53 protein-coding genes and 1 tRNA gene (2 of these 54 only partly in view) are annotated in these 55,783 nt (G+C 66.4%); 32 read left to right on the top strand and 22 right to left on the bottom strand.

Going from position 1 to position 55,783, the window contains the following annotated elements; all coding sequences use genetic code 11:
- Both AB6730_RS10165 and AB6730_RS10160 read left to right on the top strand, forming a co-directional pair.
- A protein-coding gene (locus AB6730_RS10165) for a potassium transporter Kup (protein ID WP_371023491.1) crosses the window boundary here: on the top strand, nt 1–1,464 show its 3' portion. Its footprint begins 438 nt before the window's first position; 1,464 of the gene's 1,902 nt are visible here — the last part of the coding sequence; its start codon lies off the left edge, out of view; its stop codon occupies nt 1,462–1,464.
- Nucleotides 1,465–1,850: 386 nt separating this feature from the next.
- Complete coding sequence (locus AB6730_RS10160; protein WP_371023490.1) at nt 1,851–2,801, top strand: hypothetical protein; 951 nt, start codon at nt 1,851–1,853, stop codon at nt 2,799–2,801.
- A gap of 111 nt (nt 2,802–2,912) precedes the next feature.
- Here AB6730_RS10160 and AB6730_RS10155 read toward each other — a convergent pair whose 3' ends face one another.
- Nucleotides 2,913–3,812 carry a LysR substrate-binding domain-containing protein gene (locus AB6730_RS10155; RefSeq protein WP_371023489.1) on the bottom strand — a complete coding sequence of 300 codons (900 nt, stop codon included), beginning with the start codon at nt 3,810–3,812 and terminating at the stop codon, nt 2,913–2,915.
- Nucleotides 3,813–3,974: 162 nt separating this feature from the next.
- Between AB6730_RS10155 and AB6730_RS10150 the strand changes: the two genes are divergently transcribed.
- The 11 genes from AB6730_RS10150 (at nt 3,975) to queC (ending at nt 13,454) form a co-directional block, all read left to right on the top strand.
- Nucleotides 3,975–5,444: an MFS transporter gene (locus tag AB6730_RS10150; RefSeq protein WP_371023488.1), complete on the top strand. Its 1,470-nt coding sequence runs from the start codon at nt 3,975–3,977 to the stop codon at nt 5,442–5,444.
- Between the two features lie 7 nt (nt 5,445–5,451).
- Nucleotides 5,452–6,492, top strand: coding sequence for a Holliday junction branch migration DNA helicase RuvB (gene ruvB / locus AB6730_RS10145; RefSeq protein WP_371023487.1), 1,041 nt, complete (start codon nt 5,452–5,454; stop codon nt 6,490–6,492).
- Nucleotides 6,489–6,893 carry a tol-pal system-associated acyl-CoA thioesterase gene (ybgC, locus tag AB6730_RS10140; RefSeq protein WP_371023486.1) on the top strand — a complete coding sequence of 135 codons (405 nt, stop codon included), beginning with the start codon at nt 6,489–6,491 and terminating at the stop codon, nt 6,891–6,893. The genes ruvB and ybgC overlap by 4 nt, the downstream gene beginning before the upstream one ends.
- A 32-nt stretch (nt 6,894–6,925) precedes the next feature.
- Nucleotides 6,926–7,609 carry a protein TolQ gene (tolQ, locus tag AB6730_RS10135; protein WP_306849579.1) on the top strand — a complete coding sequence of 228 codons (684 nt, stop codon included), beginning with the start codon at nt 6,926–6,928 and terminating at the stop codon, nt 7,607–7,609.
- 15 nt (nt 7,610–7,624) lie between these two features.
- Nucleotides 7,625–8,068: a protein TolR gene (gene tolR, locus AB6730_RS10130; RefSeq protein WP_306849581.1), complete on the top strand. Its 444-nt coding sequence runs from the start codon at nt 7,625–7,627 to the stop codon at nt 8,066–8,068.
- On the top strand, nt 8,055–8,999 hold the full coding sequence (locus AB6730_RS10125) for a cell envelope integrity protein TolA (RefSeq protein WP_371023485.1): 945 nt from the start codon (nt 8,055–8,057) through the stop codon (nt 8,997–8,999). Before tolR ends, AB6730_RS10125 begins: the two co-directional genes overlap by 14 nt.
- A 112-nt stretch (nt 9,000–9,111) precedes the next feature.
- Nucleotides 9,112–10,440, top strand: a complete 1,329-nt coding sequence (gene tolB, locus AB6730_RS10120) for a Tol-Pal system beta propeller repeat protein TolB (RefSeq protein WP_371023484.1) — start codon at nt 9,112–9,114, stop codon at nt 10,438–10,440.
- 243 nt (nt 10,441–10,683) lie between these two features.
- Nucleotides 10,684–11,193, top strand: coding sequence for a peptidoglycan-associated lipoprotein Pal (gene pal / locus AB6730_RS10115; RefSeq protein WP_306849584.1), 510 nt, complete (start codon nt 10,684–10,686; stop codon nt 11,191–11,193).
- Between the two features lie 3 nt (nt 11,194–11,196).
- Nucleotides 11,197–12,057 (top strand): tol-pal system protein YbgF, encoded by an 861-nt coding sequence (ybgF, locus tag AB6730_RS10110; RefSeq protein WP_371023483.1) that lies wholly within the window; start codon nt 11,197–11,199, stop codon nt 12,055–12,057.
- A gap of 4 nt (nt 12,058–12,061) precedes the next feature.
- Nucleotides 12,062–12,754, top strand: a complete 693-nt coding sequence (gene queE, locus AB6730_RS10105) for a 7-carboxy-7-deazaguanine synthase QueE (RefSeq protein WP_371023482.1) — start codon at nt 12,062–12,064, stop codon at nt 12,752–12,754.
- A 16-nt stretch (nt 12,755–12,770) separates the two neighbouring features.
- The gene (gene queC, locus AB6730_RS10100; RefSeq protein ID WP_371023481.1) at nt 12,771–13,454 is read left to right on the top strand and encodes a 7-cyano-7-deazaguanine synthase QueC; all 684 of its coding nucleotides are present in this window, start codon (nt 12,771–12,773) and stop codon (nt 13,452–13,454) included.
- Nucleotides 13,455–13,463: 9 nt separating this feature from the next.
- Here queC and AB6730_RS10095 read toward each other — a convergent pair whose 3' ends face one another.
- Nucleotides 13,464–13,754 carry a hypothetical protein gene (locus AB6730_RS10095; protein WP_371023480.1) on the bottom strand — a complete coding sequence of 97 codons (291 nt, stop codon included), beginning with the start codon at nt 13,752–13,754 and terminating at the stop codon, nt 13,464–13,466.
- 222 nt (nt 13,755–13,976) lie between these two features.
- Here AB6730_RS10095 and AB6730_RS10090 point away from each other — a divergent pair, with 222 nt between their 5' ends.
- On the top strand, nt 13,977–14,405 hold the full coding sequence (locus AB6730_RS10090; RefSeq protein ID WP_371023479.1) for a hypothetical protein: 429 nt from the start codon (nt 13,977–13,979) through the stop codon (nt 14,403–14,405).
- Between the two features lie 151 nt (nt 14,406–14,556).
- On the opposite strand, the gene AB6730_RS10085 is transcribed toward AB6730_RS10090, so the two are convergent.
- From AB6730_RS10085 to AB6730_RS10045, 9 genes are all read right to left on the bottom strand, one after another.
- Nucleotides 14,557–14,632, bottom strand: a tRNA-Lys gene (locus AB6730_RS10085).
- Between the two features lie 64 nt (nt 14,633–14,696).
- Nucleotides 14,697–15,641 carry a DedA family protein/thiosulfate sulfurtransferase GlpE gene (locus AB6730_RS10080; RefSeq protein WP_371023478.1) on the bottom strand — a complete coding sequence of 315 codons (945 nt, stop codon included), beginning with the start codon at nt 15,639–15,641 and terminating at the stop codon, nt 14,697–14,699.
- Between the two features lie 79 nt (nt 15,642–15,720).
- A complete protein-coding gene (locus AB6730_RS10075; RefSeq protein WP_371023477.1) occupies nt 15,721–17,109 on the bottom strand; it encodes a sensor histidine kinase in 1,389 nt (462 codons plus the stop codon).
- 105 nt (nt 17,110–17,214) lie between these two features.
- Nucleotides 17,215–18,246: a phosphate/phosphite/phosphonate ABC transporter substrate-binding protein gene (gene phnD, locus AB6730_RS10070; protein ID WP_371023476.1), complete on the bottom strand. Its 1,032-nt coding sequence runs from the start codon at nt 18,244–18,246 to the stop codon at nt 17,215–17,217.
- Nucleotides 18,247–18,307: 61 nt separating this feature from the next.
- Complete coding sequence (locus AB6730_RS10065) at nt 18,308–18,997, bottom strand: LuxR C-terminal-related transcriptional regulator (RefSeq protein WP_371023475.1); 690 nt, start codon at nt 18,995–18,997, stop codon at nt 18,308–18,310.
- Between the two features lie 88 nt (nt 18,998–19,085).
- Nucleotides 19,086–20,996: an ATP-binding protein gene (locus AB6730_RS10060; RefSeq protein WP_371023474.1), complete on the bottom strand. Its 1,911-nt coding sequence runs from the start codon at nt 20,994–20,996 to the stop codon at nt 19,086–19,088.
- Nucleotides 20,997–21,067: 71 nt separating this feature from the next.
- Nucleotides 21,068–21,772 carry a TVP38/TMEM64 family protein gene (locus AB6730_RS10055; protein ID WP_371023473.1) on the bottom strand — a complete coding sequence of 235 codons (705 nt, stop codon included), beginning with the start codon at nt 21,770–21,772 and terminating at the stop codon, nt 21,068–21,070.
- Nucleotides 21,773–21,788: 16 nt separating this feature from the next.
- A complete protein-coding gene (locus AB6730_RS10050) occupies nt 21,789–22,346 on the bottom strand; it encodes a nucleoside deaminase (protein WP_371023472.1) in 558 nt (185 codons plus the stop codon).
- Nucleotides 22,346–24,073, bottom strand: a complete 1,728-nt coding sequence (locus tag AB6730_RS10045) for a glutamine--tRNA ligase/YqeY domain fusion protein (protein WP_371023471.1) — start codon at nt 24,071–24,073, stop codon at nt 22,346–22,348. The genes AB6730_RS10050 and AB6730_RS10045 overlap by 1 nt, the downstream gene beginning before the upstream one ends.
- Nucleotides 24,074–24,174: 101 nt before the next feature.
- On the opposite strand from AB6730_RS10045, the gene AB6730_RS10040 reads away from it, so the two are divergent.
- On the top strand, nt 24,175–24,444 hold the full coding sequence (locus AB6730_RS10040; protein WP_306849598.1) for a putative signal transducing protein: 270 nt from the start codon (nt 24,175–24,177) through the stop codon (nt 24,442–24,444).
- Nucleotides 24,445–24,472: 28 nt separating this feature from the next.
- The gene (locus AB6730_RS10035) at nt 24,473–24,991 is read left to right on the top strand and encodes an adenine phosphoribosyltransferase (protein WP_371023470.1); all 519 of its coding nucleotides are present in this window, start codon (nt 24,473–24,475) and stop codon (nt 24,989–24,991) included.
- 10 nt (nt 24,992–25,001) lie between these two features.
- Here the strand turns inward: AB6730_RS10035 and AB6730_RS10030 are convergent, their stop codons facing one another.
- Together AB6730_RS10030 and oxyR are read right to left on the bottom strand one after the other, a co-directional pair.
- Nucleotides 25,002–25,595 (bottom strand): hypothetical protein, encoded by a 594-nt coding sequence (locus tag AB6730_RS10030; RefSeq protein ID WP_371023469.1) that lies wholly within the window; start codon nt 25,593–25,595, stop codon nt 25,002–25,004.
- Nucleotides 25,596–25,608: 13 nt separating this feature from the next.
- The gene (gene oxyR / locus AB6730_RS10025) at nt 25,609–26,568 is read right to left on the bottom strand and encodes a DNA-binding transcriptional regulator OxyR (RefSeq protein WP_371023468.1); all 960 of its coding nucleotides are present in this window, start codon (nt 26,566–26,568) and stop codon (nt 25,609–25,611) included.
- Nucleotides 26,569–26,722: 154 nt separating this feature from the next.
- On the opposite strand from oxyR, the gene AB6730_RS10020 reads away from it, so the two are divergent.
- From AB6730_RS10020 to AB6730_RS10000, 5 genes are all read left to right on the top strand, one after another.
- The gene (locus AB6730_RS10020; RefSeq protein WP_371023467.1) at nt 26,723–27,271 is read left to right on the top strand and encodes a peroxiredoxin; all 549 of its coding nucleotides are present in this window, start codon (nt 26,723–26,725) and stop codon (nt 27,269–27,271) included.
- Nucleotides 27,272–27,461: 190 nt separating this feature from the next.
- Entirely contained in the window at nt 27,462–28,004 is a 543-nt protein-coding gene (locus tag AB6730_RS10015) for a carboxymuconolactone decarboxylase family protein (protein ID WP_371023466.1), read from the top strand.
- Nucleotides 28,005–28,152: 148 nt separating this feature from the next.
- Nucleotides 28,153–28,512 (top strand): DUF1428 domain-containing protein, encoded by a 360-nt coding sequence (locus AB6730_RS10010; protein WP_371023465.1) that lies wholly within the window; start codon nt 28,153–28,155, stop codon nt 28,510–28,512.
- Between the two features lie 97 nt (nt 28,513–28,609).
- On the top strand, nt 28,610–31,291 hold the full coding sequence (locus tag AB6730_RS10005) for a M1 family metallopeptidase (RefSeq protein WP_371023464.1): 2,682 nt from the start codon (nt 28,610–28,612) through the stop codon (nt 31,289–31,291).
- A gap of 327 nt (nt 31,292–31,618) precedes the next feature.
- Nucleotides 31,619–32,638, top strand: coding sequence for a LacI family DNA-binding transcriptional regulator (locus tag AB6730_RS10000; RefSeq protein ID WP_371023463.1), 1,020 nt, complete (start codon nt 31,619–31,621; stop codon nt 32,636–32,638).
- Between the two features lie 10 nt (nt 32,639–32,648).
- On the opposite strand, the gene AB6730_RS09995 is transcribed toward AB6730_RS10000, so the two are convergent.
- Nucleotides 32,649–33,767: a Gfo/Idh/MocA family protein gene (locus AB6730_RS09995; protein WP_371023462.1), complete on the bottom strand. Its 1,119-nt coding sequence runs from the start codon at nt 33,765–33,767 to the stop codon at nt 32,649–32,651.
- A 138-nt stretch (nt 33,768–33,905) separates the two neighbouring features.
- Between AB6730_RS09995 and AB6730_RS09990 the strand changes: the two genes are divergently transcribed.
- Nucleotides 33,906–34,808 carry a phytanoyl-CoA dioxygenase family protein gene (locus AB6730_RS09990; protein WP_371023461.1) on the top strand — a complete coding sequence of 301 codons (903 nt, stop codon included), beginning with the start codon at nt 33,906–33,908 and terminating at the stop codon, nt 34,806–34,808.
- Nucleotides 34,809–34,918: 110 nt separating this feature from the next.
- Here AB6730_RS09990 and AB6730_RS09985 read toward each other — a convergent pair whose 3' ends face one another.
- Nucleotides 34,919–35,779: an alpha/beta hydrolase gene (locus tag AB6730_RS09985; protein ID WP_371023460.1), complete on the bottom strand. Its 861-nt coding sequence runs from the start codon at nt 35,777–35,779 to the stop codon at nt 34,919–34,921.
- A gap of 38 nt (nt 35,780–35,817) precedes the next feature.
- Between AB6730_RS09985 and prmC the strand changes: the two genes are divergently transcribed.
- The gene (gene prmC / locus AB6730_RS09980; RefSeq protein WP_371023459.1) at nt 35,818–36,657 is read left to right on the top strand and encodes a peptide chain release factor N(5)-glutamine methyltransferase; all 840 of its coding nucleotides are present in this window, start codon (nt 35,818–35,820) and stop codon (nt 36,655–36,657) included.
- Nucleotides 36,658–36,759: 102 nt separating this feature from the next.
- A complete protein-coding gene (locus AB6730_RS09975; RefSeq protein WP_371023458.1) occupies nt 36,760–37,908 on the top strand; it encodes an alginate lyase family protein in 1,149 nt (382 codons plus the stop codon).
- Between the two features lie 42 nt (nt 37,909–37,950).
- Here the strand turns inward: AB6730_RS09975 and dxs are convergent, their stop codons facing one another.
- Together dxs and AB6730_RS09965 are read right to left on the bottom strand one after the other, a co-directional pair.
- On the bottom strand, nt 37,951–39,846 hold the full coding sequence (gene dxs, locus AB6730_RS09970) for a 1-deoxy-D-xylulose-5-phosphate synthase (protein ID WP_371023457.1): 1,896 nt from the start codon (nt 39,844–39,846) through the stop codon (nt 37,951–37,953).
- Between the two features lie 75 nt (nt 39,847–39,921).
- A complete protein-coding gene (locus AB6730_RS09965) occupies nt 39,922–40,524 on the bottom strand; it encodes an HNH endonuclease (RefSeq protein ID WP_371023456.1) in 603 nt (200 codons plus the stop codon).
- Nucleotides 40,525–40,797: 273 nt separating this feature from the next.
- On the opposite strand from AB6730_RS09965, the gene AB6730_RS09960 reads away from it, so the two are divergent.
- On the top strand, nt 40,798–41,556 hold the full coding sequence (locus tag AB6730_RS09960) for a SapC family protein (protein WP_371023455.1): 759 nt from the start codon (nt 40,798–40,800) through the stop codon (nt 41,554–41,556).
- Nucleotides 41,557–41,857: 301 nt separating this feature from the next.
- Here the strand turns inward: AB6730_RS09960 and AB6730_RS09955 are convergent, their stop codons facing one another.
- The 3 genes from AB6730_RS09955 to AB6730_RS09945 all read right to left on the bottom strand — a co-directional run bounded on the left by AB6730_RS09955 (nt 41,858) and on the right by AB6730_RS09945 (nt 44,920).
- Complete coding sequence (locus tag AB6730_RS09955; protein WP_371023454.1) at nt 41,858–42,334, bottom strand: GNAT family N-acetyltransferase; 477 nt, start codon at nt 42,332–42,334, stop codon at nt 41,858–41,860.
- 294 nt (nt 42,335–42,628) lie between these two features.
- Nucleotides 42,629–44,404, bottom strand: a complete 1,776-nt coding sequence (locus AB6730_RS09950) for an acyl-CoA dehydrogenase C-terminal domain-containing protein (protein WP_371023453.1) — start codon at nt 44,402–44,404, stop codon at nt 42,629–42,631.
- 15 nt (nt 44,405–44,419) lie between these two features.
- A complete protein-coding gene (locus tag AB6730_RS09945; protein WP_371023452.1) occupies nt 44,420–44,920 on the bottom strand; it encodes a hypothetical protein in 501 nt (166 codons plus the stop codon).
- Nucleotides 44,921–45,069: 149 nt separating this feature from the next.
- On the opposite strand from AB6730_RS09945, the gene AB6730_RS09940 reads away from it, so the two are divergent.
- On the top strand, nt 45,070–45,549 hold the full coding sequence (locus tag AB6730_RS09940) for an SET domain-containing protein (protein WP_371023451.1): 480 nt from the start codon (nt 45,070–45,072) through the stop codon (nt 45,547–45,549).
- 99 nt (nt 45,550–45,648) lie between these two features.
- Here AB6730_RS09940 and fusA read toward each other — a convergent pair whose 3' ends face one another.
- The gene (gene fusA / locus AB6730_RS09935) at nt 45,649–47,688 is read right to left on the bottom strand and encodes an elongation factor G (RefSeq protein ID WP_371023450.1); all 2,040 of its coding nucleotides are present in this window, start codon (nt 47,686–47,688) and stop codon (nt 45,649–45,651) included.
- Between the two features lie 218 nt (nt 47,689–47,906).
- Here fusA and AB6730_RS09930 point away from each other — a divergent pair, with 218 nt between their 5' ends.
- Nucleotides 47,907–48,923, top strand: a complete 1,017-nt coding sequence (locus AB6730_RS09930) for a hypothetical protein (RefSeq protein ID WP_371023449.1) — start codon at nt 47,907–47,909, stop codon at nt 48,921–48,923.
- A gap of 55 nt (nt 48,924–48,978) precedes the next feature.
- Nucleotides 48,979–50,970 carry a hypothetical protein gene (locus AB6730_RS09925; protein ID WP_371023448.1) on the top strand — a complete coding sequence of 664 codons (1,992 nt, stop codon included), beginning with the start codon at nt 48,979–48,981 and terminating at the stop codon, nt 50,968–50,970.
- Here the strand turns inward: AB6730_RS09925 and AB6730_RS09920 are convergent.
- Nucleotides 50,963–51,451: an RDD family protein gene (locus AB6730_RS09920; RefSeq protein WP_371023447.1), complete on the bottom strand. Its 489-nt coding sequence runs from the start codon at nt 51,449–51,451 to the stop codon at nt 50,963–50,965. The genes AB6730_RS09925 and AB6730_RS09920 overlap by 8 nt on opposite strands.
- A 144-nt stretch (nt 51,452–51,595) precedes the next feature.
- Here AB6730_RS09920 and AB6730_RS09915 point away from each other — a divergent pair, with 144 nt between their 5' ends.
- The 4 genes from AB6730_RS09915 to purL form a co-directional block, all read left to right on the top strand.
- A complete protein-coding gene (locus tag AB6730_RS09915) occupies nt 51,596–51,913 on the top strand; it encodes a hypothetical protein (protein ID WP_371023446.1) in 318 nt (105 codons plus the stop codon).
- A 52-nt stretch (nt 51,914–51,965) separates the two neighbouring features.
- Nucleotides 51,966–52,892 carry a site-specific tyrosine recombinase XerD gene (gene xerD / locus AB6730_RS09910; RefSeq protein WP_371023445.1) on the top strand — a complete coding sequence of 309 codons (927 nt, stop codon included), beginning with the start codon at nt 51,966–51,968 and terminating at the stop codon, nt 52,890–52,892.
- Between the two features lie 88 nt (nt 52,893–52,980).
- Nucleotides 52,981–53,736, top strand: coding sequence for a DsbC family protein (locus tag AB6730_RS09905; protein ID WP_371023444.1), 756 nt, complete (start codon nt 52,981–52,983; stop codon nt 53,734–53,736).
- Between the two features lie 100 nt (nt 53,737–53,836).
- Nucleotides 53,837–55,783 carry the 5' portion of a phosphoribosylformylglycinamidine synthase gene (gene purL / locus AB6730_RS09900; protein ID WP_371023443.1) on the top strand. It continues 1,917 nt past the right edge of the window, so 1,947 of the gene's 3,864 nt are visible here — the first part of the coding sequence; the start codon lies at nt 53,837–53,839; its stop codon lies off the right edge, out of view.

Raw genomic sequence — 55,783 nt, 5'->3', positions numbered from 1 at the left:
CCGCAGCTCGATACCTACGTGCTGCCCATCTGCCTGGTCATCATCATCATCCTCTTCGCGGTGCAGCGGCACGGCACGAATTTCGTGGGCAAGGCCTTCGCGCCGGTGATGGTGATCTGGTTCCTGGTGCTCGCCGGCCTGGGCCTGCGCCAACTCGTGGCCCATCCCCAGGTGCTGGCCGCACTGAATCCGTGGTACGCGGTGACGTTCTTCCTCGAACACGGCAAGCAGGCCTTCATCGCCCTGGGTGGCGTGGTGCTGGCGCTGACCGGCGCCGAGGCCCTGTATGCCGACATGGGGCATTTCGGCAAGAAGCCGATCCGCCTGGCCTGGTTCACCTTCGTGCTGCCGGCGCTGTTGATCAACTATTTCGGGCAGGGCGCGCTGCTGCTGCACGACCAGACGGCGATCGAAAACCCGTTCTACAAGATGGTGCCGGAAGACTGGCTCTATCCCATGGTCGCCCTGTCGACGATGTCCGCCATCATCGCTTCGCAGGCGGTGATCTCCGGTGCGTTCTCGATGACCCGCGAGGCGATGTCGCTGGGTTATTCGCCGCGCATGGCGGTGGTGCATACCTCGCATGAGATGTCCGGACAGATCTTCGTGCCCTGGGTGAATCGCCTGCTGCTGGTGCTGGTCTTCCTTGCCGTCATCGGCTTCCGTTCCTCGAACAACCTCGGCGCCGCATACGGCATCGCGGTGACCGGCACGATGACGATGACGACCTTGCTGGCCCTGGTCGTCGCACGTCGCCGCTGGCATTGGCACTGGTCGGCGGTCATCACCGTGGGCGTGATCTTCCTGATCGTCGATATCTCGTTCTTCGGAGCGAACGCGCTGAAGATCGCCCATGGCGGCTGGTTCCCGCTGGTGCTGGGCGTGGTGATCTTCACCATGATGACCACGTGGCGGCGGGGCAGGGAGTTGGTGGTCCGCGAGATCAAGCAGTCCGGTCTCGCCCTCGAACCCTTCGTCGCCAATATCGCCGACCACCCGCCGCTCATCGTTCCGGGTACCGCCGTGTTCCTCACGGCGAACCAGAACTCCGTGCCGCACGCCATGCTGCACAACCTGAAGCACAACAAGGTGCTGCACGAGCGCAACGTCCTGCTGACGGTGGAAATGCTCGAGACGCCGGTGGCGGACTACGAAGAGCGCATGGAAGTGATCGAGTACGGCAATGGCTTCTATGGGCTGCAGCTGCGCTACGGCTTCGCCGAGGACCCGAACATCCCGCTGTCGCTATCTCGCGCGAGTACGTTGGGCCTCGACTTCGACATGATGGACACCACGTTCTTCCTGTCCCGCGAAACCATCGTGGCCGATGTCCGCCGGCCCGGCATGGCCCTCTGGCGCGACAAACTGTTCGCCTTCCTCGCACGCAATGCGATGCCGGCGACGGCGTTCTTCCAGATCCCGGGCAACCGGTTGATCGAGCTGGGGGCGCAGGTCGAGATTTGACGCGGAACGCTTGGCACGTTCGGGGGCGGTGTTCGCGCTCGTGCTCGGCTTCGCCGTTGCTTTTTTTGCGTCGAGGAAAGGGAGAGGCGTCGGGTGCCATTCTCTTCGCTAAGTCCTCGTCCGGCCTACGCCTCCCTGCGGAATCGCTCTGAGAACGGCACCCGACGCCTCTCCCTCCGAACGACGTGGTGGATTGTTGGGTGAGCCGGGCATCGGGTAGGTCTGGGAAATGCGTGTGGCACTAAGGAGCCATGTACTGCGAGGGCGCGCCCGCAATTCGTCAGGGGGTTACGTTCATCACTTGTCGATATGTACCGGTCGTCGCAATTGCGGCACCTCTTTAGCCTTGCCTGTGTCCGAATCACGGGCATGGGAGGAGGTAGAACATGCAAACATCAAGATGCGCCACTGCACTGTTGGCGCTGGGCTGGTGCGCCGAGGCGTCAGCTGCGGTGAAGTGGTTGAGCCGCGCTAACTGCGTCGGCGGAGCCATCAACGAATCGGTCACCTACGACCGTCCGCAGCTGAAAAGTCACTTCATGTACACGGAAAGCCATCACGTGGGTTTCGGTGCTGTCGGTGGCCATGCTGTTGCGGCGCCTTGGAACGTAACCTGGCGCTCATATGCCGGTGACGTGGCTGATTCCAAATCTGGCATACCGGCGAGTGAATTGGAGCGAGCACGAGCCGAAGGGTTCGACATGAGTCGTATGCAGGGTTCCCCCGGCCTTCATATCGTTTCGCTCGACAAGTCGCCATTCGTGGGAGCCATGGCCGGACAGATCAAACAAGAGATAGCCGAGCATTCCGCGAACGGAGTCATCGCTGCGCCTGCCGGCGAGGTGCTGGATATGCGAAATGCCCGGCGACTGGCAAAGGGGCATGTGGATCGGTTCACCATGTTCGACAAGGCATACGCATCGGTAGCCGACATTCGGCCCCATCTTCGCTATGAGCCGATCTCCGTGAGCGGCACGATCCTGGATGGGTTGCCTTTGGTGGAAGCGACGGCGGCGGGAGGCTTGAAGGATGGCCGGTGGAGCGGGCTTTCGCGGTCATGGGACGTTGCCGGTCTCGGTTTCGTCCAACTCAGTGAGTCTGAATACCGTGAGAGTGGCGGGTCGATCACCATGGTCAAGGAATGGGTTAACGCGGAGGTCAATGGGCATGCTGCCACCATCAAGACATCCCGCGATGATGAGGGTGTCACCCGGGTCGCCCTCGGTTGGGTGACCGACAGCACCGTTTTCCGCCTGGATCTACAACCAGTCGATGGTGATGCCTTGAAGGGGAATCAGGAGGCACTGCTGGCGATGGCGCGGGCCCTAGGCAGCTGACCGGCGGGGGCATGTCCTTTCGTACCGGGCGGAGCGATGGATCACGTCGGGTACAGGTCGAGATCTAACGGGAAGCGCCGGGATTTACCGGCGTTTCCCTTGTGTCGGCGCCTATGCGCCGACGGGCTCCTTGAACAGCCGGGCGCAGACGAAATCCACGAAGACGCGGATCTTTGGCGACAGTTGCCGGCTGGATGGCCAGATTACCCAGAAGCGTCCCTCGTCCGCGGGAAGGTCCAGGGGGATGCGTAGCAGCTGGCCTTCCGCGATGGCGCCACGGGCGAGGAAATCGGGCATGTAGCCGAGCCCGAGTCCCTCGATGGTCAGGGCGCGAATCGCTTCCATGTTGCTGCACGTCAAGGCGTTGTGTGTCGTGCGGGTGTCGGCGAATGGCCAGTGGCGGATCTTGCCGCTGGTGGGGAAGCGAAACTGCAGGCATTCGTGCCGGGCCAGGGCGGCGATGCCGTCCGGCATGCCGTGGCGTTCGATGTATGAGGGTGCGGCGCAAAGAACGAAGCGGAATGGCCCGAGCAGGCGTGACATCAGCCGGGAGTCGGGCAGGTCGCCGCTGCGGATCACCGCGTCGAATCCGTCTTCGATGATGTCGACGAGCCGGTCGCTGAAATCGAGGTCGAGTTCCACATCCGGGTGGAGGCGGTGGAACTCCGCGATATGCGGGACGAGGAAGCGATAACCGATCGTGGGCAGGCTGACTCGAAGCCGTCCGCGCGGTGCTTGCGCCGCCTCCGAGACCATGGCTTCCGCGTCGTGCAGATCGTCCAGTACCTTGCGGCATTGCTCGTAGAACATGCGGCCTTCGTCCGTCAGCCGAACTGTGCGCGTGCTGCGCTGAAACAGGCGAGCGCCCAGGGACTTCTCCAGTCGGGCGATCGTCTTGCCGACGGCCGATGCGGAAACGCCCAGTTGCCTGGCTGCGCCGACGAAGCTCAGCGATTCCGCGGTCTGGACGAAGACGGCGATACGAGAAAGATTTTCCGTGGGCTGATTCAAGACATCAAGTCCTTTATGCGTGGAATCTGAGCCTGATTATGTCGGATTGCCTTGTTCTTAGTATGCATTCCTGTGTCATTCCCGGATCGAGCCATGCACGATATGTCCAGCACTTCCGCGTCCCGCAGCCTGCCCGTCCTCGTCGCCGTCTGCCTGGCCGCGGTGATCCTCCCGCTCAATTTCTCGGCCGGGGCGGTGGCGACGCTGGCGATCGGTCGTGAGTTCGGTGGTGCCGATACGCACCTGGCATGGATCACCAATGCCTTCATGCTGACCTTCGGTAGTTCGCTGATGGTGGCAGGGGCGTTGGCCGATGAATTCGGGCGCAAACGGATGTTCGTCGGTGGGGTCGCCGCGCTGACCGTCCTGTCGTTCGGGCTTTGCGTGGCGCCAGGCATCCTCGTGATCGATGTCATTCGCGGACTTCAGGGTTTCGCCGCCGCGGCGGCGCTGGCCGGGGGATCGGCCGCCTTGGCCCAGGTGTTCGGGGGAAGGGCCCTCACGCGGGCGTTCAGCGCCCTCGGTACCAGTTTCGGCGTCGGTTTGGCATTCGGCCCCTTGCTGGCCGGTGCCCTGATCGGTCGCTTCGGCTGGCGTTCCGTTTTTCTCGTGATTGCCTTGATTGGCATCGTGGCGCTGGTTGGCGGGGCGCCGCGCATGCGCGAGTCGCGTGATCCGGAGGCCTCGGGTGTCGATTGGCCGGGAGCGGCGACGTTCACCACGGCGCTGGCGTGTTTCACGTTCGCGGTGGTGCAGGCTCCCCGATTTGGATGGGGCAGCGCCTCGACCATCGGCTTGCTCGTCGCGTCCGTGCTCCTGGCCGGCACGTTCGTCTGGGTGGAGGGGCATGTCCGCCGGCCGATGCTGGATCTCTCGCTGTTCCGCTTTCCGCGCTTCGTCGGCGTGCAGGTATTACCGCTCGGTACCTGCTACTGCTACATCGTGCTGTTGGTGATGCTGCCGCTTCGCTTCATCGGCATAGATGGCCTGAGTGAACTGGACGCGGGCATGATGATGCTGGCGTTGAGCGCGCCCATGCTCGTGGTTCCCTCGTTGGCGGCATCGTTGACCCGGTGGGTCGCGCCAGGGGTGCTCGCGGCAGCGGGGCTGACGGTCGCGGCGCTCGGTCTTTACCTGATGAGCCGTATTCCGATGGGAGGCAGCCCATTGACCCTCATCCTCGCCATGCTCGTCATCGGTTGCGGTACCGGGTTACCGTGGGGCCTGATGGACGGCCTGTCGATCACGGTGGTGCCGACCGATCGGGCCGGGATGGCTACCGGCATCTTCAGCACGACCCGAGTCGCAGGAGAGGGCGTGGCGCTGGCGATCGTCACCGCCGTCCTCGCCTCGCTGATACAGGTTCGAATGCCGTCTACGGGAGTGATGGCGGATCATGTGCGAGAGGCCGGCGTCCAACTCGCCGCCGGTGACCTGGCGCAGGCGCAGCGGTGGATTCCATCGGCATCGCGCGCCGTACTCACCGGCTATTACACCGAGGCGTTTCGCATTCTGTTGCTCGTGCTGGCCGCCATCACCGCGCTGGCCGCGATCGTGACTTTCTTTTGCCTGACTGAAGTAGCCGGGCGCGCTCGTTCGTCGGAGGCCGGCGGGCTGCCAGACCTGCCATAATGCGGCCATGTCAGAGCACCGCATCATTTCAGCCGCTGCCGCCATGGACGACGAGGCGCTGGAAGCCAGCATTCGTCCGAAGCGGCTGGCCGAGTATCTCGGCCAGCAGACGGTGCGCGAGCAGATGGCCATCTATATCGAGGCCGCCCGGCGACGGGGTGGGGCGCTGGATCACGTCCTGATCTTCGGGCCGCCCGGCCTGGGCAAGACCACGCTCTCGCACGTCATCGCCAACGAACTGGGCGTCAACGTGCGCTCCACGTCGGGTCCGGTCCTGGAGCGGGCGGGCGACCTGGCCGCCCTGCTGACGAACCTGGAAGCCAACGACGTCCTCTTCGTGGACGAGATCCACCGCCTTTCCCCCGTGGTGGAGGAAGTGCTCTACCCGGCGATGGAAGACTTCCAGATCGACATCATGATCGGCGAAGGGCCGGCGGCCCGGTCGATCAAGCTCGACCTGCCGCCTTTCACCTTGATCGGCGCGACCACCCGGGCGGGTTTGCTTACCGGCCCGTTGCGCGATCGTTTCGGTATCATCCAGCGCCTGGAGTTCTATAGCGTCGACGAGCTGACGGCGATCGTCCGTCGCGCTGCCCGGATCTTCGGCATCGATTGCGAGCTGGACGGAGCCATCGAAATCGCCCGCCGTTCGCGCGGTACCCCGCGTATCGCCAACCGGTTGTTGCGCCGGGTACGCGATTTCGCCGAGGTGCGCGGCGATGGCCGGATCACCCATGCGCTGGCCCGTGCGGCCACCGACATGCTCAAGGTGGACGCCGAGGGTTTCGACGACCTCGACCGGCGGTTGCTCAGCACGATCATCGAGAGCTTCGACGGCGGCCCGGTGGGCGTGGAGTCGCTGGCGGCGGCGCTCAGCGAGGACCGCGGCACCCTCGAGGACGTGGTCGAGCCCTACCTGATCCAGCAGGGTTACCTGATCCGCACCGCCCGTGGCCGCATGGCTTCGGCCAAGGCCTGGCGCCACCTCGGGCTGAACCCGCCGCCGCGCCAGTCGGCCTCTCCGGACCTGTTTTCGGGCGACGCATGAACCCGTTTCGCTGGCCCGTCCGCATCTATTGGGAAGATACCGACGCCGGCGGCGTGGTCTATCACGCCAACTACGTCCGCTTCATGGAACGTGCCCGGACGGAATGGTTGCGTGCCCAGGGCATCGACCAGGTCGCCCTGCGTGAGACCACCGGGCTCGGCTTCGTGGTCCGCGACATGCACCTGGATTTCCACCGGCCGGCCCGTCTGGATGATGAACTCCTGGTGACGGTGGCGATCAAAGAACGCCGTTCAGCAAGTATGCTGTTCGATCAGGAGATCGTGCGGGGGGATACGCCGCTGGTGCTCGCCAAGGTGCGTGCCGCGTGCGTGAACCTCGACACGATGCGTCCGGCACAGATCCCGGCGGGTCTGTTTCCCCCCGAATTCCCCTTTACCTAAGCCCCAGATACCCGGCGGAGAGCCTTCAAGCGATGAACGGTGGACTGAACATTTTCAAGCTGGTCTCGGAAGCGAGCCTGCCCGTGCAACTGGTGATGCTCCTCTTGCTGGTGTTCTCGTTCCTGTCGTGGGTGATCATCATCCGCAAGTACAGCCAGCTGAAGACCGCCCACGACAACGCCGAGACCTTCGAGGACCGCTTCTGGTCCGGCGCCGACCTGGCCGCCCTGTTCCGCGAGGTGGGCAACCGCGACGGGCAGCACGGCATCGAGAACGTCTTCGAGGCCGGCTTCCGCGAATTCGCCCGCCAGCGCCAGCGCCGCGTGACCGATTCCAACCGCGTGATGGAAGGCGCCGAGCGCGCCATGCGCGTGGCCGGCACCCGCGAGATCGGCAAGCTGGAGCAGAACCTCGAGTTCCTCGCCAACGTCGGCTCGATCAGCCCCTACGTGGGCCTGTTCGGCACGGTGTGGGGCATCATGGGTGCCTTCCAGGGCCTGGGCGAAATGAAGGACGTGACCATCTCGGTCGTCGCCCCGCACATTTCCGAGGCGCTGATCGCCACCGCGATGGGCCTGTTCGCCGCGATCCCCGCCGTGTGGGCCTACAACCGCTACGCCAACAAGGTGGAGCGCATCGCGTCGCGGTACGAGGTATTCCAGGAAGAGTTCTCGTCCGTGCTGCAGCGTCAGATCCACTCCGACGAAACGGTCTGAGCCGGAACGATGGCCATGCGCAACGTCTACCGCCGGCACAAGCGGAAGCTGAAATCCGAGATCAACGTCGTGCCCTACATCGACGTGATGCTCGTGCTGCTGATCATCTTCATGGTCACCACGCCCATGATGAACCTCGGCGTGGACATCCAGCTCCCGCAGACCAACGCCAAGTCCCTGCAGGACAAGAAAGACCCGATCGTGGTGTCGGTCGACGAGGCCGGCCAGATCTACCTGACCGCCAACGGCGCCAAGCGCGAGCCGGTGAGCGCCGACGAGTTCAGGACCAAGATCACGGCCTTCCATAACGCCAATCCGGAACTCCAGGTCCTGGTCGCGGGCGACCAGCGCGTGGGCTATGGCAAGGTCTATTCGATCCTCCCGATCCTCCAGGAGGCCGGCGTCTCCAAGATCGGCCTGATGAGCCAGCCGCAGTCGGCGCAGAATGGAAAACCGTAACGGTACGCCCCGCGCGGTCTTCCTCGCCGCGCTCCTGCACATCGGCATCGTGGCCTTCCTGGGCCTCGCGATCATTCCGTGCTCGGACTACGAGAAGTGGGCCGAGGCCCTGGGCGTGCCCGCGGAATGGAACCCGTTGAAATGCCCGGCGCCGCTGGAACTGCCCGGCCAGATCATCGAGGCCACCCTCGTCGGTCCCACGGGCAGCCCGCCGCCCAAGGCCACCAAGGTGAAGCCGACCCCGGACACGACGCCGCCTCCGCCGGTCGTGCCGACGCCGCCTCCGCCGCAGCCGGAGAAGCCGAAGGTCGAGACCCTCCCGCCGCCGCCGAAGCAGCCCGACCTGAAGGACCAGGAAAAGGTCGTCGACGACGCCGTGCAGAAGGCCGAGGACGCCAAGCGCCTGCAGGAGGAAAAGCAGCGCCAGCGCCAGGCCGAACTCGACGCCGAGCAAGAGCAGAAGAAGAAAGAGAAGCAGAAGGAGATCGACGACATCTTCAAGCAGCTCGACGCGGCGAAGGCGCAGACCAAGAAGGCCGACACCACGAAAAAGCAGGCCGAGCAGCAATTGAAGGACTTGCAGAACGCCAAGGACGACGGCCTGCCGGACCTGCCGCCCGCTGACCAGAAGCAATCGGGTACCAATGGCCGCGACACCGGCAAGCTGGGCCAGTACCTGGCCGCGATCCAGAACACGGTGACGAGTAACTGGCTGCGCCCGGACAACATGCCCAACGCGTCCTGCCAGGTGCACATCGTCCAGGTGCCCGGTGGCCAGGTGCTCAGCGCCAAGGTCGATTCCAGTTGCCCCTACGATGCCGCTGGCCGGGCATCGATCGAAAACGCCGTGCTGCGCGCCCAGCCGTTGCCCTACCAGGGTTTCGAGGACGTGTTCCAGCGCAACCTAACGTTCACGTTCAGGCCGCAATGATGTAGCGCGCCCCGTCCCGGCGAAGGCCGGGGCGGACCGGTTCAGAATCCGGTCACGCAGCCAGTGACCTTCGCGTTAACATTTCGCCGCCGTCTCCCATTCCCAGGTCGCAATGAACCCGCCCATGCGCAGAACGATTTCCCGCCTCGCCATCCTCCTGGTCGCGCTCACCGCCTTCGTGGCCGGTCCGGCCGCCGCCCAGTCGCTCAACGTGGACATCGTCGGCGGCCTGAAGACGGCGACGCCCATCGCGGTCGTCCCCTTCGCCCAGGCCGGCGGCGCGCCCTTGCCAACGGACGTGGCCGACGTCATCCGGGCCGATTTCAACCGTTCCGGCAAATTCCGCTCGCTGGACAAGGCCGACATCGTCGAGACCCCGTCGCAGGGTTCGGACATCAAGTTCGCGACCTGGCGCCTGCTCAAGCAGGATTTCCTGACCATCGGCCGGATCAACGATGCCGGCGGTGGCATGCTCAAGGTCGAATACGAGCTGTGGGACGTCAACAAGCAGCAGAGCCTGCTGGCCCAGTCCTTCACCGCTCCGGCGGGTGACCTTCGTGGCGTCGCCCACCAGATCGCCGACCAGATCTACGAAAAGATCACCGGTGTCCGTGGCGCCTTCTGGACCCGCATCGCGTACATCACCGCGGTCGGTACCGGCAACAACACCACCTATTCGCTGATCGTGGCCGATTCCGACGGCTACAACCCGCAGGTCGTGGCCCGTTCGCGCGAGTCGCTGCTTTCCCCCGCCTGGTCGCCGGACGGCAGCAAGATCGCCTACGTCTCGTTCGAAAGCGGCAATTCGGCCGTGTATGTGCAAAACATCTCCACCGGGTCGCGTAGTCTTATCGCCTCGCACCCGCGCGGCATCAATAGCGCCCCGGCCTGGTCGCCGGACGGCAGCAAGCTGGCGGTCAGCCTGTCCTACGTAGGCAACCCGGAGATCTTCGTCATCGATGTCGCCAGCCGTACCGAAACCCGCGTGACGAACAACTTCGCCATCGATACCGAGCCGACCTTCACCCCCGACGGCCAGAGCATCATTTTCACCTCCGACCGCTCGGGCAAGCCGCAGCTCTACCAGATGTCCGCTTCGGGCGGTGCCGCCCAGCGCGTCACCTTCCAGGGCGGCTTCAACGCCAGCGCTTCGGTGAGCTACGACGGCAAGCAGATTGCGATGGTGCAGGGCAACGGGAACGTGTATCGTATCGCCATCATGGACCGTAGCCTGGGTGGGCAGGTGCGTTTCGTTTCCCCGGGTAACGTGGACGATTCGCCCAGCTTCGCGCCCAACGCCAGCATGCTGCTCTATGCGGCGTCGCAAGGTACTCGCGGCGTCCTGTATGCGGTTTCGGCAGACGGTCTGGTACGCCAGCGCCTCGTCCTTTCGGACGGTGACGTGCGCGAACCGTCCTGGGGACCCTATCGACAGCGCTGATGGCGCGCCCTCGCGGGCGGCGACATCGGCAACGTCCAGGGAAGGGTGCGGCCTTGCCGCACCTTTTCTGCGGACGGAAGGTTTACCGGCGGCCGCCTCGTGCGGTCGCTGGAACGAAGACGCCGGGTGCGGGACAGCGCCCCGTCGACGTAGATGTAAGTAGAAAAACAGCCGGACAACCGGCGGTGCCTGTCCCGAAACCGAAAACCGACTGTCGGAACTCAACTGTTGAAGGAACGTCCCATGAATAAGACCGTTACCGTCACCCTGGCTGCCCTGCTGTGCGTGGGCGCGGCCGCCTGCTCCAAGAAGAACACCAAGCCGGCTCCGATGCCGGAACAGCAGCCGGTCGCCACCAGCACGGCTCCCACCAGCGACGGCAAGTACCAGCCGTCCGATCTCGACACCGACGCTTGCCTGCGTCAGCGCGTCGTGTACTTCGACTTCGACAAGAACGACGTCAAGCCGGAGTTCCAGCAGATCATCGCTTGCCACGCCAAGTACCTGCAGGACCGTCCGCAGTCGGCCATGACCCTCGAGGGCAACACCGACGAGCGCGGTACGCGTGAGTACAACCTGGGCCTCGGCGAGCGCCGTGGCAATGCCGTCTCCAGCGCCCTCCAGGCGGCTGGCGGTTCGGCTGGCCAGGTCAACGTGACCAGCTACGGCAAGGAAAAGCCGACCTGCCGTGAGCACAACGAAGACTGCTGGGCCAAGAACCGTCGCGTCGAGATCGTCTACACCGCGAAGTAAGTAATGAAGAAGACTCTGGCTACCAGCACCATGGCCAGGCTTGGCGTGGCGGGCGCGATTGCGTCCGCCACGCTTTTTGCCCTTCCGGCCACCGCCCAGGACACCCGCCTCAGCCTCGCCGATCGTGTGTCGCGGTTGGAGCAGCAGTCGCAGGGGCAGGCCGGCACGGTATCCCTGGTGAACCAGGTCAACGATCTGCAGCAGCAGCTGTCGCAGCTGCAAGGCCAGATCGAGGAACTGCAGCACCAGAACCAGCAACTCCAGGAATCCCAGAAGGCGCAGTACGCGGACCTCGATTCGCGGCTGGGTCGTCTCGAAAAGGGTGGGGCGCCGCAGGGCCAGCAGCCCGCCGCCTCGGCCACCACGCCCTCCGCGCCCGCTTCGGCGGCGATCGCGCCGGCCGCCGCGCAAGCCACGCAGGCCGCGGCAGCCGCTCCCGGCGCTTCCGCCGCGCCGCAGGGCCAGCCGCCCAGCAGCGACCAGCAGGCCGCTTACGATGCCGCCTTCAAGTCGTTGCGCGCCGGCGACTACGTCACCGCATCGCGTGGTTTCCGCGACTTCCTCGTGAAGTATCCGGATAGCCCGCTCGCACCGAACGCCTACTACTGGCTCGGTGAGTCGTACTACGTGACCATGAACTACCCGGTGGCCATCGAGGCCTTCCAGCGCCTGGTCAAGCAGTATCCGCAGAGCGACAAGGTCTCCGATGGCCTGCTCAAGGTCGGTTACTGCCAGATCGAGCTGAAGCAGCAGGACGCCGCGATCGCCACGCTGAAGCAGGTCTCCGCCAAGTATCCGGGCACCAAGGCCGCCGGCCTCGCACAGGAACGCCTGCGCCGCCTGCAGCGCCAGACGGCCAACTGATCCCATGAACGGCAGCACCGCAACTCCGGCGGACGTCCCGCCGGTCGCGCCCGTCGCGGAACGCCTGCGGATCACCGAGATATTCCACTCCGTGCAGGGCGAGGCCGATGCGATCGGCTGGCCGACGGTGTTCGTACGCCTGACCGGTTGCCCGTTGCGCTGCGTATGGTGCGACACGGAGTATTCGTTCCATGGCGGGCAGTGGCATGACATCGATGCCATCCTGGCCGAGGTCGCCAGCCATGGCGCGCACCACGTCTGCGTGACCGGCGGCGAGCCGCTGGCGCAGAAGCGTTGCCTGATCCTGTTGCGCAAGCTCTGCGACGCCGGCTACGAGGTATCCCTGGAAACGTCCGGCGCGCTCGACGTGTCCCAGGTCGATCCGCGCGTACGCAAGGTCATGGACCTCAAGGCGCCCGACTCGGGCGAAAGCGCACGTAACCTCTGGTCGAACCTCGACCACCTGCTTGCCCACGACCAGGTGAAGTTCGTGATCGCCAGCCGTGCCGACTTCGAATGGTCGCGCGACGTCGTGCGGGAGCACGCGCTCGATCGCAAGGCCATGGTCCTGTTCTCCCCCGTGTGGTCGAAGGTCGAGCCGCGCGAACTCGCCGAGTGGATTCTCGCCGAACGCCTGCCCGTGCGCTTCCAGTTGCAGTTGCACAAGCTGCTCTGGAACGATGCCGCGGGCCACTGAACTCCCAGGTAATGTCATGAACGCTTCGAACGCTTCCCGCAAGGCCGTCATCCTCGTTTCCGGCGGCATGGACTCGGCCGTGACCATCGCCATGGCGCGCGAGCAGGGTTTCGAGGTGTATGCGCTGAGTGTCGCCTACGGCCAGCGCCATAGCTCCGAGTTGGAAGCATCCGAGCGCGTTGCGAAGATGCTCGGCGCGGTGGTGCACAAGACCGTGCATGTCGACCTGCGCAGCATCGGTGGCTCCGCCCTCACCGCGGACATCGACGTGCCGGAGGACGGTGGCGAAGGCATCCCGGTCACCTATGTGCCGGCACGCAACACGATCATGCTATCGATCGCGCTCGGCTGGGCCGAGGTGCTGGGATCGAACGACATCTTCTGTGGCGTCAACGCCGTGGACTACTCGGGATATCCGGATTGCCGTCCGGCGTTCATCGAGTCGTTCCAGTCGCTCGCCAATGTCGCCACCAAGGCTGGCGTGGAAGGCGCGGGGATACGCATCCATGCGCCCCTGATGCGGATGGGCAAGGGCGACATCGTGCGCGAAGGCATGCGCCTGGGCGTGGACTTCTCCGCCACCGTGAGCTGCTACCAGGCCGATGCCGAAGGCCGCGCCTGCGGACACTGCGACGCCTGCCGCCTACGCGCCGAGGGTTTCGCCAAGGCCGGCGTGCCGGACCCCACGCATTACGCGTAAGCGATCCTCTCAGCCCGCCGCGCGTAGCAGCGGCGAGAGGTATTGCTGCACGATCCACCAGAAGCCGCCCATCATGGCCACGAGCACGGCCACGGCGCCTCCCAGCACCCACGCCTTCGTGGCCGTGTGCGACATGCGTTCTTCGAGCACCGCGACCCGGCAGGCCAACTCGCGTACTTCCGACCTCGTGGCAAGATGCCGCATGCGTTCCGAGAGCATGTACAGCATGTCCCGCAATGAACGATCGGCGTTTTCCGGCGCGATGGCCGGCAGGTCGTCTGCATCGGTGCGCATGTTCATTGTCGTATCCCTCGATCTTCGGTGATGGAGGGAGGCTACCCTAATCAACTGCGCCAGGACTTGAGAAAAAAGCCCAATCTTCGTCAGTGAATGACGCATTGCGCGCGTCGGCTGGCTTGTAAGGGAAACCCTACAAGGAAGGGGAGTTACGCCTACAGACAGTGACAACTAGAGGTCGGACGATTCCTTGCCGACGTGAGGTCGGTCTAATGCGAGGTTTCTATGTTGCTGAAAAATCTTATCGCTGCATCTTCGATTGCCGTGATCGCAGCCGTAGCCTCTCCCGGAGCGAGCGCGGCGGTCGGACAGGCGGGGTCGTCCATCTACTTCAACTCCAGCGGCGTCGTAGTCGGACAGCAGGTCACGTACTGCACGAGCGACATCGCCCATATGGGCGATGTGCATCAGCCATACCACATCCTGATTCAATGGTCCTGCCCCACCGGTGCTCCGGTGGGCCCGTCACGCCTTTATCCCGGCACGTTCGTCGTGCAGGCGACCTTCCCTCCTGGCGTGCCACTCTCCCAGATGTGCTCGCAGCTGGAGGGGTTCTGCGACGGCGTGCAAGGTCCAGACATGCTTCCGGGTATGGGCTGGCCCGTCTATCCTGGCAGCGGGTACGACGCCCAGGGCAATCCGACCTTCCCGTGATAACGAGATAGAGCGCGCTGGCAGTGCCGGCGCCGCCTAGCGGATCCCCGCAGCGCGGCGCTCGGCCTCGTAGCGATCGGCAGCGCACTTCGGGCACTCGCTCATCCGCCAGACCGTGGCGAACGCGACCCCTCGCGTATCCTGAAACGAATGGTGGGTCGTGCCGGATTCGAACCGGCGACCTACGGATTAAAAGTCCGCTGCTCTACCAACTGAGCTAACGACCCACACGCGGGAACCGGCAAGTTTACGGTGCGGGCCCGGGTGGCACAACCCGAAGGGTGGGGTGGTTCAGGTCGTGAGCACGATGGCCTCGACGTCCCGGCCGGCCTCGCGCCAGGCGCCCAGGCCGCCGGTGAGGGGGCGGACGTTCGAGAATCCCAGCTTGCTCAGCCGCTCCGCCACCTTCGCCGCGGAAACTTCATTCGGGCACGAGCAGTAAATGACCACCGCGCTGTGCCGGGGCAACGTGGCCAGTTCCTGGTCGGCGGTGGCGAGGTCGAACAGGCGCGAACCGGGGATCACGTAGGGATCGTCGCGGCGGCTCATCGCCGAGCGGACGTCGACGATCAGGGCGCCCGGTTCGTTCGCGAGCAGGATCGAGAGTTCGTCGACGCTGATGCGGCTCTTGCGCAGGCGCGAGAGCAGCAGCGCGCGGCGCAGGTAGCGGAAACCAATCCACAGCAGCAGGCCGATGGCGGCGACGGTCGCCAGGCCCAGGCCGAACTGCCGCAACGCCGCCAGCACGGCGTCGATCTGGCGATAGAACAGCATGCCCACCGACAGCCCGACCGACACCCACAACGCCGCGCCAAGCAGGTCGTACATCGTGAAGCGGACGAACCGCGTGTCGCCGGCCCCGGCGATCGGGATGGCCACCAGCGACAGGCCGGGAATGAAGCGTGAGACCAGCAGCAACTTCACGCCGCGCTTCTCGAAGAAGCCGCTGGCGCGACGGACGCAGGTATCGGGCGAGAGGGAGATGCGGCAGAGACCGTCGAGCACGCGGTAACCGAAGCGGCGGCCGGTCAGGAACCAGGCGGCATCGCCGAGGAAGGCGCCGGCGAGCGCGCCGAGGAAGGTGGCGATGATCAGCAGCGGATCGCGCGCGGCGACCAGCGTGCTGCCGACCACGATCAGGGTGGGCATGGCGGGTACCGGCAGGCCGATCGCGCCGGCGAACACGCCGAGGAACGCCACGAAGGGCGCCGTGTCCGACCAGTTGATGCTCGTCACGCCCGCGTTCCTCGAAAGGGTCCCAGTGCTCGCGCAACGATACGCTGGTTGCCCCTCCGACGACAGCTCCGGCGTGCGCTCAGTGCGCCGCGTGGCGTCCCAGCAAGGCGAAGGTCTGTGCGGCCGGGCCCGCCGCGGCGCCGTCCAGTTCCACCCAGAAGAGGGTGCCGCGGCCCGGGCTGGAACGGACGCCGATGCGCCCGCCCAGCGTGTCCACGATGCGCCGGGCCACGGCCAGGGCGAGACCGTAGCCGGGGTGCCCCGGCAATCGCGTGAATTCCTCGAAGACACGCGCCTGGAGCGTCGGTTCCAGGCCCATGCCGTTGTCGCGCACCTCGAGGCGGACCGTGCTGCCGCGACGGCGCATCGCGACCAGGACCCGGCCGTTCGGCGTGCTCAGCACGGCGTTGCCGACCAGCCGGTGCAGCACGTCGCCGAGCAGGGCGGGATCGGTACGCAGTGGCAGCCGGCCGCCGCGCCAGCGCACGTCGACACCCAGTCGCGTCGCATCCATCTCGATGGCGGCGCGCTCGCGTACGAAGAGGTCGGAGGCGATCAGGTCCGTCGTCGTGGGCTCGATCGCGCCGGCGTCGAAGCGCGCCATCTCGAGCAGGCCATCCAACAGGTCGTTGAGCCGCACGAGGCTGCTGCGCATCTGCCCGAGCACGGCCCGCTGGCGCAGGTCCTCGCCGGGCTGCATGCCCGCCACGAAAAGAGCCAGCGCCTGCAATGGCTGGCGGAAGTGATCGCCGATCTGCTCCACGAAGTGGGTGTGCCGCGCGATGTCCTGCAGGCGTTGGCGCAACGCATCGGCCATGGCCTTGTCGTGGCGGGCGCGCAGTCCCACGAGTTCGTCGAGCAGGTTGTCGATCGCACGCAGCGCATCATCGCTCGCCGCCGTGGACGGCGTGCCACGGGGATGCAGGAACTCGTCGATGCGGCCGCGCACCCGCTCGACCGGCACCACTACATCCCGTTCCAGTGCACGCCGCGTCACGAGGAAGACGGCGACCACGCCAACGCACAGCAACAGCGTCATGAGCATGCCGGCGAAGCGCCGCTCATGCAGTACGGTGGCGTCGGACACCGTCTCCAGCTCGCCCTGCGAGGTACTGGTCCACACGCGTATCGGGCGTCCCGAGCCGAGGCGGCGGCCGCTGTCGACGACGAGATCGTCATCGCCCTGGCGATGGAGTACCGCTTGCTGGGTGGGAGCGCTGCGCGAGAGGGCGCGTGCGAGCGCGTCGCGTGTCGCGTCCTCGCTGGCCAGCGCGTTCACCGAGGCGGCGATACGCACCGCCTGGATGCGCGCCACGGCATAGCTCTCGACACTCGTGGCGCGGAAGTGCAGTACGCCGAGGCTCACGGTCAGCGCCAGGGCGACGAGCGTCATCGGCAGCAATCCCTTGAGGATCAGCTGCCGTCGCAGTGGCGCGGGCCTGCCATACGGGTGCGGCGACGCAGTCATGGAACGGCCTTGTTGCGCGGGGTCTCATGACGAATCTATGAAACGCGCGTTCGCCGCGCGATAGACAAGGGGAGCTAAACCGGCCGGCCTAGGCCGTTCGGTCTATCACTTGCCGCGCAGGCGCGTGACGAGCAGGTCGTGGTCGGCCTGGATCTTGCGGAAGCGTGCGGTGCGGGCCGCCTCGCTGACCCATTGGGCGGTGGTGGCCCTGCGTTTTTCCAGCGCGTATTCGATATCGGCGAAAGGAACGAGGTCCGCGTCGTCGGCGCCCGCGAAGCCGCTGATGTCGTGGATGAGCTTGAGGTTGGATTCTTCGCGCACGCCGTCCTTGCCCTTGCCATAGCCGGTGATGAAGCTCGCCACCTTTTCCCGCAGCGCCAGGGGCAGGTCCTTGCGAATGACGATCACCGCGTGCGGGATCAGCGACGACTTCCACAGGATGCGCAAACGCGCGTACTGGTCGGGGAAGTGTTGCTGGAAACGCTCCAGGTCGGCCGTGTTGTTGGTGGCCACGTCGACCTCGCCATTGGCCACCGCCAGGGCGTTGTTCTGGTGATTGTCGATGTGCACGCTGGCGAAGAAGGTGTCCGAGTCGATCCCGCGCGGGGCGAACAACTGTGTCTCCGGCACGAGGTAGCCCGATACCGACAAGGCCTCGCCGCGCGCGAAGCGCCACTTGCCCGGGCGCATGAAGAGTTCGTCCAGCGTGCGCAGGCGCGAATCGGAAGCGACCAGCAGCACCGCGTAATATCCCTTCGATCCGTCGCCGCGGGTAAGCCTCCCTATCACCTGCATGTTCTGCCGGGACACGGCGTCCAGGGCCAGCCTGCCGGAAAGGAAGGCGATGTCGACGCGCTGTTCGGCGATCGCCTGGGCGATGCCTTCATAGGTGGTGACGGAGATAGCGCGGATGGGCCGGGCGATCGACTTGTGCAGGTCGTCCAGCATGGGTCGCCATGCTTCCAGCGATTCGGCGGGACCGCCGATGGGAAGGATGCCGAAGGTCAGCGGGGCATTCGGATCGATGTCGCCCGGGGGACTCGCGATGGCCGGCAAGACGCACAGCGCGCACGCCAGCGCCGCGGCGAGCCATCCGCGTTTCCGCCGTGTCGAAGCGATCCCCACGCCTGCCCGCATCGCGCCTGCCCCGCGTTGTTCGGCCCAGCTTACGCCGGGCCGATGACGAATGGGCGTCTGTTCAGTCGCCCAGGTGCTGCGCCGCGACAAGGGCCTCGAGCCGGTTGCGCACGTGCAGCGCACGGAAGATCGCGGCGAGATGGATCTTGACGGTTCCCTCGCTGATGCCCAGTTCGCGTGCGATCAGCTTGTTCGGGCGCCCCTTCGCCAGCAGCTTCAGCACGTCGATCTGGCGATCGGTCAGGACCGTGGCGAGGCGCTCCTTGGTGGAGAGCCCGTCTTTGTTGTTGGATAGCGAGAACGTGGGCACGCCGCCCGCGGAAGCCGCCTTCATCGCTTCCGGCGGTACGTACACCCCACCGCCGACGACGAGGCGCACGGCATTGAGGATCACGTCGGGAGGCGACGATTTCGGGATGTATCCCTGCACGCCCAGGTCGAGCACGTGGCGGATCGAGGAGGGGTCCTCGGTGCCCGACAGCACGATGACGGGACGCATGCGAGATGCGCCGTCGTCGGTGTCGGACTCGCGCAGGGCCGCCACCGCCTCCTTGATGTGCTCGACGCCGTCCGCGCCGGGCATGGCCATGTCGATGAGCGCCACGTCGGGCGCGGGCTTCTGTGCGAGCTTGTCGCGAAGCTGGGCTACCGTTTCGGCCTCGACAAACTCCACGTCCGTGTCGAGCTCGCGAAGCTTGAGCTTCACGCCCTCGATGATGAGCCGATGATCGTCCGCGATCAGAACACGCATGCCTCTCCCTCCGCTCGCTTGGATCGCAAGCTCCCCGTTGTCCGGACCATAGCCCTACGGGCGTCCATGGGCAAGCAGGCCATCCGGCTCAGACGGCTGCATGATGGACAGTCCAGGCCGAAACCATTACCTCGTGCAGGCGCTCGGGAGAAACCGGCTTGAACAATACCTGCGTGGTCTGCTGGTCGATGTTGCGCAGGAATTCGCCACGGGTCTCGCCGGTGATCAGCACCCGGGCGAAGGGCGGCGGATCGCCCGGCCGGCGGCGGTAGTAGCGATCCAGCAGGGCGATCACGTCCAGGCCGGTGCCTTCCCGCAGGCGCAGGTCGGAAATCACGATGTCGGGCGGCTGCATCCATTGATGCACGGCTTCCATCGCCTGCTGGGCATCCTCGGCGGTCATGACCTCGCAGCCCCAGCTGCCCAGCAGGTAGCTGATGCCGGCGAGGATGCTGGGTTCGTCGTCGATCACCAGCACGCGCATCCCGACGATGTCCCGAGGGATGCCGGGTTCCGGCGCGGCCACCGTCGTCGCCTCGACCGTGCCTGGCTGGATCTCGGGCAGGGTGATCGAGAAAACGGTTCCCTTGCCGGGCATGGAACGCACGGATGCCCGCGTGCCGAGCAGGCCGGCCAGCCGCTGCACGGTGGACAGCCCCAGGCCGAGTCCGCGCCGGGTGCCTTCCGGACGGCCCGCCTCGGGGCCGCTTTCCACCCGGTAGAACTCGTCGAAGATGTGCTGCAGGTGATCCGGCCCGATGCCCAGGCCGGTATCCCACACGTCCACCCGCACACCACCGTCGAGCCGGCGCCGTGCCCCGACCAGCACGCCGCCGCAGCGCGTGTAGCGCAGCGCGTTGCTCACGAGGTTGTTGAGGATGCGCGCGAGCATCGTGCGATCGGTGCGTACCCAGAGACCGGTGGTGCGCACCACGAGGCGCAGGTCGTGCTGCTCGGCCACCATGCGGAAGTTCACGCTCACTTCCTCGAATACCTCGTCCAGCGGCACGTCGCGGATGATGGCCGGCATCGCGCCGGTTTCCAGGCGGGAGAGATCGAGCAGTTCGCCGAACAGGTGGTCGAGCGATTCCACGCACTCCTGGATGTGCGCGATGCGGTTCAGGCGCACGGGATCGTATTCATCCACGGCGAGCCCGGAGGAGAACAGCGTGAGCGCGTAGAGCGGCTGGCGCAGGTCGTGCGAAGCGGCGGCGAGGAAGCGTGCCTTGGCGACGCTGGCCGCTTCCAGGGCGGCGTTCTTCCGCGCGAGTTCCTCGGTGGCGGTGGCGATCTCGCGCTCCATCCCGATCTGCGCGTGCAACAACTTGGAGGCGGCACCGTTGAAACCACGCTGCAGGTCGCCGATCTCGGTGTCGTCGGTGACCGGCACGACCACGGTACGGTCGCCCAGGCCGAGTTGGCGCACCGCGATCGCCAGGTTGCGCAACGGCGCGCTCAACCAGCGGGCCGTCGACCAGCCGATGGTGACCGCGATCAGCAGGCTGAGCGCCAGCCAGACCAGGGCGTTGTGCACGCTGGCGCGTTGCGCGGCGACGGCGTCCTCGACGCTCACGTCCACGGTGACGGAGCCGACCACGCGATGGGACGCGGGGTCGAGGACCTCGCGCGCCACGGTCAAGCCGTCGTCGTCGCTGCCGATCGAACCGTTCACCCGGTCGGCGATGATCTCGCCGTCGCGGTCGCTGATGCGTACCCGGGACACCTGCGGCAGCTGCACGATGGATTGCGCGATGCGGCCGATCTCGCGGCGCTCGCCGGTGCGCAGGGCCTCCCCGGAGACGGTCGCCGCCTGCTGCGCGATGGCATCCGCCGTGGAGCGGCCCATCTCGTGAAGGGTGTCCATCTGGTGGCGCGTCAGCAAGGTGACCAGGAGGATCGCGCTGATCGCGGTCGGCACGAGGGCGACGCAGGTCAGGCGCTGCACCAGCGAGGTGCGGCGCCAGACCTTTTCCAGCCATGGAGCGGATACATCACGCATGCGATTCCCCAGGCACCGCCCGTCCCCGGCGGCGCGAGACTACAGCCTAGCGCAGATCGCGCGGAGCGGCGTCAGCCCTTCCGGCCTAGCCGGGCGCGTACCGTCTTCACCAGCAGGGGGAGGATCGTGAGCAGCGTGAAGGCCGCCAGGGGCAGCAGGATCCTGGTATTCAGGAAGCTGGCGGCGGTCACCGGCGCGCCGCTGCCGAAAGTCTCGCCCAGGCCGGCGCCGACCGAGCTTTCCACGAACAGCGATACCGTCCCGCCCAGCCAGGTCGCGCCCACGAACAGCCACAGCGGGCAGCGAAGCCATGCCAGTGCCACGGTCATGGCGCCGAGCGGGACGATGGGAATGAAGCGAAGAGCGAGCGTGTAGGTGACAGGATGGGCGGCGAAGCGGTCGCGCAGGCGTCTTGCCAACGGCGGCGGCTCGCGCCGGCCGGTGCCGAACGCGTAACGGCTGGCGAGATAGAGCACCAGCGAGCCGAGGACCAGCGCTACCGACGACAAGGCGGTGCCCTCCACCGCGCCGAACAGCAAGCCGCCCGCCAGCACGATGACGATCGTGCCCGGCACGCCGGTGGCGATGGCGAGCGTCAGTACGCCGGTATAGGCAAGACGGGACGTGAGCGGATGCGCGGCGATCGTCGCGCGCAGCAGCCCTTCTTCCGCGAGCAGGTGGTGGGCATCGAAGCGGTCCAGCACGCCGCTGGCGAGCAGGACCGCGCCCGCGATCAGCAGCAGGCACAGCGGCAGCGCGGTGCGCCAGCGCTTCACCGGATGCGGCTCGGGATCAATATGCGGCGCCCGATTCGCCGTAACGGCGCAGTACCTCGCGTGCGTCGTCGCGGCGGATGTCGCGGCGTACGGCGATGCCGCGCCGCTCGAGTTCGCCGATCCAGTCGGATGGCAACGGACCCTCGTCGAAGGGCGTGAGTTCCTCGACGTCCTCGGCACGGGCGCCGATCAGCAGCGCATCGACGCCGGCCCATACGGTAGCTCCGTAGCACTGGCAGCATGGCTGTGAACTGGTGGCCAGCACGAAGCGGCCGCCGTCCTCGTTGAGCCGGAAGCGTTGCAGGCGCTGCTGGGCGGTCATGTACGCCATCATCTCGGCGTGGGCGACCGAACACGCGTGGGGCACCACCCGGTTCACGCCCACGGCGACGATGCGGTCGTTACCGTCGAACACCGCGGCGCCGAACGGCCCGCCGGTGGCGAGGTCGACGTTGCGCGCGGAGAGTTCGATGGCGAGGCCGACCTTGGCCTCGTCATCCGGATAGGCGAGCGATGTATCCACCGCCTCGTGCACCCAGGCAGGCAGGGTGAGATGGACCTGCGCGTACAACATTAGCCTTGCTTCGCCCAGGAATCGCGCAAGGTCACCACGCGGTTGAAGACCGGGGCGTCGTGCGTGTGGTCGTGCATGTCGGCGACGAAGTAGCCCAGGCGTTCGAACTGCACGCGGTCCTCGCGTGTCGCGGCCGCCGCCGCGGGCTCCACGTAGCCGTGGACGACACGGCGCGAGTGCGGGTTGAGGTGGTCCTTGTACGTCTTGCCGTCGCTGTCGTCGTCCGGGTCGGTGACGTCGAACAGGCGGTCGTAGAGGCGAACCACGGCCGGCACGGCGTCGCGTGCGCTCACCCAATGGATGGTGCCCTTCACCTTGCGGTCGGCACCGGGCATGCCGCTGCGCGTGTCGAGGTCGAGCGTGCAGCGCAGTTCGACGATCTCGCCCGCGGCGTCCTTGACCACTTCGTCACAGCGCACGATGCCGACACCGCGCAGGCGCACCTCGCCTTCCGGCCTCAGGCGGTGGAAGCCCTTCGGCGGCACTTCGGCGAAGTCGTCGCGTTCGATCCAGAGCTCGCGCGAGAAGGGCACGCTGCGCGTGCCGAACGACTCGTCCTTCGGATGATTGGGAAAGGTGAGCGATTCGGCGTGTGCTTCGTCGAGGTTGGTGATGACGAGCTTCACCGGGTCGATCACGGCGAGCCGGCGCGACGCCGTACCATCGAGATCGTCACGCACGGCGCCTTCGAGCACGCTCATGTCGATGGTGCTGTTCTGCTTGCTGACGCCGATGCGTTCCCAGAACAGGCGGATGCCGGCGGCGGTGAAGCCGCGACGGCGCACGCCCGCGATGGTCGGCATGCGCGGGTCGTCCCAGCCGTCGACCAGGTTCTCCGACACCAGGGTGATCAGCTTGCGCTTGCTCATCACCGTGTAGTTGAGGTTGCCGCGCGAGAACTCGATCTGGCGTGGCTTGCTCGGTGCCGTGGGCAGGCCGGCCTCGACCAGCGGTTCCCATAGTTCCGGATCGTTGGCGAGGTCGACCTTGTCGACGCACCAGTCGTACAGCGGCCGGTGATCCTCGAACTCCAGGGTGCACAGCGAATGCGTGATGCCTTCCAGCGCATCGGACAACGAATGCGCGAAGTCGTACATGGGATAGATCGGCCACGCGTCACCGGTGTTCTGGTGGTGCACCTTGCGGACGCGGTACAGCGCCGGGTCGCGCAGGTTGATGTTGCCCGAGGCCATGTCGATCTTCGCGCGCAGTGTCTTGCTGCCGTCGGCGAACTCGCCCGCGCGCATGCGCTGGAAGAGGTCGAGGTTCTCTTCGATCGAACGGTCGCGGTAAGGCGAGTTGCGACCCGGTTCCGTGAGCGTGCCGCGGTACTCGCGCACTTCCTCGGCGCTCAGGTCGTCCACGTAGGCGACGCCGAGGCGGATCAGCTTCAGCGCGGAGCGATAGAACACCTCGAAGTAATCCGAGGCGTGGCGCAGTTCGGCCCATTCGAAACCGAGCCATTTCACGTCACGCTGGATCGCCTCGACGTACTCGACGTCTTCCTTCGACGGGTTGGTGTCGTCGAAGCGCAGGTTGCAGGTGCCCGCGAATTCGCCGGCCAGCCCGAAGTTCAGGCAGATCGACTTGGCGTGGCCCAGGTGCAGGTAGCCATTCGGTTCGGGCGGGAACCGTGTATGGATGACCGCATGCTTGCCGGAGGCAAGGTCGTCGCGGACGATCTGGCGGATGAAGTGCTGCTGCAGGACGGGTGTTTCGGTCGACATCGCGAGGGACTCGGAGGCTGGGGCGCGGCAAACGTCCGAGTTTACCTTTCTTGCGCGCCGGGCGCTTGCCGTGGACTCGGTCGGCGGGGTAGCTTGGAACCATGCGCATCGCCTACCACGCCGAATCCCTGATCGACGCCCACCTGGTGAAGGATGCGCTCGAACGGGCGGAGATTCCGGCCTTCATCGCTGGCGAGTTCCTTACCGGCGCCGTGGGCCAGCTTCCGGCGCGCGACTTCCTCGCGGTCATGGTTCCGGAGGCCGCCGCCGAGGCGGCCGAAGGCATCGTCCGGGCGATCGACGCCCAGTTGGCCGAGGCGCGTGCCGCGGCTGCCGACGACGACTTCGGTGCGGTTACCCTTCCCGCCTGAGCCTTTCGCGCCACCCTCCAGGATTCCCATGCAGGCCATTTTCGATCTCGTCCGCGACGTGCCGGACTTTCCGCGTCCGGGCATCATGTTCAAGGACATCACGCCCCTCCTTGCCGACGCCGCCGCCTTCGGCGCCTGTATCGACGCCTTGTGCGAACCATGGCGCGGGCAGGGCATCGGTGCCGTCTGCGGTATCGAGTCCCGCGGTTTCATCTTCGGCGCGGCCATGGCACAAGCGCTTGGCGCGGGCTTCGTTCCGCTGCGCAAGTCCGGCAAGCTGCCACCGCCGGTCGTGGGCGTGGATTACGGCCTCGAGTACGGCATGGACCGGCTGGAGATCGGCTCGCAGGCGCTCGCACCGGGCGAGCGGGTGATCGTCGTGGACGATGTCCTCGCCACCGGCGGCACCCTGGAGGCGGGGCGCCGTCTCGTGGAACGATTGGGTGCCGAGGTGATCGGCGCCAGCGTGGTGATCGAACTCGGCGGCCTGAACGGCCGTTCCAAATGGCCCCTGCCATTACCGTTGCATGCGTTGATGGCTTACTGACCGGAAGCCGTCAGCGTGCTTCGTGGATGTCTTCCACCAGCACGATCTCGCAGCCACCCGCGCCGGTGTCCTCGCGGGTGAGCGAGGTGTCCCAGTGCCAGCCGTCGTCGCGCTTCACGTCGACGAGGAAGCCCTCGAACTGGATCAATTCGCCGGGACGCACGTTGCGCAATTCGCGCGCGATGGTGTCGTTGGCGGGGATCATGTGCATGTTCGCGCTGGAATCCTCGATCTCGTGGCGCGGGATCGGATAGTGGTCCGTGTACCAGTAATAGAAACGGTTCGACTGCGAGATGCGGATACGGTCCAGCACCGAACTGTCGGACATGCGTCCCCAGCCCATGGCCAGGTCGGTGGGTGCGATCGGCGAGAGGTCGTCGAGCTGGTAATCCTCGCGCGAAAGCACGCGGCCGGTCATGGCGAAGGTCGCCCGGGGCTTCAGCGTGAAGTGCCCGCGTGTCAGCGTGACGCCGGCGCCGACGTCTTCCTGGCTGGGTACGCCATCGACCATCACCCCGGGTGCGCTATGCACCGGGCGATGCTGCCACCAGGAGTACGCGCCCCAGCCGCAAAGCAGGAGCAGGACGACAAGCCATACGCGCATGCAACCGGGACCGTCAGGAGGATGGAGTGGCAACGGCTGGCTGGCCGTCCGGTTGACCCGCCGCGAAGCCATGGGTGTTGAACAGTTCGGCCGGCACGTCGCGGATGATCGCCGCCAGCGCCTCGAAGAAGGGCGTCATGGCCGAACTTTTCCGCCATAGCATGGCGATGCGCCGGCTCGGTGCGGGAGCCTCGAATTCGATCAGGCTCACGTTCGGCGACTGCGCGACGGGCGGCTTCACCGCCAGGGCCGGGAGCAGGGTGATGCCCACGTTGGCCGAGACCATCTGCCGCAGCGTCTCCAGGCTGGTGGCGCGAAAACCCGATTTCTCGCCCGCACCGGCAAGGTGGCAGACCTCCAGGGCCTGGTCGCGGAGACAGTGCCCGTCCTCCAACAGCAGGAGGTTCTGCTCGGCGAGATCGTCCATGCGCAGCGATGGACGCGACGCCAGTGGGTGCCCGCTGGGCACCGCCAGCACGAAGGGCTCCTCGAACAGGAACTCCGTGTGCAGGGAGTCGTCGTGCACGGGCAGGGCGAGGATGCCGGCGTCCAGCGTGCCGTCGCGGAGCATGTGCAGCACCTGCTCCGTCTTTTCCTCGCGCAACAGCAATTCGAGGCGCGGGAAACGCGTCCGCAGCCGTGGGATGACGTGAGGCAGCAGGTAGGGGCCGAGGGTGGGGAAGATGCCGAGCCGGATCGTGCCGGACTCCGGATCGCGGGTGCGCTGGGCGATCGACTTGATCTCGTCGATCTGTGAGAGCACGCCGCGCGCCCTGCGGGCGATTTCACGTCCCGTTTCCGTCAGCAGGACTTTTCGCGGGGTACGTTCCACCAGCGCAACGCCCAGTTCGTCCTCGAGCTTGCGGATCTGGGTCGACAACGTGGGCTGGCTGACGAAGCTGGCTTCCGCCGCGCGGCCGAAATGACGGTATTCCGCCAGGGCGACGAGGTAAGACAAGTCACGCAGGTTCATGGCGACGGACCCGGGGTGTTCGCAATAGTCTTAGCCTATCACATTGATGTCTACAATCGATTTGGAATATGTGTAGCAGGCGGCTAAGCTTGCGTTTCAGTCGCGTCACCAAGCGCGCGAAGAGTTCACCCAACCCTCAATGGAGAGTCGAAAGATGCTGAGCATTGGCGATAAGTTCCCCCAGTTCAACCTCAAGGCCGTGGCCGGCGGCCCGCTCGCCAACAAGATCGAAGACGCGTTCGTCGACGTGACGGACAAGTCGTACGAGGGCAAGTGGAAGCTGGTCTTCTCCTACCCGAAGGACTTCACCTTCGTCTGCCCGACCGAGATCAAGGGTTTCAGCGACCTGAACGAGAAGTTCGCCGACCGTGACTGCCAGATCCTGGCCGTGTCGACCGACTCCGAGTTCGTCCACCGCGCCTGGCGCATGGACCACGCCGACCTGAAGGATCTCTCGTTCCCGATGCTGGCGGACATCAAGAAGGACTTGTGCGCTGCCCTGGGCATCCTGACCGACGAAGGCGTCGCCCAGCGTGCGACCTTCCTGGTCGACCCGAACAACGAGATCCAGTTCGTCTACGTGACGGCCGGCTCGGTGGGCCGCAACCCGGACGAAGTGCTGCGCGTGCTCGACGCCCTGCAGACGGACGAGCTGTGCGCCTGCAACTGGAAGTCCGGCGACGAGACCCTCAAGGTCGCCTAAGTCCCAGCGGTCGTAAGTCCCGCGCCGCACCCTCTCCCCTCCCCCCGCGGCGCGGGCAGCCCCGGAGGCGGTGAAGTTCGCTTCACCGCCTCTTTTTCCAGACACGCCCCTCGCGTGTTCCGCGTGAACCGGTGCCCTGGGCGCCGAGCCATTCCGCGCCCCTTTCCCTCATCAAGACACAGGTGCATCCATGAGCGTCGCCGATCTGCGCAGCAAGCTTCCCGAATACGCCAAGGACCTCAAGCTCAATCTCGACTCCGTGTTGAGCGAAGCGGGCGCCCCCGGCCTCAACCTGGCCCAGATCTCGATGGTCGCGCTGGGTTCGGCCTACGCCGCCCGCTACAAGCCGCTGACCGAGGCGATCGCCTCGTTCGCCGCCGAGCATGCGTCGGCCGAGCAGCTGGCCGCCGCCAAGGGTTCGGCCGCGATCATGGGCATGAACAATATCTACTACCGCTTCCAGCATCTGGTGAGCCACCCGGAGTACGCCACGATCCCGGCGAAGCTGCGCATGAACGTGATCGGCGCCTACAAAGGCGACGCGAAGAACGACTTCGAGCTCGTCTCGCTGGCCGTCTCCGCCGTCAATGGCTGCGGCATGTGCATCGACTCCCACGACAAGGTGCTGCGCGATGGCGGCATCAGCGTGCAGGCGATCCAGAGCGCCGTGCGCATCGCCTCGGTGATCCACGGCGTGGCCGTGGTGCTTGAGCAGGCAGAGGCCGCTGGCTGATCCCACAGTTCATGATTTGCCCCAGATAAGGGTCGGCACCGGTTCCGGTGGAGCCGACCCTGTCGGCGAAAGGGCCGCGTCTTAACGCGGCCTTTCTCCATTCTGGAGGACTCTCCCCGCACATTCACACGCGTGGGGAGGGGTTCCAATGAGCTACGTCGATGGTTTCGTGCTGCCGGTTCCGGTGGACCGGCTGGCCGAGTACAAGAAGATGGCCCGCAAGGCGGGCAAGATCTGGATGGAGCACGGCGCACTGGCCTATAGCGAGTGCGTCGCCGATGACGTGAAGCCGGGGAAATCCACGTCCTTCCCGCAATCGGTCAAGCTGAAGCCCGGCGAGACCGTGGTGTTCTCCTGGGTCGTCTACAAGAACCGCCGGGATCGCGATCGCATCATGAAGAAAGTCATGGAAGATCCGAGGCTTGCCGAGTTCATGGACCCCAAGACCCTGCCCTTCGACGGCAAGCGGATGTTCTGGGGCGGGTTCAAGCCGATCGTCGAGTTCTGACGCGACGCAGCGAAACAGGGGGTGCCTTCTGGCACTGTGTCGGAGGTCACCCTCTTCGCACGATGGATGGATCACCCACAGGGGAGTCCCACCCACCATGCGTCGTTTCGTCCGCCCTCTCGTTCTTACCGCGCTCGCCGCCTGCTGTGGTGCCGCGTTCGCCGCCACCACGGACGCGCCGCCCCTCGGCCATCTGCCTACCTGGGCCCAGCCGGAATCCTACAAGCTCTCGTTCAAGGTCGACCCGAAGCAGGAGACCTACGCGGGTTCCTCGACGATCAAGATCAAGCTGAGCCAGCCGTCCGATTTCATCTGGCTGCACGGCAAGGAACTGAAGGTATCCAAGGTCACCGTGACCGATGCCGCGGGCAAGAAGCACGCCGGCAAGTACACCGTGGCCGCCGAGAAGGAAGGCGTCGTCCGCGTCGACCTCGGGGCGAAACTCGAGGGTGAGATCACCCTCGCGATCGAATTCACCGCGCCGCTGAACAAGCAGTTGCAGGGCCTGTACAAGGTCTCGCACGAGGGCGTGCCCTATGCGATGACGCAGATGGAGCCGGTGTCGGCGCGCTACGCGTTCCCGGGCTTCGACGAGCCGTCGTTCAAGGTGCCGTTCGACATCAGCCTGACCATCCCCGCCGACGACCAGGGCGTGGCCAATACCGCCCAGGTCAAGGAAGAAAAGGCTGGCGCGGGCTGGAAGACGCTCACGTTCTCGACCACCAAGCCGCTGCCGACCTACCTCGTCGCGTTCGCCGTCGGTCCGTGGGATGTCGTGAAGGGTCCGGACATCACGCCGACCGAATTCCGTTCCACGGCGACGCCGCTGCGCGGCATCGCCGCCAAGGGTGAAGGCCACCGCATGCAGCATGTGCTGGGCGAGACCAACGCGATCATCCACACGCTCGAGGACTACTACGGTTTCGGCTATCCATACGACAAGCTCGACCTGCTCGCGGCACCCGACTTCAGCGCGGGCGCGATGGAAAACGCCGGCCTGGTCACCTTCCGTGACTGGCTGCTGCTGATCGATCCGGATTCGGCGGCTCAGTACGTTCGTGGCTCCTTCAACGTCAACGCGCACGAGCTGGCCCACCAGTGGACCGGCGACACCGTGACGATGGCCTGGTGGGACGACCTCTGGCTCAACGAGGCCTTCGCCACCTGGATGCAGCAGAAGGTCACCACCAAGGTGCACCCGGAATACCGCGCCGATCTCGATCGCGTGCGCGGCGCCCAGGGCGCGATGAACAACGACAGCCTGGTCAGCGCCCGCAAGATCCGCCAGCCGATCACCGGCAATGGCGACATCGAGACCGCGTTCGACGGCATCACCTACCAGAAGGGCGCCGCCGTCCTCGGCATGTTCGAGGGCTATGTCACCGACCCGGTGTTCCAGAAGGGCATGCGTGCCTATATCCAGAAGCACAAGTTCGCCAACGCCACCGCCGACGACCTGATCGATTCGATCGCCGAGGCCGCCGGCCAGGGCGACGCGTTCAAGAAGGCCTTCCGCAGCTTCCTCGACCAGTCCGGCGTGCCCTACGTCAGCACTGAAGTGAAGACCGAGGGTGGCAAGACCGTGTTGCACCTGTCGCAGAGCCGCTACCTGCCGCTGGGCAGCACCGGCGACGCGAGCCGCGTCTGGGGCGTGCCGATGTGCGTGCGTTACGGCACCACCGGCGGCGCGAGCAAGGTGAAGTGCGAACTGCTCGACAAGGCCACCGGCACCATGGTGCTGGACGATGCGGCGAAGAACACGTGGGTGCTGCCGAATGCCGACGGCCGTGGCTATTACCGTTTCGCACAGAGCAAGGCCGACCTGGCTGCGCTGTCGAAGGTGGTCGGTACGCTCAGCGACGCGGAGCAGCTGGCTTATGCCGACGCCGTGCGCGCGGGCTTCCAGCATGGTGACCTGGACGCGGGCGACGTGCTGGCCGCGTTCAAGCCGCTGACGTCGTCGAAGACCCGCGAGGTGTTCACGGCGCCGCTGATGACCTTCAACTGGATACTCAACAACGAGGCCACGACGGACGCGCAGCGCGCTCATCTGCGCAAGTGGGCGACCGACGCGTACCTGCCGAAGCTCAAGGAACTGGGCTACAAGAAGAAGGCTGGCGAGCCGGACAACGACACGATCACCCGCACGGCCCTGGCCGGCTTCCTGTCCGACGACGACATCGCCCAGCCGGAGGTCCGCGCCGAGATGCTGAAGCAGGGCGATGCCGCGTTGAAGGTGAAGGACGGGCACCTGGACCTGGAAGCGGCCGATTCGGACCTGCTCGCCGACGCCCTGGGCGTGGCGGTGCAGGAGCGTGGCGCGCCCGCGGTCGACGCGCTCATCGCGGAGATCCCGAAGACCTCCGATCCGGCGAAGCGGAACGCCATGTTGTCGGCGCTGGCGTCCACCAAGGACCCGGCATTGGCCAACAAGGTCCGTGACTTCGCGCTCGGCAAGGACGTGAAGGTCGGCGAGATGGCCATGGTGCTGCGTGGTGGCCGCGACTCCGAAGCGACGCGTGCCGACCTGTGGAAGTGGTTCGTGGCCAACTACGACAAGATCGTGGCGCGCACGGGCAGCTTCGCGGGCGGCCAGCTGCCGGGTCTCGCCGGTGGCGGCGGTTGCTCGAAGGCTGAAGCCGATCGCCTGAGCGAGTTCTTCAAGCCGCGCCTGGGCCAGGTCAGCGGTGCCGAGCGCGGGCTGGCGCAGACCAGCGAGCAGATCCTGCTCTGCTCGGCGCAGAAGGCCAAACAGGACCCGAAGGCGATCCTGCGCTGAGCCACCGCATGTTTGAGTGACGACGAGCCGGGCGAGCGATCGCCCGGCTTTTTTTGTACTCACACCATGGCAGCGACACCTCAGCATCGTGACAGCCACCCTCAGCACGGTGGCAGTCACCCGCGCCCTGGTGGCAGGTACCCGCGCCCTGGTGGCAGGTACCCTCAGCCTGGTGGCAGGTACCCTCAGCCTGGTGGGAGCCGACCTTGTCGGCGATCCCGCGGCAGCGGGCCAGGGTTACCGCAACACCCATCGCCGACAGGGTCGGCTCCCACCAAGGTCGGCTCCCACCAGAGCGTCTCCACGACGTTGCGCTACCCTATATGGATGAGCTCACGGCCCCCTGTCCCGCCACGCCACCCGCCGCGCGCCACCGCGCGCGATGTCGCGGAGGCCGCGAGCGTCTCGATCTCCGCTGTGTCGCGCACATTCACCGAAGGAGCGAGCGTTTCCGCGAAAACCCGCGAACGCGTGCTCGAAGCCGCCGCCACCCTCGGCTATCGCCCCAACCACCTTGCCCGCAGCCTCATGACCGGCCGCACCGAACTCATCGGGCTGGTGTCCAATCATTTCGGGAACCCGGCGTTCATGGAGGTCTTCGACCTCTTCACGCGCGAACTGCAGGCTCGCGGCTTGCGCCCGCTCCTGGCGAACCTCGGCGAGGATGAAGATGGCACCGCCGCCCTCGACATGTTGCGCCAGTACAACGTCGACGCCGTGGTCATCGCCACCTCGGCGCCGCCGGCGGGATTCGCCGCATCGTGCCGCGCGGCGGGCCTGCCCGTGATGCATGTGTTCGGCCGGGCAGGGCGCTCGTCACCGGTGCCGGTGGCGACGGTGGACAACGTGGCCGGTGGACGGCTGGTCGCGGAAGCCATGCGTCGACACGGGCTGCGCAGGCTGGCTTTCCTGGGTGGTTCGGCGCACGACGCATCCACCATCGACCGGAACAAGGGATTTGCCGAGATCGCAGGCAGGTTGCTGCGGGAGACCATCCACGCCGGCAATTACACGCACGAACACGGCCGCCTGGCCATGCACACCTTGCTCGACCGCGACGACACGCTGGACGGCGTGTTCTGCGGCGACGACGTGCTGGCCCTGGGGGCGATGGATGCCTGCCGTGAGCGTGGCGTGGCGGTTCCGGTGGATGTCAGCATCGTCGGTTTCGACGATATGCCGCTAGCTGCCTGGGCCTCCTATTCGCTGACGACGGTACGCCAGCCCATTCGTGAGATGGTGCTGCATGCCATCGAACGCATCGTGGCCTGGATGGATGATCCGGCCGCGGTGCCGCGCAACAAGCTGTTTCCCTGCGAGCTGGTGAAACGGGGAAGCCTCCGGTAAACGACCGGCGTCACAGCGACACCCAGCGCCTCTCGCGATTCGACACCAATGCCGCGGCGATCACCCTGTCCACCTCGTACCCGTCGCGGAATGTCGGCCACACCGATTCGCCGGTGGTCACCGCCTGCAGGAAATCCCGCGCCTCGATCACGATCTGCTCGTTGTAGCCGGTGCCGTGGCCGACACCCTGGTTGAAGGCCAGGTAATCCGGATGCGCCGGCCCCATCAATAGCTTCTGGAATCCTCTTCGCGCCGGTTCGCGTGAGGCGTCGTATAACCACAGGGCGTTCTGGTCTTCCTGGTCGAAGGCGATGGCGCCCCGCGTGCCGGTGATCCGGTAGGTGTAGCCCATCTTCCTGCCCGCGGCCATGCGGCTGAAGCTGATGCTTCCTGTCGCACCGTTGGCGAAGCGGAGCAGCATCTGTCCTTGATCGTCATTCTCCACGGCTTCGGAACCGTGCGGACCATCGCGACGCGGTTGCACGATGGACGTGTCGGCCACCAGGCTTTCGATCGGCCCCACGAGGCGCAGGCAGGCATTGACGATATGGGGAGCGACGTCGCCCAGTGCCCCTGCCTCGGAGCCCGTCGCGATACGAGTGCGCCACGAGGCGGGCAGGGCGGGGTCGTGCAGGTAATCCTCGACATGTTCGGCCGTGACCTGGATCACCTCGCCGATCTCGCCCGAAGCGATGATCCGTCGCGCCAATTGGCTGGCGGGCGTGCGGATGTAGTTGAAGCCGACCATGTTCGGCATCCGTGCGCGTTCCACGGCTTCGGTCATCGCGAGCGATTCCTCCGCGTTCATGCCCAGCGGTTTTTCGCAGAACACCGGCTTCCGCGCCGCGACACAGGCCATCACCATCGGGTAATGCGTGCGCGGCGGCGTCGCGATGACCACGACATCCACCTGCGGATCGTCGACCAGGTCGCGCCAGTCGCCGGTGGAACGGGCCCAGCCCCAGCGCTTCGCCATCCCGGCGGCGCCTTCCTCGGTCGAGGTGGCGATCATCTCGCATACGGGGCGGCGGGCGGGTTCGAACAGGGCGCCCACGCTCTGGTACGCCACGGTATGCGCTTTCCCCATATACCCGGCGCCGATCAGGCCGACGCGTAATTCGCTCTTCATGGGCAGATCCTGATCGAGTTCAGGTCGACTCTACGTATGTTGCGGCGCAATTTGCAAGCGCTTGCAAAACGGCCTAGCGTAAAGGCATAGATCCTCACCGTCCCCTTGCCACGCCGCTCATCGCGGCAGGAGCCACGCATGAACGTCTCCGCGCAGACCGTCCGCCACCCTTCTTCCCACCTTCGCGTCTTCACCGAGGACAATCTGGATATCGACGCCATCGTCGCCGAATTGCTGGACGGGAATGGCGCGGTCACCTTGCGAGGCCTGTTCACCCCGGCGGAGATCGCCGAGGCGCGAGCGATCGTCATGCACGAGTCGAACGCGGACGAACGCGGCGGCAAGGTGACGCATTTCCAGGGCGATGCCGAGCGGGCGGGTCGCATCAACCTGCAAAGGCGCGTATGGAACCTCCTGGCAAAGGGAGAGATTTTCTCCCGCATGGCGGCCCACCCGGCGATCATGAAAGTCATGCGCGCCTTCATCGGCAGCGAGTTCATCATGGGCTCGATCGCGGCGAACCGCATCCTTCCTGGCGGTCCGGGGCAGGAGCCGCACATCGATTATCCGTACTGGGATTTCCACTCGCCGGAAACCCATCCGGTACGGATCAACGCGAGCTTCCCCCTCAATGCGCAGGCGACGATCATGCTCGATCCTTTCACCGAGGAAACCGGTGCGACGGCCTACGTGCCGGGATCGCAGCGCGAACTGCGTTATCCGGACGAGAGCGACCGGTTCTTCGAGCGTTGCGAGCGCATGCTGGGCGAGCCCGGCGACACGGTGATCTTCTTCGGCGCGGCCTGGCATTGCGCGATGCCGAACCGTAGCGCCATCGATCGCTCGGCGATCATCACGCAGTACCTGCCGAAATTCGTGAAACCCATGGAGAACATGCCCGCGGCGCTGCCGGAGGCGTTCGTGAAGAACGCCAGCGCGGATATCCGCCAGCTGCTCGGGCTCAACTATCCCTATCCCGAAATCCTGGATGCGGCACGCGGAGGCAACGCGGAAGGGCGCGACGTGATGAAGGCGCGCTAGGGGCGGGTTGCGGCAGTGCCACGTCATGTGGGAGCCGCTTCAGCGGCGATGGGGGTCGCCCCGGTCTGGCTTTCGCCGCTGAAGCGGCTCCCACAGGGGCTTCGATGGGCTCAGTGAGGTGCGGCTGCCGCGTAGCGATGGATGAACGCCATCGTATCGGCCAGGACCGGCGCCTTGCCTTTCAGCGGCCCGAAGGCCAGAAGTAGTTGTTCATGCCCCACGTTCGGATAGAGCTTCAACTCAACGGGCTCGCCCTGCGAGCGATACCTTCCCTCGAACGACACCGCTTCCGCAGGCGATACGATGGTGTCGTTTTCACCCTGTAGCAGCAGGGCGGGCGGTTCATCGCCGTCGACGAAGTTGACCGGCTGCGACAGCGCTTGCTCGCCCGGTTCGTGGCCGAAGATCTCGTAGAACTCGGGTTCGTCGAAGGGGATGAAGTCGTACGTGCCCGCGATACCGATGAAGCCGGCGAGGTCACGCGGCTTCATGCCTACCGCCGCTAGCCACTGCTTGTCGGTTGCCAGCATGGCCGCGATCTGTCCTCCGGACGAGTGTCCCATCACGAACAGATGGGCCGCATCGCCACCGAAGCCAGCCGCATGGTCGTGCGCCCAGCGCACGGCCTCGGCACCGTCCTGCAGGAATCCTTCCATGCGTACCTTCGGCCACGGACGGACGTCGGCGACGATGGCGATGACGCCCTGGGCGGCGAGCGCCTCGCCCATCCAGCGAAACCATTGGCGCTTTCCCGTCATCCAGCTGCCGCCGTAGAAATAGACGACCACGGGTGCGTGCGATGCATTTGTGGGGCTATAGACGTCCAGGGCGAGGTCGTTTGCCGGATCGAACACGATATCGCGATGCGCCGCCACGCCCGTCGACGGTTGCCGCGCGTTGACGGCACCGAAGAACGTGGCATGGCATCCGGCGAGGAGCAGGGCCGCGGAGAGCAGAAGAAGCAGGCGCATGACGGCATTGTAGGCGGGCGGGCCGCTAGAATCGCGGCATGACCGATATCCGCACGATCCTGCGCCGGGCCTCCGATGTGCTGGGCGACCGCCTTGAAGCCGAACTGTTGCTGGCGCACGCGCTGGGCGTGAATCGCGCATGGTTTTTCGCGCATGCGGAGGATGTCGCCGATGCGGAGGGCACGCGACGTTTCGATGCCCTCGTGCGGCGGCGGGCCGCGGGCGAGCCCATCGCCTACATCACCGGGACGCGCGACTTCTGGTCGCTCACCCTGGAAGTCACGCCCGCGACACTGATCCCTCGACCGGAAACCGAGTTGCTGGTGGAGCTGGCCCTCGATCGATTGCCTGCGGGCGGCAGCGTCGTCGACCTCGGTACGGGCAGCGGCGCCATCGCGCTGGCCATCGCCAAGGAGCGGCCGGATGCGACGGTGGTCGCGGTGGACGTCAGCGCCGCCGCGCTGGACGTCGCGCTGCGAAACGCGCGACGACTCGGACTGGAGCGCGTGGAGTTCGTGCAGGGCGACTGGTTCGCGCCGCTGAATGGCCGGCGTTTCAACCTCGTCATCAGCAACCCGCCTTATATCGAGGCGGACGATCGTCACCTGGGCGAAGGTGACCTGCGGTTCGAACCGGCCTCGGCGCTAGCTTCCGGTGCGGATGGCCTGGACGACATCCGGCGCATCGCTTCGGGCGCCGACGCGCATCTCCTGCCTGGCGGAGCCGTCCTGATCGAGCACGGCTGGAATCAGGGCGAGGCGGTCAGGCGGATTCTGCGAGAGGCGGGCCTCGTCGACGAGTTCACGACGAAGGACCTGGAACATCGTGACCGCGTCTCCGGCGCCTTCTACCTGTCTCGCGACGCCGCCCAACCATAGTCGTAGGTGAGTGCCCCGTCGCGCGTCCCGTCCGTCGCGGCGGCATGTCGCGATGCGTAGTGTCTCCCTTCCGCGGACTTGGCCGCGGCAAGGAGAATCCGCATGCACACGTACTTCCCTATCGTGCTGGCCGCCACGCTCTGCGCGAGCCCCTGGGTTGCCCGCTCTTCGGAATCTTTGAAGCATCCGGGCGTGCTCGTCGGCGTAGAGCAACTAACGCTTGTCAAAGCCAGGATCGCGGCGCGAAACCCCGTGACCACGGAAGCGTTCGAGGCGATGCAACGCTCTCATCTCGCCCGCATCGACCACGTGCCGAAGCCACGCGAGCGTGTCGAATGCGGCCCCTATTCGCAACCGGACATCGGCTGCACCGACGAAATCGTCGACGCGCAGGTCGCTTACACGCAGGCTTTGCTGTGGGCGCTGACCGGCAATCGCGCGCATGCCGAGAAGTCCATCGCCATCATGGACGCCTGGTCGGGTAAGTTGCGATACGGCCATGCCGGAAGCAATGCGCCGCTACAAGCGTCGTGGGCCGCGCAGTTATGGCCACGCGCGGCCGAGATCATCCGGCATACGTCCGCCACATGGCATCCCCGGCGTGTTCACCGGTTCGGCCGGATGCTTGCGGAACAATACCTGCCGGATATCGACCGCATGGGCCGCTGCCATACGTTCAACTGGCAGGCCAGCGCCATAGAAGCGAAGGCGAACATCGCGATCTTCCTCGACGATCGAGGCGCGTTCGATACGGCGATCCGGCAATGGCGCGAACGGGCCACGACCTCGATCTACCTGGCCACCGATGGACCGGAACCCCGTGTTCCCAAGGCCTGCCCTGTGACCGGCGAGGCCCTGGTGGCTTCATGGTTCGGGCAGCGTCACCCCACCGACGGCCACGCGCAGGAGACCTGCCGCGACCTCGAGCACACCGCGTACGGCATCGCCGCCTTGCTCAACGTCGCCGAGACGGCATCCCTGCAAGGAATCGACCTGTATGCGGAAGAGCACGACCGCCTGGTCGCGGCGATGGAATACCATGCCGCGCTCGGAGATGGCGAGGTGCCATCGGCCACCTGCGGCGGAACGACGAGCGGGCGTCTGGATGGCACGCTCGAAATCGGCTTCAATCACTACGCCGGGCGTCTTGGTGAACACCTTCCCCATACGGCACGCTGGCTGTCGACCCGGCGGCCGTCACGCGGCTATTTCCACTATCTGTGGGAGACGCTGACGCACGCCGCCGACTAGGTGATCGCCTCGATTCACATAGCAGTGACAGTGGGGCGCGGATCACCCCGCGCTAGCCACCGGCGCATCCACGAACTGCGGGAACCGCGCGCGGATCGCGTGACGGATCTGCGGCAGGTCCAGGCCGGCCATGGTCAGTACTTCCTCACGGCTGCCGTGTTCCAGATAGACGTCCGGAAGACCAAGATGCTGGATCGGCAACGTGACGCCGTGCGCCGCCAGGCATTCGGCGACGGCCGCGCCCGCGCCGCCCGCGATGGCGTTGTCCTCGATGGTGACGAAGGCCTTGTGCGAACGCGCGAGTTCGAGGATCAGTTCCTCATCCAGCGGCTTCACGAAGCGCATGTTCACCAGCGTGGCGTCGACTTCGGCGGCGATGACCGCGGCGGGAGCGAGCATGGTGCCGAACGAGAGGATCGCCAGACCGTGGTGACCACGGCGGCGCACCTCGGCCTTGCCGATCGGGTAGGTTTCCAGCGTCTCGGCCAGCTTCGTTCCGGGGCCGGTGCCGCGCGGATAACGCACCGCGGCCGGGCCGTCGTAGTGGAAGCCGGTGCTGAGCATGGTGCGGCATTCGTTCTCGTCGGCCGGCGCCATGATCACCATGTTCGGCAGGCAGCGCATGAAGGAGAGATCGAAGCTGCCCGAATGCGTGGCGCCGTCGGGGCCGACCACGCCCGCGCGGTCGATGGCGAAGGTGACGTCGAGGTTCTGCAAGGCCACGTCGTGGATGGCCTGGTCGTAGGCGCGCTGCAGGAAGGTGGAGTAGATCGCCACCACCGGCTTCGCGCCCTCGACCGCCATGCCCGCCGCCAGCGTCACCGCGTGCTGCTCGGCGATCGCCACGTCGAAATAGCGCTGCGGGTATTCCTTGGAAAAACGGACCAGGCCCGAGCCCTCGCGCATCGCCGGGGTGATGCCGAGCAGGCGCTCGTCGGCGGCGGCCATGTCGCAGAGCCAGTCGCTGAAGATGTCGGTATAGGTCGGTTTGGCCGGCGCACCCTTCTTGACCAGGCCGGCGACCGGGTCGAACGGTCCCACCGCGTGGTATTCGATCTGTGCTTTCTCGGCCGGCTCGTAGCCCTTGCCCTTGGTGGTCATCACGTGGATCAGTTGCGGGCCGGGAAGGGCCTTCACCGTTTCCAGCGCGTTCACCAGCTGGGCCATGTTGTGGCCGTCGATGGGACCGGTGTAGTGGAAGCCCAGTTCCTCGAACAGCGTGGACGGCACGAACATGCCCTTGGCGTGTTCTTCCCAGCGCTTGAAGAAACGGCCGAAGAAGGACTCGCGCGGCATCGCCTTCTTGGCCCGCTCGCGCCATGCGTTGAGCGTGCGGCTGGACATGGCGCGGGCCATCATCTTGGTCATCGCGCCGACGTTTTCGCTGATCGACATGCCGTTGTCGTTCAGGATCACCAGCATGTTCGGCTCGACGTCACCGCCGTGGTTGAGCGCCTCGAACGCCATGCCGGCGGTCATCGCGCCGTCGCCGATCACGGCCACCACCTTGCGCGGGTCGCCACGGCGCTGCAACGCCAGGGCCATGCCCAGCGCGGCGGAGATCGAGGTGGACGAGTGGCCCACGCCGAAGGTGTCGTACTCACTCTCTTCGCGGCGGGGAAAGGGGGCGAGCCCGTCCTTCTTCTTGATCGTGGTGATCCGGTCGCGCCGGCCGGTGAGGATCTTGTGCGGATAGCACTGGTGGCCCACGTCCCAGACCAGGCGGTCGCGCGGGGTCTCGAACACGTGGTGCAGGGCGACGGTGAGTTCGACCACGCCCAGGCCCGCGCCGAAATGCCCGCCCGACGAGGCCACGGCCTCGATCAGGTAACGGCGCAGTTCGTCGGCGATCGCCGGCAGTTCGTCCACCGGAAAGCGCCGGAGGTCCTCCGGCGAGTCGATCTGCGCCAGATAGGGGTAGCGGGAGAGGTCGTTCATCCGCCTATTGTTCGCCTCCGGCGAGGCCGGGGCAAGGGACGGGACGTGAATCCTTGCGGGCGGTTAGGGCCCGGCTCAGGCCGGGCGCCGGTCCCGCGGCAGGTGGCTGACCAGGAATTCCATCTGGTCGGCCAGGATATTGCGGTTGGACAGGATCAGGTGCTCGACCCAGCTCGGACGGTAGGGCACGGCCAGCAGCGGCATGTTGGCCTGATGCGGCGTCCGGTTGCTCTTGCGCAGGTTGCAGGCCAGACAGGCGCTGACCACGTTCTCCCACTCGTCGGCGCCCTTCTTGGACAACGGCACCACGTGGTCGCGGGTGAGTTCGTGGCGGGTGTACTGGTGACCGCAATAGAGGCAGATGTGCCGGTCGCGGGCGAACAGGGCGGTGTTGGTGAGGGCGGGCGCCGGGTCGATCGCGTGTTCGCGGCAGTGGCCCGTGCTGGCCACGATCGGATGAAGTTCGAGGCTGCTGCGCAGGCCGCTGGTCCGGTTGATCCCGCCATGGACGGTGACGCAGGGGTCGCCCAGGGTCCAGGCCACCACGCCGCGCACATAGAGGCAGACCGCATCCTGCCAACTGATCCAGTCCAGGATGCGACCCGCCGCATCGAGGGAAAGTACCCGCGTCGCATGCAGCGCGGACACCCTCGGCAGGTCCTCTTGGAGCACTTCCATCGTCATCGTGTCTCGTCCTTCACATAAGCGAAAGAGCGTTCCAGCAAGCCGAACTCCGTGCGGATCGACCATCCGATCCTCGGCCTCGCAAGGCCTTCGACCCGAGCATAGCCGATAATTGCGACAGAAAAGCACCCCCCGGTACGCTTCTTGCGGGGGCTTTTCCTGTCATTGACCGCTGTTATAGTGGGCGTTCGCATTCGAGCGCCCGGCGGGTTTGGAAGGGGGGCCGGGGTGGCTTCCCAGGTTCGGCGGGTCCATGAGGGTTACACAGTGGCAGAAGTGCTTTTCTACGAGCGTCCGGTTCCCCTGAACCGTACCGCCCACCGCGACCTGCGTCTGAAGGCCGTGAACAACATCCGTTTCGCCGCCGCCGCGCACTCCGTGCCGCTGACGGGTGTGGAGTTCGCGCCGGCCGCGCGCGATTTCCCGATCCTGTTCGCCGGCAACACGATGGAAGAGGCGGGCCCCATGGCCCTGCTCGGCCTGCGCCAGGGCGAGAACCTGCTGGTCGGCGACAACGGTTTCTGGGAGCAGGGCATCTATGTCCCCGCTTTCGTCCGCCGCTATCCGTTCGTGCTGGCCGAGAAGCCGGCCGGTACCGAGGGCGACGATTTCACCGTGTTCCTCGACGAGGCCTATGAGGGCTTCAACGACAGCGAAGGCGAGCGCCTCTTCAACGAAGACGGCACCGACGCACCGGCCCTGACCAACGCCGTGAACTTCCTGGGCGAGTTCCAGGACCACGTCGCCCGCACGCAGTGGTTCATGGGCAAGCTGCGCGAGCACGACCTGCTCGAGCCGCGCACCATCACGCTGCAGAAGGAAGGCAAGGGCATCAACCTCAATGGCCTCTTCGTGATCAACGAGGAAAAGCTGCGCAGCCTCGACGAGAAGACCGCCCACGAGTTCCTGCGTGAAGGCGCCCTCGGCTGGATCTACGCGCACCTCGTGTCGCTGGCCAACATCGATCGCATGGCGGCTCGCCTGGATGCGCGCGAGCGCCTGGAAGAGACGACCGCGAAGGCCTGATTGGCCGTCGTTCGGATCGATTCGGAAAAGGCCGCCTTCGGGCGGCCTTTTTTTGTGGTTCGTCGCGGGGAGTGACTTGTAAGGAAGCCCTGGCCGCGGTCGACTGGGTAGGAGCCGACCCTATGTCGGAGCCGCTTCAGCGGCGATGGGTGCTTGCGTAGGAGCCTGTGTGGGAGCCGCTTCAGCGGCGATCCGCGGCAGCGGCCGGTTCACCGCAAGTACCCATCGCCGCTGAAGCGGCTTCCCACCAAGGGCCGGGTTCACACCAGGGGTGGTTTCTCACCGGGGGTCAGGTATCTCGTCAGCGAACAGGCTTCGCCATGCGCATGAGGTCGGTGTCGAAGCCTTGCTTCATGTACATGTCGCGGGCGCGCTCGTTGCCGGGGAAGACCGCCAGTGTCACGAACTGGCAGCGATGTTCCTTGGCCCAGCCATAGGCATGGTCGAGCAGGAACTTGCCAGCCCCGGCACCCTCGTAGGCTTCGGCGACCGCGATGTCCGAGATGTGGCAGTTGTCGCGGTGGGTGAAGAAGTCCTTCGTCTTCTGAAGATGCACGAATCCCACCGGTTCGCCGTCCTCGTTCTCGGCGACGAAGATGTAGCTGTTCGAGGGTTGCTCGTCGAGGTGCTTCACCAGGTCCGCTTCGATGCCCTTCAGGCAATCGCTGCGGCTGCGCCCGTTAGGCAGGGGGAAATCGACGAAACGTGGGACCAGGCCAAGGATGAACTCGTCGTCGTCGCTCTCGGCGAGACGTATCAGGAACGTGGCGTCGCTCATCGTATCTGGCACCGTCGTGGCGAAGGGTCCGGGCGGAAACCTTTTTCTACACCTTCACGGATGCGGGGGAAAGTCCCGCGAGGTTGTAGGCGCGCCTTTGCGGGAGCCGACCCTGTGTGGGAGCCGCTTCAGCGGCGATCCCGCGGCAGCGGGCCAGTTCTCGGCAAGCACCCATCGCCGTTGAATCGGCTCCCACAAAAAGTCGGCTCCCACACAGGGTCGGTTTCCACGAAAGGTCGGTTCCCACCGGGGTTGGCTCCCGGTGGGTTGGCTGCCGGTCAGCAGGCCGTGCGGTTAGAGGAGCTCGGGCAGCGTCGCCACGCCGGCCTCGATCGCGGCCTTGTGCACGTGGATGCGCGGCAGGATGCGGGTGAAGTAGAACGTCGCGGTGTCGCGCTTGGCCTGCTTCGCGTCGGCGGAAAGGGCGGAACCACCTGCCGCCAGCACGCTCTTCGCCCAGAAGTAGGCAAGGGTCACGTAGCCGGAGAAGTACAGGTAGTCGACGGCGGCGGCGCCGAGTTCTTCCGGATTGGCCTGCGCGCTCTGCGCGATGGCCTGGGTCAGGTCGCCCCAGGCCTTGGTCGCCACGGCCAACGGCCCGACGAAGGCCTTGACGCTCTCGTTGGCCTGGTTGGCTTGGCAGAACGCGGAGATCTCGCCGAGGAAATGCTTCAGGCCCGCGCCCTGCAGCTGCATGATCTTCCGCCCGAGCAGGTCGAGCGCCTGGATCTGCGTGGTGCCCTCGTAGAGCGTGATGATGCGGGCGTCGCGGACGAACTGTTCCATCCCGTGTTCGGCGATGTAGCCGTGGCCACCGAAGATCTGCAGTGCTTCCTTCGTGCATTCCTGGGCCGCCTCGGTGAGCAGGCCCTTGGCGATCGGGATGAGGAAGGAAAGCAACTCACCGGCCGTCTTGCGTGCCTGCGGATCGGCATCACGTGCCTCGATGTCGCTCTGCAAGGCCGCGTAGGTGGCGAGCACGCGTCCGGCTTCGACGAAGGCACGCTGGGTCAGCAGCATGCGACGCACGTCCGGGTGCACGGTCAACGGATCGGCCGGCTTCTCCGGCAGCTTCGGGCCCGACAACGCACGCATCTGCAGGCGCTCGCGCGCATAGTTGAGGCTGTTCTGCAAAGCGCGTTCGGCCAGGCCGAGGCCCTGGATGCCGACGGCCAGGCGCGCCGCGTTCATCATGGTGAACATCGCCACGAGGCCCTTGTGCGCGGGACCGACCAGCCAACCCTCGGCGTCGTCGAAGTTCATCACGCAGGTGGCCGAACCCCGGATGCCCATCTTGTGTTCGATGGCACCCGCGGCGACGGTATTGCGTTCGCCCATGGAGCCGTCCTTGTTCACCTTGAACTTCGGCACGACCAGCATCGAGATGCCGCGGCTCCCCTCGGGCGCATCCGGCAGGCGCGCGAGCACGAGGTGGATGATGTTCTCGGCGAAATCGTGCTCGCCGGCGCTGATGAAGATCTTGGTGCCGGTGACACGGTAGCTGCCGTCGGCGTTCGGTTCGGCGCGCGTCTTCAGCAGGCCGAGGTCGGAACCCGCCTGCGGTTCGGTGAGGCACATCGTGCCGGTCCAGCGGCCGTCGACGAGGGGCTTGAGGAAGACCTCCTGCTGCCACTCGTCCCCATGATGTTCCAGGGCGCTGGTGGCACCGTGGGAGAGCAGGGGATAGATGCCCCAGGCGAGGTTCGCCGAGTCGATCATTTCCTTGGTCAGCGTGCCGAGGACGGCGGGCAAGGCCTGGCCGCCGAACTTCTCGTGCGCGGTGAGGCCGGCCCAGCCACCCTCGGCATACTGCCGGTAGGCTTCCTTGAAGCCCTTCGGCGTGGTGACGGTGCGCGTGGCCTTGTCGAAATGGCAGCCTTCCTCGTCGCCCGTTGCGTTCAGCGGTGCCAGTACCTGTTCGTTGAACCGGGCCGCCTCATCGAGCACGGCATCGAGCAGGTCGCGTGTGTGCCCTTCGCCACCTTCGAGCCGGGCGAGCACGGCTTCGGCGCCGAGCACGTCGTAGAGCGCGAAGCGCATGTCGTCGAGGGGGGCTTTGTAAATCGTCATGCGGATGATCCTGGGTCAGGGCGAGCGGTAGGTATCGGGGATGCCCGGCACGGGCGAGAGCCAGTTCTTGCCGTGGACGGGGAAGGATCGCGACGCGTCTTCCTTCTCCGGCGTGGCATTGACCCGGCCATCGATGCTGTAGGGGAGGGCACCGGAACTGCCCTTGGCGGCCAATTCGGCGAGCGCCTTCGACATCTCGGCGGTAGGCAACAGGTCGATCGTCGCGACGTCGGCGGCGAACGAGGGGATGTCCTGGTCGATCTTCGCGTCGAGCAGCACGCCGCCGAGTTCCCCGACGCGCAGCGTGCCCTGGAAGGTCTCGAACGACATCCCGCCATAGCTGTTGTTGCGGATACGCAAGGTCATGTGCCACACCCCGCCCGGCTTGGCCGTGACCTCCTGGAGGGTGACGGATGGCGGAAACACGCTCTTCTTGACGGGCCCGCAAGCGGCCAGCAGGGCCACGCTAGCGAGCAGGGCGGAAAGGATGAAAGGGCGGCGGACGATCGAGATCATTCCCTGGGCTTCCGGCAAGGGGAGTCGAACAGCTGTTCGATGGTAGCGCCGCCCGGCCCATGCGCGCGAGACGTGCGTTTCAAACGCGGTTCCCAAGCGGGTGGCGAGCAGGCATCATCAGCGATTATCTCCGAGACTTCGATTTCCCCATGACCCGACGCATCGCCGCACGACGTTCGCCCATCCACGGAAACGGCGTCTTCGCCACCGCCCCGATCAAGGCCGGCGAAGAGATCATCGAATACAAGGGCGACCGCATCACCCATGCGCAAGCCGACAAGCGTTACGGCGACGGCGGTGAAACCGGGCATACCTTCCTGTTCACCCTCAACGAGCGCTTCATCGTCGACGGCAACAGCCATGGCAATACCGCGCGCTGGATCAACCACAGCTGCGATCCGAACTGCCAGGCGCTGATCGAGGAAGCGGTGGAAGGCAAGCCGTCGAAGAACGACCGCGTGCTGATCGAGGCCATTCGCGATATCGCGCCGGGTGAGGAACTCACCTACGACTACGGCATCACGCTCGACATGCCGCATACGGCACGGTTGAAGAAGGTATGGGGCTGCCGCTGCGGCTCGGCCAAGTGCATCGGGACGATGCTGAAGCCGAAGCGCAAGACGGCCTGACGGTTTTGCGGCCCCGGGGGCTGCCGGATTCCCGGCGGCCTGCCGGCCGATCGCCGACAAGGTCGGCTCCCACCAGGTCAGCGAAATCCTGGTGGGAACTCAGTCCTCCTCCACCCTCGGCTTCCACGCCTCGGCCAGCTTCTTCTGCACCCCCGGCGGCACGGTGTCGTAGTGACTGAAGGCCATCGCATAGCGTCCCTGGCCTCCGGTCATGGCCTTGAGCTGGGTCGGGTAGTCGATGAGTTCCGCCAGTGGCACGCGGGCCTTGATGAGCGTCTCGCTGCCGCGTAGCGAATCGGTGCCCATGATCTGCGCCCGTCGCGAGGCGAGGCCGCCGGTCACGTCGCCCACGTAGTGGTCGGGAATCGACACCTCCAGGTCCACCAGTGGCTCCAGTACCAGTGGCCGTGCGCGCGATACGGCATCGAGGAAGGCCTTGCGGCCGGCGCTGATGAAGGCGACCTCCTTGGAATCCACCGGGTGGTGCTTGCCGTCGTAGACGATCACGCGCACATCCTGGATGGGATATCCCGCGATCGCGCCATGGTCCAGTGCCTGGCGTACGCCTTTCTCGATAGCCGGCATGAACTGCCCCGGTATGACGCCGCCCTTGGTCTGGTCGTCGAAGACGAAGCCCGCGCCGCGATCCAGCGGTTCCACGCGCAGGAATACCTCGCCGAACTGGCCCGCGCCGCCGGTCTGTTTCTTGTGACGGTGGTGGCCTTCCGCCGCCGCGCCGATGGTTTCGCGATAGGCGATGCGCGGTGGGTGCGTGATGACGTCGACGTCGTAGCGCGCCTTCATCCGTTCCAGCATGAGTTTCAGGTGCAGGTCGGAGAGGCCGCGCACCACCGTCTCGTTGAGCTCCTTGTGATGCTCCACGCGGAAGCACGGATCTTCCTCCGCCAGCTTGCCCAGGGCCTGCGACAGTTTCTGTTCCTGGCCCTTGTGCGCGGGTTCCACGGCGAGACCGTACATCGGCGCGGGAAAGGCGGCCGGTTCGAGGTGGATGTGTCCTTCGTCCGAGGCATCGTGCAGCACGGCGTCGAAGTGGATGTCGTCTATCTTGGCCACGGCCGCGATGTCTCCCGGCAACGCTTCGTCGATCTCGACGTGTTCGCGGCCTTTCAGCCGGAACAGATGGGCCACCTTGAACGGCTTGCGCCCGTCGTCGACGAACAGCGACGAATCCTTGCGCACGCGGCCTTGCCAGACACGGAAGACGCCGAGCTTGCCGACGAAGGGATCGTTGACGATCTTGAACACGTCGGCGATGACATGCCGTGCCGGATCGGCGGTCACGTCGAAGGGTTTGTCGTTCGCGTCCAGGAAGGGGGGCGGGTTCGTCTCGCTGGGGCAGGGCAGGATCCTTTCGACCAGGTCCAGCAGCTCGACGACGCCCACGCCGTCGCGCGCGCTGGTGAACACGATGGGCACGAGGTGCCCGTCGCGCAGGCAGTGTTCCAGCGCGGCGCGGATCTCCGCCGCCGACAAGGCGGATTCGCCGGACTCCAGGTAGTGTTCCATCACCTCGTCGTCGATCTCCACGACCTGGTCGATGATCCGCTGGTGAGCTTCGCCGGGCGAGGAAAAATCGGTGTCGCCCGCGGTCTGGAAGAAGGCGTCGCGGACGGAATGGCCCTTCGACGCGGGAAGGTTGAGGGGAAGGCATTCGTTGCCGAATTCCTCGCGCAGCTCGTCCACCAGCGCCGCGAGATCCACGCCCTCCGCGTCGATGCGGTTCACGACGACGAGGCGGGCGATGCCGCGTTGCTTCGCGTGGGCCATCATCGAGCGCGTGCCGTGCTCGATGCCGTTCGCGGCGTTGACGACGATCGCGACGGTGTCGGCGGCGGCGAGCGCGGCCAGGGCGGGGCCGCGCAAGTCGGCATAGCCGGGTGTATCGAGCAGGTGGATGCGATAGCCGTTGCGTTCGATGGAGGCGATGGACGCGTCGATCGAATGACCGCGGGCCTTCTCCATCGGATCGGTGTCGGAAACGGTACTGCCACGTTCGACGCTGCCCATGCCGGTCAGCGCGCCGCCGGCGTGGAGCATCGCTTCGAACAAGGTGGTCTTGCCGGCGCCGGCGTGGCCGGCAAGGGCCAGGCTGCGGATGTGTTCCGTGGATGGCGACACGATGCGTCCCTCCTTCGGTGTGTCCGGATTCCGGACGGCATGGCGATGATTCGGGCGGGGCCCGGACCCAAGCCTTCTCCTTCCCCGCCCCGGAATCAAGTGGTGCCGGGAATCTTCCGGGGAGCCCACGGTCTGAGGGCCAGGCCTTACGCTGCGTTTAGCGGATCGCCGCTAAGCTGTCCGACTTTCTCCACGAGGCCAAAGGGACCCTCGCACGCGTGCAATACCCCGGCAAGGCGCCACCGCCCTTCATCGAACCCCACCGGCTGGAGCCGGAGGACGCCGCGCGCCCGCGTGGGCTGCAGCCGATCGATGCCGCGACGCTGTCGGCGCTGCATGCCATCGGCAGGCGGCCGCCGCCACGCGACCGCCTGCGGCGTGTGCTGGCGATGGTCGTGGCGCTCGTCCTGCACGTCTTCATCGTGATGGTGGTGCGCTACGAGATGCAGCCGAGACTGCCCGTCGGTTTCGTGCCGCCGGTCGATCGTGACGACGTGCTCGAAGTGCGCTTCATCGAACCGGCTCACCCCGCGCCACCGGTGGCCGACGTGCCGCCTCCGCCACCGGTCGCCGAACCTCCGCCGAAGGTCCGCTCGCCCGAAGCGACGCGACCCGAACCACCCCGGCGCAAGGAGCCCACGCCCGAACAGCCGCCCGCGGAAAACACGCCCGCGCCGCCGGCCGCCCAGGCGCCCGCACCCGCTCTTTTCAGTGCCGACGGTTCCATCGTCATGCCGAAGCAGCAGGGACCAGGCACCACGACGCAGGCGGATTTCGTGGCGCGCAAGCCGACCGACGACACCACGATCATGTCGCACAAGACCACGGTGACCTACAAGGAAACCCGTTTCGAAAAGGACTGGGCGCCGCGCGACGAGAACGCGCTCAACAAGGGCCTGCGCCGCGCCATCGAATCCACCACGGTGAAGAAGACCATCGACCTCGGCCACGGCACGCGGATCAAGTGCGCCACCGTCTTCTTCGTGCTCCCGGTGGGCTGCGGCGGCGAAGATCCCTCGAAGGCCTCCAAGAAGGATGGCGATGTGCGCCTCAACATGGCACCGGCCAATCCGGCCGTGAAAGACCTCCCCGACCAGCCCGTGCCGCCGACGGAAGCCGAATGCATCGCCGCGTTCCGCGCCGACAAGCCGCTGCCGCAAGGCTGCGCCACGGACATCCCGATCAAGGCGATGGACCAGGAGAACGCCGAGCGCGAGCGCCGCTTCGGCAAGTGAGGCGCGCGAAGGTGGCGATTGTGCCTTTGTAACGCAGCATGGACACTAGCGGTCCATGCCGAAGCATTTCCTGCCGGACAGCGATCGCCAGGTCGCCGCGAACTCCTTGCCCGTCTCGCCTCGCGAGGCGGCCATGAACGCGCTCGTCTACCGGCGCCGCCTGCGTCAAAAACCGCGCGACCGGCTTCTTCGCGTCGCTGGCTGGGTCGGTACGATCCTCGTCCACCTGATGTTCCTGTTCGGCATGATCCTCGGTCCGGCCTACGAACTCCTGCCGCCACCACCGGAACCGGAAGACACCAATGCCTTGCAGGTGCGGCTGATCGACAAGCCGCCACCGCCGCTGCCGCCCGTGCGTGGCACGCCGTCGAAGGCACCGGTGGTGAAGACGCGCTGGTCCACCTCGCGATCCAAGGCCAGCCGGGCGTCGAGCGGTTCACACGCCGCGTCAGTCGCTTCGACGAAGAAAGCGCTTCCCGCCATCGCCGTGCCGGTGGCGCCTCCACCGCCGCAGGCAAGGCCCGACGTGAAGCTCCGCGCGCCGCCGCCGAGCGTGGCGGCGACGATCGAACGGCCGCTGACCCAGCCGAAGGCGCCACCGGCGCAGCCCGAACTCCAGAAGGTACCCGTGCCCGCGCAGGCGCCGCCCGACCTGGCCGTCGATACGCCCAAGCCACAGGTCGTCCCGCCACGTTTCCAGCCGGACCCGGTGCGCAAGGCCCAGGCCGAGGGCCTCGCACCGATGCCGCCGCCCGCGTCGTTGGCCATTCCCGAGACGCCCGCCGCGCAGATGGCGGTCACGCCGACACCGCCCACCATCACCTCGGAACACACCGCCCCGGTGCCGACCACGGCGGTGACGCTCGCCACGGTACCGCGGCCGGAGGTGGAGGAGTCTTCGGCTCCGCCGACGCCGCAGGACACGCCACTTCCCGACGTGTCCCCGGAACCGTCCGCGCCGAAGCCCGATCTCACGCTCGATGTCCGGCCCGTGCCGCCGAAGGTGGCGGCCGAGACGGTCCGTGCGCCTGCCGTGGAGGCCACCGCCGAACTGGACGCCGTCCCGTTGCCGGACGCCACGGCGAAGCCGACCGTTTCCGCGCCGGTCGCCAGCACCGACAAGCCGGCCGTACAGGCACCGGCGGTCGCGCCGGCTGACCTGCAACGGCCGGTGGCCAGGGCGGACACCGCGCCGGCGCCTCCGGGTCAGGCGCCCGGCGATAATGCCGCGGGCGAGTCCACCGCCAAGACGCAAGCGGAAGAAGGCAAGGCGGCCAGCGAACGGACTGCCACGAAGGGAGGCAGCGCGCCCGCGCAAGCTTTCGTTCCCGGCCAGACCACGGCCGGCGAATCCGGCTCGAACACGCCAGGTGCCTCCGCTGACAGCGGCAAGCCCGGTGCCGCGCAGGGCGTGGACGAGGGCACGCGTCTCACCGGCGCCAATGGCACGTCCCAGCGCGACGACGGTGTCGTCGGCGGGCAGGGTGACAAGGCCGGTCAGGTCGGTGCGTACGTGGAACTCAAGCCACGAGGGAAGCTCGAGGCCCAGTCCGGCACCCGCGTGCATATCGACTACAAGGCGACGCGCTTCGAGGGGGCGTGGACGCCCAAGGGCGAATCCTCGGTCGACACGGCGATTCGGCAGGGCGTCGAGGCGGCGACGGTGCGCCCGACGATCTCGTTGCCGCGCGGCATCCGGATCAATTGCGTCGCCGGTCCCGGCAACGCGGGTGGCACGATGAAGGCATTGTCGTTGTTCACCATCGGCTGCGGTGGCGACCCGCCGCCGAAACCGGCCAATCCCGACGAACTGGTGAAGAACCAGACCATGGCGCCGGCGAAGCCGCTGGCCGAGAACCTGCCGCCCGCCAATAGTTCCACCGTGGCCGCGGCTCCGGTGGCGCTGGACAACACGGCGCTTTGCACCACCGCGCGTATCACCGGGGGACCGTTGCCGCCGGGGTGCGAGGCGTCCATCAAGATCAACGTGCCCGCCCCGTCACCCACCTCCGGTTCGTGGGTCCCCGCCGCCGATCAGTTCAAGTAGGCAGGTTCCGGATTTCCGTGCCCGCGACCATGTCGTGGATCGCGCGGCGGCGGCGATCGAAGAAGCTCGGAAGCAACAGGAGGGCCCAACCCGCGAGCGGTGCCAGCACGGCCGCCTTCAGCGAGACCAGCGGGTAGATCGTCAGCAGCGCCAAGGGCAGGGCGGCCACGACGAGACGCACCAGCCCGCGCTTCCCGTTCACGGGTTGGCCGTGGCTGTCCGTCACGCGAATCCGCCACGGGCGCATGCCGAGCGTCTGCCCACCACGCATCCACGATGCGAGGAAGTAGGCGCCGACGACGATGCCCTGCAAAGGCTGATACCACCATGCCAGCAGGTGACCCGTGTCGTCGACGAGATGCCCGCCCGTCGCGAATTGGGCCAGAAGGCCGACCACCATCAGGATGGCCACGACGGCGAGCGCGTCGTAGACGATGGCGGTGAAACGGCGCCATGCGGGCGCTATCGATGCATCGGTCATGGTGTCCCCGGGCTGTCAGGCGCCCATTGTCGCAACAAAGGGCAAATTCGGAAGGATTCACGTGGGCTTAACGCCGCGGAGTCGTAACGTTCACGCCGGACAGGGGAGTCCACCAGCGCTTCTATCGCGATAGGGAGTATTGCCATGAGCCTCAAGCTTCAGTCGTCTTTTTCCGAACTCGACGCCCGCCTTCGCCAGTTCGATGGCGATGGACAGGTCAGTCCCACCGAATTCCAGTGGTTGCGCGATGGAGCCGACCGGCACATGGCGGACATCGTCGCGCTCGACGCGGGCGTCTTCCAGTCCCAGGCCGATGGCGTGGTCGAGGCGATGCAGAAACTCGCCCTGGCGGCACGCAAGTCGAAATTGACGGATGCCGAGCGCGCGGCGCTGAAAGAAGCCGTCGAGCATCAACTCGGCTATGTGATCGCGGGATACCAGTCCAGTCTCCAGAGGCTTTAGCCCGGCGAGCCGGCCGTGAGACCATGCGGGTGTCCCTTGCCGATGTGCCCGCATGTCCCTCGTCGATAGCCCCGCTTCCGCCGAACTCGCCGCCGATGACGCGCTCCTGATCGAGCGCTTCATCGAACGCGTGTGGGCGGAGGATGGCCTCGCCGATCGCACGTTGGAAGCCTATCGGCGCGACCTTCGACAACTGGCGCGATGGCTCGGCACGCGGGGGCGCTCACTGGCGAGCGCAGGGCGCGAGGATTTGTCGGCGTATCACGGCAGCCAACCGGTTTCCGTGCGCAGCATGGCGCGGCGCCAGTCGGCGTTCCGGCGTTTCTACGCGCAGCTCGCACGCGACGAAGGCAAGCGCGAAGATCCCACGCTGCTCATGCAACGCCCGCGGATGCCGCGCGGCCTGCCCAAGGCCCTCGCCGAACGCGAGATCGAGGCGCTGATCGTCGCGCCCGACCTGGGCACGCCCCTGGGCTTGCGCGACCGCGCGATGCTCGAATTGATGTACTCCTCGGGCTTGCGCGTATCGGAACTGGTGGACTTGCCGTTGTCGGGCCTGAACCCGCGCCAGGGCGTGCTTCGTGTCACCGGCAAGGGTGGCAAGGACCGTCTCGTCCCCGTGGGCGAGGAGGCGCTGGCGCACGTGGAAACCTACCTGCGCGAGGCGCGGCCGGTGCTGGCCAAGGGCCACGGGCAACCGGCGGCGTTGTTCCTTTCCCGGCGGGGCGACGCGATGAGCCGGCAGATGTTCTGGACGCTGGTGAAGCGTTACGCCATGCAGGTGGGGATACCGGCGAAGCGGGTCTCGCCGCACGTGCTGCGCCATTCGTTCGCCACGCACCTGCTGAACCACGGCGCCGACCTGCGCGCCCTGCAGATGCTGCTGGGTCACAGCGCGCTCAGCACCACGCAGATCTACACCCTGGTGGCGAAGGAAGGCCTGAAGCGGCTTCACGCCCAGCACCACCCGCGCGGCTGAGCCGTGCCACAATCGGGGGAACCGAATGCGCGGAACGTGTTCCAAGACGTTCCCGCGTTTCCCCCGGTCACCGATGGAGTCGTAACCGATGTTGAAGAAAATCCTGCCGGCGCTACTGGCTGGCGCATTCGCCATGACGGCTTGCGCGGCCGATGACGAAAAGGCCGCCCGCGACGCGGTCGAGGCCCTCGGTCCGGGCATCAAGGTCGACAGCATCGCCCCGGCGCCGATGCCGGGCTTTTATCAGGTGATCGCCTCCGGCCGCATGGTCTACGTGACCGCCGACGGCCGCTACATGATCAACGGCAACCTTATCGACCTGAAGGCCAAGACCGATCTCAGCGCGGCCAGCTGGGCGGGCTTGCGCAAGGCCGAACTGGCCAAGCTGCCGGCGTCGCAGCGGCTGGTATACGCGCCGGCGAATCCGAAGCACACGGTCACGGTGTTCACGGACGTGGATTGCGGTTTCTGCCGCCAGCTTCACGCCCATATCGACGAATTCAACAAGCAGGGCATCGCCGTCGAGTACGTGTTCTGGCCGCGGGAAGGCGTCAAGACCACCGCCGGCAACGACACGCCCTCGTATACCAAGGCGGTGTCGGTGTGGTGCAGCGCCGATCGCAAGAATGCCTTCAACGAGGCGATGAAGGGCGCCACGCCGAAGGCGGCCAGTTGCGCCAACCCGGTGAAGGACGAGTTCGAACTCGGCGAGCGCCTGGGTGTGAACGGCACCCCCACCATCGTCACCGAGAACGGCGACGTGGTCGGTGGCTACGTCACCCCGGCCCAGTTGCTGCAGGCGCTCAGCGCCCCTCCGGGCAGCGCTGCCCGCCGCGGCGGCTGACCAGGGCGGCCGACCAGGGCGCCCCCACCCCAGGGGCACCCAATGTTGCCGCGCAACATCATGTAGAATAGGCGTTTTCCTGCTGCGCCTATTCCCCCGCATGATCGCACTCGACGGGCAGAGCGCCCTCTCGCCTTTTCGCCTCGAACGACTGAACGCCCACCTGGATGCCCTGCATCACGGGACGCGGGTGCAGGCCGCCTGGTTCACGTATTTCGTCGACGCCGACGTGCCGCCGGAAGGCGAGGCGCGCGCGCGCCTGCTCGCGGTCCTGGAGGCGAAGAACACCGCGCCCGATGACGCCACCTTCTGGGTGGTGCCGCGGCTGGGCACGATTTCGCCCTGGTCCAGCAAGGCCACCGACATCCTCCACGGTGCGGGATTCGACGTGCGCCGCGTGGAGCGTGGCACCGCCTGGCGGGTCACCGGCATGCCCGAGGCCGGCGTGCCGGCCCATGCCGCCGTGATGGCCGCGTTCTGCGATCCGATGGTGCAATCGCCGCTGGACCAGCTGAGCCAGGCCGCGGGCCTGTTCCTTGCCGGCGAGCCGGGTCCGCTCGGTCGCGTGGAGCTGGGCGACGACGCACGTGCCGCGCTGTCCGCCGCCAACAAGGAGCTGGGCCTGGCGCTCGCGGACGACGAGATCGACTACCTCGCCGAGCGCTACGCCGAGATGGGCCGTGCGCCCACCGACGCCGAGTTGATGATGTTCGCGCAGGCGAATTCGGAGCACTGCCGGCACAAGGTGTTCAACGCCACCTGGACGCTGGACGGCGCGACGCAGGAATCGTCGCTGTTCGGCATGATCAAGAACACGCACCAGAAGTCGCCGGCGCATACGTTGTCCGCGTACCACGACAACGCGGCCGTGATCGAAGGCTACGAAGGCCATCGCCTGTTCGTCAGCCCGGAAGACGGCGTGTTCCGTACCGTGGCCGAGGCCGCTCCGTACGCCATCAAGGTCGAGACGCATAACCATCCCACGGCCATCGCGCCGTGGCCGGGCGCCGCCACCGGTGCCGGCGGCGAGATCCGCGACGAGGGCGCGACCGGCCGTGGCGGCAAGCCGAAGGCCGGCCTCACCGGCTTCTCGGTGTCGCACCTGCGTATTCCGGGGCTGCCGCGTCCGTGGGAAAAGGAGCGTCCGCTGCCGCCGCGCATGGCTTCCGCGTTCGAGATCATGCGTGACGGCCCGCTCGGCGCCGCCGCGTTCAACAACGAATTCGGCCGGCCCGCCCTCGGCGGTTACTTCCGTACCTTCGAGCAGGAAACCGGCGAGAAGGGCGTGCGCCGTGGATACGACAAGCCGATCATGATCGCCGGCGGCCTCGCCGCGATCCGCCCCGACCACGTGCAGAAGCGCAAGGTCCGTCCGGGCGACAAGGTGATCGTGCTCGGCGGGCCGGCCATGCTCATCGGCCTCGGTGGCGGCGCCGCGTCGTCGGTGGCGTCCGGCACCTCGAGCGCCGAACTCGATTTCGCTTCCGTGCAGCGCGACAACGCCGAGATGGAACGCCGTTGCCAGCAGGTGATCGACGCCTGCTGGGCGCGCGGTGACCGCAACCCCATCGTGAGCATCCACGACGTGGGTGCGGGTGGCGTGTCCAACGCCATCCCCGAGATCCTCAACGATGCCGGCGTCGGCGGTGTCATCGACCTGTCGAAGCTGCCTTGCGACGATCCCACGCTGTCGCCGATGCAGGTGTGGAGCAACGAGTCGCAGGAACGCTACGTGCTCGCCATCGGCGTCGAGGACATCGAGCTGTTCGAGGCCTTCTGCGCCCGCGAACGCTGTCCGTTCGCCGTCGTCGGCGAAGCGACGGAAGAGCCACGCCTCATCGTGCGCGACACGCGCCGCGACATCGACGTGATCGACCTGCGCATGGACGTCCTGTTCGGCAAGCCGCCGCGCATGCACCGTGACGCGGTGCGCGTGAAGCCGCGCGTCGACCTCGTCGCCGACCTGACCGGCATCGGCATGGACGAGGCGCTGATGCGTGTCCTGCGCCTGCCGGCCGTGGGTAGCAAGAATTTCCTGATCACTATC

Source organism: Luteibacter sp. RCC_6_2 (assembly GCF_041360655.1).
Classification (GTDB): Bacteria; Pseudomonadota; Gammaproteobacteria; order Xanthomonadales; family Rhodanobacteraceae; genus Luteibacter.
The sequence above is the reverse complement of the archived record's forward strand: the minus strand, read 5'-3'. Positions and strand labels throughout refer to the sequence as shown.

Bases quoted from the DNA above. Each gene is read 5' to 3' on its own strand.
- AB6730_RS10125 (WP_371023485.1), top strand. From the start codon at position 8,055: ATGGAAAACCGTAACGGTACGCCCCGCGCGGTCTTCCTCGCCGCGCTC.
- AB6730_RS10065 (WP_371023475.1), bottom strand. From the start codon at position 18,997: ATGCGTGTTCTGATCGCGGACGATCATCGGCTCATCATCGAGGGCGTG.
- tolQ (WP_306849579.1), top strand. From the start codon at position 6,926: ATGAACGGTGGACTGAACATTTTCAAGCTGGTCTCGGAAGCGAGCCTG.
- AB6730_RS09945 (WP_371023452.1), bottom strand. From the start codon at position 44,920: ATGATCTCGATCGTCCGCCGCCCTTTCATCCTTTCCGCCCTGCTCGCT.
- tolR (WP_306849581.1), top strand. From the start codon at position 7,625: ATGCGCAACGTCTACCGCCGGCACAAGCGGAAGCTGAAATCCGAGATC.
- xerD (WP_371023445.1), top strand. From the start codon at position 51,966: ATGTCCCTCGTCGATAGCCCCGCTTCCGCCGAACTCGCCGCCGATGAC.
- AB6730_RS09920 (WP_371023447.1), bottom strand. From the start codon at position 51,451: ATGACCGATGCATCGATAGCGCCCGCATGGCGCCGTTTCACCGCCATC.
- AB6730_RS09905 (WP_371023444.1), top strand. From the start codon at position 52,981: ATGTTGAAGAAAATCCTGCCGGCGCTACTGGCTGGCGCATTCGCCATG.
- AB6730_RS10060 (WP_371023474.1), bottom strand. From the start codon at position 20,996: ATGCGTGATGTATCCGCTCCATGGCTGGAAAAGGTCTGGCGCCGCACC.
- AB6730_RS10045 (WP_371023471.1), bottom strand. From the start codon at position 24,073: ATGTCGACCGAAACACCCGTCCTGCAGCAGCACTTCATCCGCCAGATC.
- AB6730_RS10040 (WP_306849598.1), top strand. From the start codon at position 24,175: ATGCGCATCGCCTACCACGCCGAATCCCTGATCGACGCCCACCTGGTG.
- pal (WP_306849584.1), top strand. From the start codon at position 10,684: ATGAATAAGACCGTTACCGTCACCCTGGCTGCCCTGCTGTGCGTGGGC.
- queC (WP_371023481.1), top strand. From the start codon at position 12,771: ATGAACGCTTCGAACGCTTCCCGCAAGGCCGTCATCCTCGTTTCCGGC.
- AB6730_RS10090 (WP_371023479.1), top strand. From the start codon at position 13,977: ATGTTGCTGAAAAATCTTATCGCTGCATCTTCGATTGCCGTGATCGCA.
- queE (WP_371023482.1), top strand. From the start codon at position 12,062: ATGAACGGCAGCACCGCAACTCCGGCGGACGTCCCGCCGGTCGCGCCC.
- ybgF (WP_371023483.1), top strand. From the start codon at position 11,197: ATGAAGAAGACTCTGGCTACCAGCACCATGGCCAGGCTTGGCGTGGCG.
- AB6730_RS10020 (WP_371023467.1), top strand. From the start codon at position 26,723: ATGCTGAGCATTGGCGATAAGTTCCCCCAGTTCAACCTCAAGGCCGTG.
- AB6730_RS10005 (WP_371023464.1), top strand. From the start codon at position 28,610: ATGCGTCGTTTCGTCCGCCCTCTCGTTCTTACCGCGCTCGCCGCCTGC.
- oxyR (WP_371023468.1), bottom strand. From the start codon at position 26,568: ATGAACCTGCGTGACTTGTCTTACCTCGTCGCCCTGGCGGAATACCGT.
- AB6730_RS10010 (WP_371023465.1), top strand. From the start codon at position 28,153: ATGAGCTACGTCGATGGTTTCGTGCTGCCGGTTCCGGTGGACCGGCTG.
- AB6730_RS09990 (WP_371023461.1), top strand. From the start codon at position 33,906: ATGAACGTCTCCGCGCAGACCGTCCGCCACCCTTCTTCCCACCTTCGC.
- AB6730_RS10000 (WP_371023463.1), top strand. From the start codon at position 31,619: ATGAGCTCACGGCCCCCTGTCCCGCCACGCCACCCGCCGCGCGCCACC.
- ybgC (WP_371023486.1), top strand. From the start codon at position 6,489: ATGAACCCGTTTCGCTGGCCCGTCCGCATCTATTGGGAAGATACCGAC.
- AB6730_RS09915 (WP_371023446.1), top strand. From the start codon at position 51,596: ATGAGCCTCAAGCTTCAGTCGTCTTTTTCCGAACTCGACGCCCGCCTT.
- AB6730_RS10095 (WP_371023480.1), bottom strand. From the start codon at position 13,754: ATGAACATGCGCACCGATGCAGACGACCTGCCGGCCATCGCGCCGGAA.
- AB6730_RS09975 (WP_371023458.1), top strand. From the start codon at position 36,760: ATGCACACGTACTTCCCTATCGTGCTGGCCGCCACGCTCTGCGCGAGC.
- AB6730_RS10075 (WP_371023477.1), bottom strand. From the start codon at position 17,109: ATGACTGCGTCGCCGCACCCGTATGGCAGGCCCGCGCCACTGCGACGG.
- AB6730_RS09950 (WP_371023453.1), bottom strand. From the start codon at position 44,404: ATGACGATTTACAAAGCCCCCCTCGACGACATGCGCTTCGCGCTCTAC.
- AB6730_RS10015 (WP_371023466.1), top strand. From the start codon at position 27,462: ATGAGCGTCGCCGATCTGCGCAGCAAGCTTCCCGAATACGCCAAGGAC.
- dxs (WP_371023457.1), bottom strand. From the start codon at position 39,846: ATGAACGACCTCTCCCGCTACCCCTATCTGGCGCAGATCGACTCGCCG.
- AB6730_RS09995 (WP_371023462.1), bottom strand. From the start codon at position 33,767: ATGAAGAGCGAATTACGCGTCGGCCTGATCGGCGCCGGGTATATGGGG.
- ruvB (WP_371023487.1), top strand. From the start codon at position 5,452: ATGTCAGAGCACCGCATCATTTCAGCCGCTGCCGCCATGGACGACGAG.
- AB6730_RS09955 (WP_371023454.1), bottom strand. From the start codon at position 42,334: ATGAGCGACGCCACGTTCCTGATACGTCTCGCCGAGAGCGACGACGAC.
- AB6730_RS10050 (WP_371023472.1), bottom strand. From the start codon at position 22,346: ATGTTGTACGCGCAGGTCCATCTCACCCTGCCTGCCTGGGTGCACGAG.
- phnD (WP_371023476.1), bottom strand. From the start codon at position 18,246: ATGCGGGCAGGCGTGGGGATCGCTTCGACACGGCGGAAACGCGGATGG.
- AB6730_RS09940 (WP_371023451.1), top strand. From the start codon at position 45,070: ATGACCCGACGCATCGCCGCACGACGTTCGCCCATCCACGGAAACGGC.
- prmC (WP_371023459.1), top strand. From the start codon at position 35,818: ATGACCGATATCCGCACGATCCTGCGCCGGGCCTCCGATGTGCTGGGC.
- AB6730_RS09965 (WP_371023456.1), bottom strand. From the start codon at position 40,524: ATGGAAGTGCTCCAAGAGGACCTGCCGAGGGTGTCCGCGCTGCATGCG.
- tolB (WP_371023484.1), top strand. From the start codon at position 9,112: ATGAACCCGCCCATGCGCAGAACGATTTCCCGCCTCGCCATCCTCCTG.
- AB6730_RS09925 (WP_371023448.1), top strand. From the start codon at position 48,979: ATGCCGAAGCATTTCCTGCCGGACAGCGATCGCCAGGTCGCCGCGAAC.
- AB6730_RS10030 (WP_371023469.1), bottom strand. From the start codon at position 25,595: ATGCGCGTATGGCTTGTCGTCCTGCTCCTGCTTTGCGGCTGGGGCGCG.
- AB6730_RS10035 (WP_371023470.1), top strand. From the start codon at position 24,473: ATGCAGGCCATTTTCGATCTCGTCCGCGACGTGCCGGACTTTCCGCGT.
- AB6730_RS10160 (WP_371023490.1), top strand. From the start codon at position 1,851: ATGCAAACATCAAGATGCGCCACTGCACTGTTGGCGCTGGGCTGGTGC.
- AB6730_RS09985 (WP_371023460.1), bottom strand. From the start codon at position 35,779: ATGCGCCTGCTTCTTCTGCTCTCCGCGGCCCTGCTCCTCGCCGGATGC.